We start from the raw sequence: 57,671 nt of genomic DNA on the forward strand, positions 1-57,671 counted from the left end.
CAGGAACCTTCGGTACGACATGTGAGCGGTGCCGGCAGCGACCGGTACATACGTGCGTACGATCGGCACGAACCGCCCGAGCACGAGAGAGCCCCCGCCGTATCTCGCGAAGAACCGTTCGGCGTCGTGCAACCGTTCGGGGCGGAGGACACGCGCGCCCTCGCGGAACATGCGCCTGCCGAACCGGCGGCCGAGCCAGTACCCCGTCTGATCGCCGAGGATCGCCGCGGGAATGCCGACGAGAAGGACCTGCCACGGCTGTATGCCGAGAGGGCCGGCGAGGACGGCCGCTGTCACGAGAAGCGAGTCGCCTGGAAGAAACGGGAACAAAACTCCGGACTCGATGAAGATCAGGACGGCGATCCCCGCGAGCACCCACGGCCCGAAGGCATGGAGGATGGACGCCGCATCGGGAAGCAGACCCGCGGAGGCGGCGACGACGTGAGTCCCGATCATGACGAGAGGGTGGTCAGCAGAGCCTGGAGGGCGTCCGTCTCCGACGTCGGATCTGGTGTCGACGCTCGCACGGCCTTCAAGACCGCGTCGATGCGTCCATCGATGACGCTCCAGGCCGTGGCATCCAGACCCTCCAGCGTGGATTGGTCGTGGTCCCAGGCCGTTTCGAGGTCGGTAATGCGCGTCTTCGCCCCCGCCTGGTCTCCCGCGCGCACCATCGACAGAGCGTCCTGGACGATCGTTCGGTAGGCGTCGACGGTGTCGGCGGGGAAGTTGGCGGTGGCCGACTGCCCGGGAGCCAAGGTGGCGTGGGTACTCGGGGCCTCTTCGCTCGCAGCGGCCGTGGTGTGGGGCTGCGCGTGCGCCCAGGTGAGAACTGCCACGGCGACGATCCCGACGATAGCGAAGTACGCGAGCATCACACGTTCCCGCCCAGCGGCCCTCGAACGTGGATCAGGGGCCGTCGCCGGTTCCGTCTGATCGGCGCGAGTCACCGTGAGGTAAACGACCGTGCCGAGGATCGCGACGAGGAAGATCACGCTCGTCCACGCGACGCCGAGCCCCAGGCCGCCCTGGGCGGGGTCGAACCCGAGCCAGTCGCCGAGGTTGGCCCCAAGCGGACGCGTCAAGATGTAGGCCAGCCAGAACGACAGCACGGCATTCGCACCAAACCGCCACCCCACGATCACCGCCATGATCAGACCGGCCGGCAGCAGCACCGACACCCCCGGGCTCCACCCGGTGAGTTCCAGGATGCCGTCGCCCGCTGCCGTCCCGAGGGCGAAAGTGACGAGGATGGCGAGCCAGTAGTACAGCTCTCGTCGCGTCGTCGTGATGCTGTGAATCGACAGCGTGCGCTGGCTGCGCCACCACACCGCGAACACGACGGCGAGGAGCGCGGCGAAGACGCCCGTGCTGGCCGCGAGGGGCACGCCGAGATCATCGGTGAGGATGTCCGTGTACAGCGTGCCGGTGACGCTGACGACGACGACCGTGAGCCAGTACACGAACGGGACGTACCTGCGCAACGCAAGCTGCCACGTCAGCACGCCTGCCAGCACGACGGTGAAGATCACCGACGTGGCTTCCAGCCCGACGCCGAGCGTCACATTGATCCAGTCGGCGAAGCTCTCCCCTACCGTCGTGCACAGGACTTTGATGATCCAGAACCAGACGGTGACCTGGGGCACCTTGCTCGACATGATGCGCCGGGAGACACGGACCGCTGGCGGGGAAGTCGTCATGGGGGAACGGTAGAAAGACCGTCCTAAGATGCGACTCAGAATTCAGTGCTTCGGAGCCGCGGAGGTCGGAAGGCGAAGCCTCATCGTCGTGCCGGCATCCGAGGTGGCCGAGACCATCGCGGAGCCGCCGTATCGCGTGACGGCATCCTGCACCAGGGCCAGCCCGATGCCGAACCCGCGGCGCGAAGAACCCCCACCGCCGACGGCGGGGGCCGATCGCGCGAACCTGTCGAAGACGCGATCGGGACTGATTCCTCGGATGCCGGGGCCTTCGTCGGTGACCTCGATGAGGACGTGGCGCCCGTCGCGCCTCGAGGAGATCGTGACCGTCCCTGCCGCGGGCGAGTGTTTGACGGCGTTGTCGACCAGCGCGACGACACACCGCCGAAGGCTGGACGCGGGCATCGATACCCGCAGATCGTCACCAGACGGCCGGATCACGAGGGTCACTTCTCGCTGGCGCGCCAGCAGACCCATCGAGGCGACGGCCGACTCCACCGCGGGGACGACGGGCACCGGGTCCGACACCGCCTCCTTCGGAACCTCGACGGATTCGAGAAGATCGGCGACCACCTCGATGAGGGCGCGCGAGTCCGCTCGGAGGTCGGCGACCACCGCTGCGTGCGGATCCGCCGACGCCAGGGATCTCTGCAGCACCTGGATTCTGGCATCCAGGACCGCTAGGGGCGTGCGCAGTTCATGTGAAGCGTCCGCGACGAATTCACGTTGGCGTCGGAGGGCGTCGACGAGGGGGCGCACCGCGCGGCGCGTCACGAGCCACCCGAGCAGCCCCGCCGAGGCGATCGCGGCCACGCCGATCAGCGTGCCCGCCATCAGAATGTCGAGTCCGTCGATGTCGACCACCGTCTCACGGGGTCCGGGATGGAGGAGGTCACCGAGGGGGATCTGCGTGAGCACCACCGAGAAAGCCGCCACGAGGACCACCACGACGAGCAGAGATACGGCACCGGTGATGGTGAGAGCCACTCGCCACGCGGCCGCGCGGACGAGCACGGCGTCGGCGTCGAGGGGTGCCTTCCGCGCGATCACAACAGCCCCAGACGGTACCCCCGCCCGCGCACCGTCTGCACGATGGCGGGGTCGGTCTTCTTGCGGAGGTAGTGCACGTAGGTATCGACCGCGCCCGGGGTGTCATCGGGCGAGAACACGGAGCGAAGGATGTCGTCGCGCGAGAACGTCCGCTGCGGGTGGGCCGCGAACAGGGTGAGCAGAGCACTCTCGCGCTCCGTGAGAATGATGCGTCCGTCATAGGGCGAGTAGACCGCTCGGGAATCGGGATAGAACTCCCAATCGCCGATGCGGACGAATGGCCCCTCTCCTCCGCTCACGCGACGGATGGCGCGGAGACGGGCAAACAGTTCGTCGAACTCGAAAGGCTTCACGAGGTAGTCATTGGCCCCGGCGTCGAGTCCCCGCACCTTGTCTTGCACGGTGCCCAGCGCGGTGAGGATGAGCAGGGGGACTCCGGTTCCCGCCCGTCGCAGCGTCTCGACGATCGTCACCCCGTCCACGGTGGGGAGACGCCGATCGACGACCATCACGTCGAATGTTCGAGCGGTTGCGATGTCGAGAGCCTCACCACCATCCGCGACGAGCGTCACGTCGTACACCTCGTCGAGCACTGTCGCCATCAGCGGACCGAGCTGGTCGTCGTCCTCGACGAGCAACAGCCGAGGGCGATCCGTCTGGGGAGCGATCATGTCCCACCTCCGTCCGAATCCGTCACGTTCGTCTCCAGCCTGGACCCCTGCCTCTCAGAAAACGCTGATCTGCACCACAGTCTCTCCTCGGGGGGAACCACTCGATTCATCTTCGTCGTTTCTTACAGCCCCCGAGCGAGTCTTCTCCCGACGGCTCGTCCGAGCCGAAGAGAGAGGACGAATCATGAGTACACCGAAACGTCGATGGATCACCGCGAGCCTTGCCGCCGGCGCGCTCGCGCTGGTCGGAGTCGGTGGCGTGGCGGCGATCGCCCTGCCCGCGAGCGCGAGCGCGACCACGTCCGTGTCGACACCCTCCCCTCAGACGGGTCTGGACGCCACGGACAACGGCAGCGATGGAGAGACAGCCGACGACCAGGTCGGTGAGACTCCCGGTCAGGAGACCGCCGACGACCCCGGGCACGAAGACGGCACCGCCGACGGCGAGACGGCCGACGACGCACCGACCGGTTGATCGACGATCGGGGTGCGGGCGGTCGACGTCATCGGCGGCCGCCCGCACCTCACGTTCGAGCTCGACCGCAGCGGGCGGTCGCCGACGCGCCTGCATCACCGCGACGAGCGCGACCATCACGGCGGCCAGGCCGAGCGACACCCACTCGGAACCGAGCCCGACGCCGCCTTCGGCGACGGGCTTTCCGAGCCAGTCCGCGACGGATGCCCCGAGCGGTCGCGTCAGGACGTAGGCGAACCAGAACGACAAGACGGCATCCCACCGCGCGAAGCGCCACCCCAGGAACGGGACGGCGATCGCAACGGCGAAAACGGCGATCGAGGTGCCGTACCCGAGTCCGAGAGTGACGGCGGTCAGGTCGCCGACAGCCGTTCCGAGCGCGAACGTTCCGACGACGGCAGCCCAATAGAAGAACTCGCGGCGGGTCGTGGTCACGTCGTGCACGGAGAAGGTGCCCTCGACACGGCGCCAGAGCACGAAGACGGCCGCCAGCGCAATCGCATACAGCGCTGCGGATGCGACGTAAGGCAGACCGATCACGATGTGCACCACGTCGGCGGCCATCGTTCCGAACACCCCGACCGCCGCCACCGCCAGCCAGTAGACGCCCGGCACGTATCGCCGACGTGTCAGCTGCCACGCCACAGCGACGACGAAGAAGGCGAACCCGAGGAGGACGGCGACGACAGGATCCAGGGCTCGGATGGAGAAGTCCGAGACCGCCTCGCCCAGCGCGGTAGACGCGGCTTTCGCAGCCCAGAAGGCGACCGATGGATCGGGGACCCGTGACGACTCAACGGCACGGCGGCTCGAACTCATGCCGCCCAGCGTGGCCGGACTTCACTAAGAAAGCTCTCAGAGGCGGGCGCTATGCGGACCACTGAGAGGAGGGGCGAATGCAGGATCGCAACACCGAGGAGTTGTTCGAGTAAGACAGCTAACCTGTCCCGAAAGTAGGCCCAGTACACCGCAACTCGAATAAATCGGCTCTTCTGCCGCCACCCCTGGCGGAACTGCAGAAACTGGCTGGTCTATCGCCAGATTCGATAGCCGAACACTCGCCCTCAGAGCATCCGCCTCGGCTCCTGCGCCGTCGGCTCAATCCCGCACTCGTCGCTGAGATCGTGGAGAAGTATCAGTCCGGCGCGACGACACCAGCTCTCTGTACCGAGTACAGCCTCTCGAAGGGCGGAGTACTGAAACTACTCCGCGACGAAGGTGCTCAGCTTCGCTGCCAGCCACTCACCGACGAGCAGGTCCGCGAAGCCACTGCACTTTATGGCGACGGCAAGTCGCTCGCAGCAATCGCCAAGCACTTCGACGTCAGCTACAACGGCGTACGCCAAGCCTTCGTTCGGGCAGGTATTCAGCGCCGGCCTCGCGGAGGGAGTCGAACCTAGGCAACTCGAATAAATCAGACCTGCTTCCGCCAGCTCTCCGCGACCTCGAGAAGTTGGCCGCACTGGCCGTCTTGGCGCCCGCCACGCTGGCGGCAGATGGCGCGCCAGCGTGGCGTCTGGGTCGAAGACTCGGCGCGGATACTCGCTCGGAGACTGCTGCCAAATACTGCGGGGACGCCACGACTCCAGCCCTGTGCTCGGAGTACAGCTTGTCGAAGTCTGGCGTTCTGAAGCTCCTCCGGGATGAAGGGGTCGAGCTTCGACGTCGGCCTTGACGGGCAGTCAAGTCCGACGTGCCATCCAGCCCGAAGCGGCCTCCAGCGATTGCACGCGTCTTACGCCGGGGGGCTTACCCGGATGGGGGACCGGAGCTCCGGCGTCCGCTCACCTCGGCGAGTCGGTTCGCGTGATACGAATCGCCGAGGTGAGCTGGCCGTGAGCTGTTATTTCACCTTCACCACCATGGTCTCGGATGAAGTCTCCCCCACAGCATTCACCAAGATCAGCGTATAGCGATAGCTTCCTGCTACCCGACCGGTGACCAATGTGGTCGTCTTCTGGGCGGCCGGCGTAGCGGATGTGAGTGACTTCTCGTCGATGAGGACATCATTCTCAAGAAGCCGATATGAGGTAGCGTTCGTCCCCCACCACATATTCCCCGTGACAGTGTAGGCACCGTCTCCATCCCAGTTGTCGTTACTCAGGACGGCTTTGCCTGGGGCGGCATTAGTCACCTGGACGACCAAAGACTTCGTTGCCGTTGAGCCTCTGGCATTAATCAGCTCACCAGTGTACGTGTAGGTACCGTTTGCTTTACCTTCGACCAATACACTCACCTTCTGCGCCTTCGGCGCCTCTGGGCTGGGGTAATCGGTCGCGATAAGTTTGCCGTTCTCATACAGCCGGAACATGCCGCCATTTGAGCCCCACCACATATCCATCACGACGCTATACGTACCGCCACGCAGACCCGTTATGTGGCCTTGGTCGGTCGAAAGCACGCCGACTCCGGGCGCGGATTTGCTGCCCTCTTCAGGGAAGACGGTCACAGTGGTGGTGACCTCGGTGCTGAGCCCAGCATTGTCGACGGCGCGCGCGGTGATAACAACATCCCCTCGACGACCCTTGAGATCGATCGATTGGGTGGCGTCGACCACTTGGTCGTCGACGGTCGCGGTGAACGAGCGCACACCATACCCGTCATCCGTGGCGAGTATCTTCAGCGGCTGGTTGTCTGGGATCAGAGATCCGGTGTCGGGCAGGCCGGTGATGATCGGAGCAGTCTCGTCCATCGGTGAGGTCGGGCCTCCGTCCGGGCAAGCATCAAGCAGACGCTCGTCGGTCCGCGGGCCGGTGCCGGGCTCAAGGCTCAGCACGTGGCAACCGGCGGGCACATCGTCCACCCGCAGATACCCGCGTTCCCATGTCGCCGGGGTCGCACGACCGTCCAGGTAGACAATCGGTTCGCGATCTTCGGCTGCTCCAGGAACGAAGGCGCGCGCAACGGTGTTTCCAGGGACGTGGACAGCGATGTCGGTTCGCCCGTCGTGAGTGTGGTGGGCGACGCCAATCGAACCCTTCAGGGTGGGTAGTCGAACTGATGCCCATTCGACAGCGGCTGGTTGGGGACGGACGTCGAAAGTCGCATAGCCCGGAACTGTCGGGCGAATTCCAAACATGCCTTGCGGAATGTTGTACGCCGGCGATGCAGCCCAAGGGTGAGAGTACGTCAGATTACCTTTGAGGCTAGAGTCCCAGGCTTCAGCGGTCGCCCCCGCGCCTTTGTTTATCATGTTCATCCAACTTCGCAGTCCGGTACTCGTAAGCATCGCGTGCGCAACATCGGCTCGGTCCCCGTCGTAGAGCGCCTCAAGGACGAAGGCCGCGCAGTACACGCTGCATGCCATCCCCCGCGACTCGATGTATGACGCAGCCTGCGCTGCGCGCTGTTCGTCGGCAAGACCAAAGGCCGTTGCGAATACCGTTGCCTGGATCGCAAAATGATCGATCGATGAGCCGTCGGCATTGAGCCCGTCGCGCCATGCCCCCTTCGTTGTGTCGAAAAGACGCTCATTGGCCGCCGAACGCAGACGTTGGGCAATCGTGGTGAACTCTGCGGCATCGTCATTTTTACCCAGCGCGGTCGCGATAGCAGCCATGTCGACGTAGCTCTGATGGCCTATGGCGTTGATGACCGTGTTGTACGGCCGGAAGACGTAGCCGTCCCGCTCGCTGCCGGGCCAGTCGACGATGTCACAATCCGTGCAGCTGTTGGCTCCGTTCGATCCGGAGTTCTTGCGAATCAGACCTGTACTTGGTTCAACCCAGCGAGTAGGAAGCTTTGCCTTGAGACTGTTGTAATTCCGGGCCAACGCAGTGGTATCACCAGTTTGCGTGTAACTGTCGTGGAACGCGAGGATGGTATACATGGGCCATTCCGTGGGCCACGTTCGACCGGTCAGAAGGTACTCCAACGAGTAATTGCCGAGTGTGGGATCGTCTGAAACGTAGAAGTTCGCCATCATTTGCAGATACGAGTCGGCTTCGTAGGCGTCGCGTTCTCGCGTCCAGGAGTCGACATAGAGGTTGTGGTTCGTCGCGTCTACCGTGTGACGTGACAGCTCCCACACCTTGACCAAGTTGTCATCGGACGAGGAGAACGCTGCACCCTCGGGGTCAAACGGATAAACTTGTGCCAGCGCAGGGAAGTCGTTTGCGGTCAGACCTGTCGGGGCCCCTTGGACCTCCGCGTAGCGAAATACTCGCATTCCCCACGTCTCGAGCTGCTGACGTCCGTCGCGAAGAGTCCACTTGTCCTGGTAGGTGTTGCCGGTGTTCATCGCGAATCGCACGGTTTCCGGAGCGGACAGCACTTCACCGAAACGCAGGTCAAGGATCTGACCATTGACTCCTTCGAGGTCGAGGCTCAGCCCGCCGATCCAGGTACGTCCGTAATCGAGGAAGTAGTTGCCCGGCGATTTCTCGACGATCCGCTCGGGCAGCTGCAACTGTTGCGTCACTTTGGCGGTCGGAGTTGCTTCGAGATCGGAGAAAACGTTCTTGGCTTCAGCCCGCGTCCACCGCGAGTCGTCGAAGCCAGGCTCCGAGAACCCAGTGGGGTATGACGCGGCATTGATGTTTTCTTTCGGAGCTGTGAAGTATTGTGTGCCGATACTGCCGGCCGCGGGGAATACCCGACTGCCATTGAGCGTTTTCCAATCCGTCGTCGTACCGAACGTTTCGCGGGAACCATCGGAGTACTCGACCACAAGGTGAGACTGAAAGCGCTTGTCAGTCGTCGTGTAGGCGAGAGCACCGAGGCTGTTGGTTGTCCCGCGTCGCAGGAGGCCGGTCACGTCGAAGCCGTCGTACCTCGTCTCACGCGCAATCGGCTGCGTCGGCCCCAGGCCGACGAACTCCCCGTTCAACCACATCTTGTACACGAACTGACGGGTGGGTGCAGTGGAAGCTGCGGTGGCGTAAACAGTGGCCCAAGCAATATCTTTATCGGCGATGTCAATATCACCGCGAAAGAAAGACCAGTCGGTGGACCCCGCCGAGTAAATACAATTCTGACCGGATCCTACGGCAAGGCGGCCGTCCACCGTCGACGCACACGGAAAATCCGCGGACGCAGCGTCGTAGTTATCTGAGTAAAGAGAGCCGCCATCCGCTGAAGTCACCCGAAGATTATCCCAGGAATTTCTTTCTGAGCCTCCGGTGCGGAATCCGAAGTAACCTGTCGCGTAAGAGTCAGGCACGGCCGTTTCGTCGATCTTTCGGTCGTTGAGGAACGTGCTGATGCGGTTTCCGGACGCAATGATCTTGAACCTGTAGGTGGTGCCATTGATCAAAGACTCGCCCAACGGGACAGACTTCAGCTGCGTGAACGAGTTTCCCGCGCGGGTGTGTGGCGCAAGAGTATTGGCTCCGTTCCCACGAAACTGCCACATTAGATAGTTGCTTGAATCCCGAGCTCGCAGAACGATCGTTGCGTTCTGCGCTTCCACCCGGAAGTCGCCCTCCACGGTGTAATCCGACCATGTGACTGCGTTCGGGGCCCAAATAGGTGTCGTTCCCGTCCATTCATCCGTTGCCGTCCCGAAGCGAGACGGAGCGGACCACGGGGACACAACATCGCCATCCCAGGTGCGGACCCGCCATACGTATCCTTCCGCAGGCGTGAGAGCGGGACCGGCGTAGGCAACGTTGGTACTGGCTGAAGATTCGACTCGCGCGGAATCCCAAACTGGGGCGCGAGACAGATCAGACTCGTTCAACGCGAGCTGTACCTGGTAGGCGCTCTGACGTGCAGAGCCCACGCGCCATCCGAGTAGGGGTGCCGACAGATCGGCGACATCGCGGGGTGAGGGCAATTGATTGACAGTCAGCGATTCTGGCGCCTCCGAGGACTCCATCGCCACAGCCACATCGCCATCCGACAGCGGGGACACGCCAGGAACGGTCACTGACGCGAGCAGGACGGCCATAGTCAACACACCGATTCGGCGCAGGCTTAGTTTCATCAACGGGCTCCTTCGTCCGGTGAAACGTTTCAGGTTGCGTCGAATGTACACTGGACTGCGCATGAGGGCAACGAACCTGAAGAACATCGCCATCGTCTAGGAATTTTTGCGTCGAACTCAAGCAAGCCGACTACTGGTGCGGGCGTCCGCTGCCGGGATCACCGATGATCAAGACGGAAGCTTGAGAGACACGTGGCAGCCACCAACGACGCACTTCACGACGCCGACGACCGGCGGCATTCGATGAGCATGAGGACGGTCTACGGTTGTGGCGCGTCACCGCATCGGTAGCACCTCGAGGCGCGGCTCCTCACCTTGGCCCAGCACCAGACCGCGGCCATGCGGCAGCATCTTCCCGACCGATTCCTGCGACTTCGACCCGGGTTTTACACTTGACCGCACCGCTTGAGTCACCCCAGCTGCTCAGCCACTCCGTCGCTGGCGCGAATGCGCAACGTGAAGGCGACGCCCGACGGCGTGTTTGCGACGGTGATGGCACCGCCGCTCGCCTTCATTATCGACCGACTGACCGCGAGTCCGATCCCCGTACCCGGAGTACTGTTCTTGACATTCGTTCCGCGGTAGAAGCGGTCGAAGATCCGTTCCATGTCGAGTGGCTCGATGGACGGCCCATCATTTCCCACCGAGACCTCGACGAAAGAGTGCGCAACCACGGCGGAAACTCTGATGGTACTGCCCCCAGGTGAATACTTCACGGCATTACCTAGCACATTCCCTAGCGCCTCGACAAACCCGTCTCTATCCATGAGACCTGTAAGGCTTGCGGGCACGTCGACGATCCACTTCCGTGCGACACCGTCTTGCGTTCCTCGGGCGACGTCGACGCCAGACTCGATCAAGTCACTCAAATCCAACCGCTCTATCCGCGCCTCCGTGAGGTCCCGCATGCCGTTCAGCATCGATGAGCTGAGCGCTATCAAGTGTTCGGCGTTGCGCGCGATAACTCGGAGGGGACCGCGCACTTCCGGGGCAGCCTCGCGGTCGACAATCATGTCGACATAGCCGACGATCGAGGTCAACGGCGTGCGCAGCTGATGAGACAGCGTCGCCATCGCATCTTCTCGTTCGCGCGCCGCTCTCACAATCTCCGTCACATCCTGAGCGATGAGTGCTGAACCCATGTCGGAAGCGTCTTCGCGACGCAACTGACGGCCAGATACGAGAATCGCAGACTGATCCCCCGGCGGACCTACCCAGATGAGTTCCGAGTCGATCTCGCGTCCATCGAGGAAGCGATTTAGAGGTTGCGCGTCCTCGGGCAATAACGTGGATTGGTCCTTGCCATATATCTGACTGTCCGTACGCTCTGATGCGCCTCCCGAGTAGCCACCCAGAACGCTGAGGCGCTGATTCTTGAGGAGTGGCTTTCTGTCGACGTCGAGGATGAGTATCCCTGCATTGACTGTGTCAGCAAATGAACGAAGGATGAGCGAAAGCCGTTCGACATCATCCAAAGCGGCGCTCCGTTTAGCAATAGCGCTGTCACGTTCAGCGCTAGCGCGAAGATAGCGACGAGCGATTACATAGCCAAGGACGGCGGAGAGCGGTATGACGACCGCAAAGGCCATCGCTGAGGCCAATTCTCCTTCATTCCCTCCGACGAGAACGAGAGGGGCGAACGCAACTGCGTATGACCCCAAGATCGCTACCACGAGACCCAGTCGCCCGCCAACCATTGCCAGCCAAACGGCCGGCACGCTTGCCAGCGCGGCAGAGGCCTGCAGCTCCGGGTAAAGCGCCGCCGATAGATAGCCAACCCCAGTCAGATTCAACGTTGCCATGACTGACTGCCAACGAACATGGATTCGTTCCCACGGCATCGAAACACTAGCGACGGTCGCCAAGAGAATGAGGCCAGCCCCCGCACAAAGCGGCAGTCGGTCGATCACTAAACCGCAACTCAAGGCGACCGCCACAATGAGCGCAGAACAGACGGTGACCGGTAACTGAGTCCTGACCAGAAGACCGAGACGCGGCCATCGGTCGGATGAAATGGCTAGCGTGTGCGGCACCCCAATGTGTCCCCTCTAGCGTGTACGGCCTGCGCGCGCACACGCAGTTGGAGAACTATATAGGAGTCGCCCCCTATGGTGGGGCCTCGCACGCGCGGCCGCTGCTGGCCTAGACGGAACCTCGGTCACGCGCCAGCGGTGAGATGACACCAGAGCCCTCCCCCAGAAGTAGGTCCAGCCCACCGCAACTCGAACGGATGGGTACTTCTGCCGCCACCCCCGGTCGAACTGCTCAAATTAGCTTGCCTAGTACCGCATAAGGCTCTCTCAATCTCACCCCCAGAGCGGTCGCCTGGGCTCCTGCGGCGGCGACTCGATCCTGCGCTCGTCGCTGAGATCGTCAAGAAGGATCAGTCCGAGGCGACGACCCCGTCACTCTGCTTACCGAGTACACCCTCTCTAACGGCGGCCTGCTGAAACTGCTCCGAGACGAAGACGCCCAGCTGCGCTGTCAGCCGCTCGCAGACGACCAGGTCCGTCAAGTCATCGCGCTATAGACCAACAGCGCGTACCTCGCAGCTTTCGCCACCTAGTTCGACGTCAGCTGCAACGGCGTCCGCCAAAGTGGGATCCGAGCCGGTATCGAGCAGCATTCGCGTGACGGCAGATCCCGCTAAGAGGCCCGCGACCTTCTGCGCAAGAAACCGGTTAAGCACCAGTTGATGGTGCGACGGATGTCAGGAGCAAACCGGGAAACTTAGCGGTCACCCAGCAGGCCCGATTTGGGAGGTCACCGCTCGACGCACCGCTTCGCCGCAGGCGAACGTCCGAGCTGTGTCCTGGTCGATGGGTGGTGTGATAGCCATCAGATGGTCTCGCCGGCGTCGGCGAGCAGAGTGCTTCCCGTCATGATCATCGAGAGGTCGCTCACGCAGAAGAGGACCACGCGGGCGATGTCGTCCGGTGTTCCGAGTCGCCCGATCAGACTCTGCGTCATGGCCTCGGGCACGGTGGACGGGTCGCCGGCCTCCCCCGCGCGATCGGCCATCGCGGCCGCCGCCGCCGCGATGTTCCCCTCCGTCGGCACGTACGAGGGGGCAACCCCGAGCACGCGGATTCCCCGTGGCGCCAGTTCCAGTGCGAGCTGCTTGGTGAGACCCCGGACGGCGTGCTTGGAGGAGACATATGCCGACATCCCCGCCGCCACGCCGCGGAAGCCCGCTGTCGAGACGATGTTCACGACGACCCCTCCGTCGGCCATCGTCCGCACCGCCGCTCGAGCCCCGTTGCGCACCCCTCGGGTGTTCACGGCGAACACCTGGTCCCAGTGCTCGTCGCTCATCTCGCCGACGGTTGCGCTCGGGAAGACGCCCGCGTTGTTGACCCACACGTCGATGCCTCCGAGGCGTTCGACGACGGCGGCGGCGGAGGAGTCGACGGATGCCGAGGACGCGACGTCCATCGCGACCCCGATGGCGTCGATGCCGAAGTCGGCGATCAGGTGCGTCGCCGCTGCGCGCGCCCGATCCTCTTGCAGGTCGGCGACGGCGACGGCGGCCCCTGCCTCCGCGAGGCGGCGAGCGATCGCGAAGCCCAGTCCTTGCGCCCCGCCGGTCACCACGACGCGACGCCCGGTCAACGAAAGGAGAGCCGTGAGAGGAGAGGCCGAGACATCGGCGAACGGGAACGTCACGCCGTCACCGCCCGGGCGAGCGCGTTCCGCTGGGCGACGGATCCCAGCCAGGCGAGGCTCGGCTTCGGGTGACGCGTGAAGTCATCGCGATCGACGGCGATCAGACCGAATGTCGGTTCCCAGTGGCCCCATTCGAAGTTGTCGAGCAACGACCAGTGCAGGTACCCGCGCACGTCGATCCCCTCGTCGATCACCTGCGCGAGGCCCCGCAGCGCCTCGTCGGTGTATCGGATCCGCTCCGTGTCGTCGGCCGTCGCGATGCCGTTCTCCGTGACCATGATCGGGGTGTGCTCGCTGACCTTCCAGGCATGCCGCACCGCCATTGCGAGGGCATCCGGGCGGAAGGCGGTGCCGACGAGGGTGTTGTCGGGCGCGGAGGGGTGCGGAACGAGGCCGTTCGCGTCGACCTGCTGCGACGAGTAGGCCTGGACGCCCACGAAGTCGTCTTCGCGACTCCCCTCCCAGTAGACGTCCTCCTTGCCGTACCGGATCTCCTCGAGCTTCCGCTCGCCGCCCGGTGCCGCCGTGAGGGCTCCCGCTGCGATCGTCCATCCGACCTTCGCCGACGTGCGCCGACGGACGATGTCCCGCGCCGCGTGATGGATGCGCGTGAACGTGCGGCCGATCTCCGGGTCGGCGTACGTCAAGAAGTCGCTGTGCGTCTGCTTCTCTTCCCGGTCGCCCTCGGCCTCCACGGTGGGACTCGTCCACGATCCACCGCCGCTCTGCAAGCGCCGCATCGCGGTCATGATGGCGGCCTGCATGTTGGGCTCGTTGATGGTCACGACCCATTCGACGCCATCGAGAATGTCGCACGCCCGTTCGACGAAGGCGCTGAAGAGGTCGAGGGCTTCCGGGGCGTCCCAGCCGCCGGCCTGCGCGAACCAGTTGGGGGTCGTGAAGTGCTGCAGGGTGACGACCGGCGTCACACCGTTCTCGAAGCAGAACTCGATGACCCGCCGGTAGTGGGCCAGCTCGGCTCGCGAGAACGAACCGCGCACGGGCTCGATCCGAGCCCATTCGAGGCTGAAGCGGTAGGAGTCGAGGCCGGAGCCAGCGAGAAGGCTGATGTCCTCGCGGTATCGGTGGTAGCTGTCCACCGCGTCCCCGGAGAGCTCCATTCCGGGCATCATCTGCTCGCGGGCCCACCAGTCGCTATTGACGTTGTTGCCTTCGATCTGGTGGCCTGCGGTCGCGGCTCCCCACAAGAAGCCGTCGGGGAATTCAGTCATGTCGTCTCTTTCGTCGAGAGGAGTCAGCGCGCGCTGAGCTGGAGTTCGGAAGCGGGCACCGTGCTGGCGAAGTCATACCGACCCGCCTGGCACACGTGGGTGCGGCCGTCGGGCAAGATCACCCGGGCGATCGTTGCGGGCGGGACCTGGACGTGCAGGTGGAAGTCGGAATCGTCGCGCCGCCACTCCACCTCGATGGGACCGCGCGGACCCAGATGGCTGCCCCGCGCCCACGTGACGGTCGGGCCGGGCACCGGCTGGACGACCACGCCTTCCCACGCGATGCTGTCGTCGTCCTGCCGCAGACCGAGGGTGTGCGTGTGCAGAAACCGCACCACCGCGCCCTTGCTGTAATGGTTGAGAGAGTCGTGCGCGTCGCCGTTCTCGTCAATCCCCTCCCAGTCCTCCCAGATCGTCGTGGCGCCCTTGTCGACCATGTACAGCCAGGACGGGGCGGTGCGCTGTGCGAGAAGGGCGTAGGCGACGTCGGCACGGCCCGCATCCGCAAGCACGGGAAGCAGATCGCCCGTCGAGAGGAACCCCGTCCCGAGATGGGTGCCGGCTTCTTCGATGAGCTCCACGAGTCGCTCGACCGCGGCATCCCGCATCTCCTCGGGGATGAGACCGAACGCCAGCGCCCGCACGTACGCGGCCTGGGTATCGGCCACCGTCGTCGCATCGGGACGCAGGTACGCGCGGCGCCAAGCGTCGCGCACGCTGTCCGCGATCGACACGTATCTCATCGCCTCGTCGGGACGACCGAGAATACCGGCGATGCGCGCAAGGGTGGCCGTCGAGCGGAAGAGGTAGGCCGTTCCCACCTCGCCCTTGTCTGACATGAACCACGCCCGGGGGTCGTGGCCGAGAGGGTCGATGAGCCGCCCCTCGGCGTCGCGCTGCTTCGGTTCGGTCCATTCCCCCCAGTGGAAGGAGCCGTCCCACAGGAACTGATCGAAGGGTCGGGCCTCACCCTGGGCGCGCGAGTGGTGGCGAGCGGACCGGGCGATCTCGAGTGCCCACTCGACCCAGCGGGTCATCGCCTCGAAGTTGTCTGCGAGGAGCTCGGTGTCGCCGTACGCCGCGTACATCTCCCACGAGACGGAGACGATGGCATCGCCCCATCCGGCAGAGCCCGTCATCATCGCGAACTGGTCATCGAGATGGCGCTTGATCTGGCGCCCGTCCGGAGAGAAGTTGGCGATGCGTCCGTCGTCGAGCTGGTCGTCGCGAACCGATCGGAGCCACTTGGCGGTGAAGCCGCGCACGTCGTACAGGCGTGTCACCGTCGGCGCGAAGACACCGTAATCGCCGGTCCACGCGAGTCGCTCCCGGGTGGGGCAGTCCGTCGGGACGTCGACGGCGTTACCCAGGAAGCTCCAGCGGGCGATCTCGTGGAGTCGGTTGAGATCGGGGTCGCTGCAGGCGAAGTCGCCGACCCGCACGAGGTCGGTGTGCACCACCTGCATGGTGGCGGTGGTCGGGTCGAAGGCGCCGCCTGCTCGCGTGACTCGGGCGAACTGGAACCCGTGGACGGTGTGCCGTGGCTCGAAGACCTCATCGCCCCCGCCCGCGATGACCTCGTCTCGCTGAAGGAAGGGGATCGGCGCTTCCCCGGGCCGAGCGGAGTCGAGGTGCGACGTCGACAGGTCGCCGTCCGCGTCGAGGTACTCGCCGTAGTCGATGACCGTGCGGGTGCCCGGGCTCCCGAGCTCGGTCATCCTGAGCCACCCCGACGCGTTCTGGCCGAAGTCGAGCACCCACGTGTGATCCGCGATACGTCGCGAAGCGACGACCTCGCGCTGCGCGACGACCCGCACCGGCGGGGCGGGCGACCACTCGATGGGCGGCGCCTCGACCCGTCCCACAGCCACCGGTCGGGAGGCTGACGGCTGCTGCGTCAGATCTTCCGACTGTCCCGCCATGAGGTCCGCTCGCGTGATGCGCGACCGGACCCAGGACCACGTCCCATCGGTCACGACCACCGTCGACGCGCCGTCGGAGGCCTCCACGTGCACTTCGGCGCGCACGCCGGTGACAGTCCCCCACTGCGCGGGAAGTCGGAACGCCCCGACCTGTCCACGGAACCAGCCGTCGGACAACTCGATCTCGATGCGGTTCGACCCCGTTCGCAACAGGGCCGAGATGTCGTGCGCCTGCGCGTAGAGAGTGCGGTCGTACGACGTCGACCCGGGCACGAGCTCGTCCGAGCCCACGCGTTCGCCGTTCACGGTCACGGTGTAGACGCCGAGTGCCGTGGCATACAAGCGCGCACGCGTCACCGTCCGGTTCAGCTCGAAGACCCGGGAGAGGAGGAAGGCGGGACGCGCGCCGTACTCCTCGCCACCGTCATCGTCTGGAGAGATCCAGGATGCCGTCCAATCGGCATTCAAGAGCCCGACCTCAAAGGACGAGCGCTCGGACCACTTCGACGACCCCGCCGACCGAACCCGCCATACGACGCGCGCACGGCTGGGAAGGGACGAGAAGGGCCAGGGCACGAACCGGTGGCCTCCGACCTCGGCGTACGAGAGGACACCCTCATCGACACGCGCCTCAATCTCATATCGCGCGTCGACGGGGTCGTCGTGCATCCACGACAGGCGTGGTGCGCCGTCGGTGACGACGATGTCATCGCCGCCGGCGTCGACGGAAAGTGAGTAAGGAACAGCGTCGACGGTCATCGAACGGACTTCACTTTGAGCAGGATGAGCAGCCCACCGATCAGGGCGAAGGCTGCCCCGACGAGGTAGAGCAGCGTGTAGTTCTTCTCCGCACCCACCGCGCCGATGGTGATGACGACACCCGCGATCAACGGCGCCACGGCGCTGGGGATCTTCTGGGCGAACTGCGTCACCGCCATATACCGCCCGGCCTGATCGCGGTCGGGGAGGATGGCGTAGATGATCGCCTGATCCACCGTGGCGAAGACGGCGATCGCGAGCTGCATGAGGACGGCGCCGACGATGATCTGCGGCAGCGACCATGCCGTCGCCTCGGCCACCGCGCCGCCCACGAAGAGCAGCGCCGCGAGCATCACGAACAAGCGACGTCGCTGCAGCTTGTCGGAGAGGAATCCGCCGACGATCGCACCCGCTGCAGCCGCGACGACACCGATCATGCCGACCGTGGCGACGATGCCCGCCACCTCCCTCACCGGCAGATCGAGACGCTGCGAGTAGAAGAACGTCCCGAACGTCGTGTTGAAGTACAAGCCGACGAAGAAGACAAAGCGGCCGACCCAGTTCCATCCGAAGTCGGGATACTTGCGCGCGTTAAAGCCATAGCTGGAGACCACCGACTTCACCGTCATCTCACCCGAGCGGGCGAGGGAAACCGAGCTGCCCTCCGGCTTGATGAGGGGGAAGAGGGCGAGCAGCACGGCGCCGATGACACCGGGCACGAGGAAGATCAGCAGCGTGCTCGACGACACCGCGTAGGCGATGCCGATACCGATCACCGGGGCCACCTGCGTCATCAGACCCGTGAGAGCGGCGACCTTCCCGCGTTGCTTCTCGGGGAGCTTGTCGGCCTGCAGCGTCTGCAATGCGGCGCCGGCGATCGACCACCCGCTCATTCCGAGCACCCATCCGGCACCGACGATCAGCAGGTTGGGGGCGAGCCCGATGACCACGGCCCCGACCACACCGATGGCGAGTCCGAGATAGATGAAGGGCGAACGACGCCCAAAGCGCGACCGCGTGCGATCGCTCCAGATGCCGACCAGGGGGCTGATGACGAGGTAGGCGGCCTGCGCCGTCCCCGTGATGTATCCGAGCACCTCTTCATGCCCCGGCGCCAATTCGGTGATCCGGACAGCGATGCCGTAGGACAGCGGCACCATCATCGCGATGGATGCTCCGAAGCTCGCCAACATGAGCCAGAAGATGTACGACCGGCTCATCGGCGTCGTCGGCTCCCCCGGTGCCGTCGCGAGGGGCAGGCCGTCTCCCTCGAGCGCCGTCTCGTTGCCGGGGAGCGGTTCGGCTGCCGCCAAACCATCGGCCAGGGCGCGAGCCTTCGGATCGTTGTTCGGCACTATGACTCCTTCATCAAGGTGACGTCCCTCGCGGCTTCGCAAGGGCGAGCAGCGGATGAACCACCGCAAAAGTGACCACCGTGGTAACTCTTCGCAGAATGTAACCGATCTGGTTACACTTGGCAAGCAGGATCAGCGAGCCGGAGGAACGCCCATGAACGCGAAGGAGAGTCAGGCGAGGCCGGCGCCCGCCCGCGCCAAGCGGGGGCCCTATGCCACGACGCCCGCGCGCAGAGTCGCCATCGTCGAGGCGGCCTCCGCGAGCTTCGCCGAACACGGCTACGAACGCTCGTCCCTCCGAGACATCGCCGCCCGCGCCAACGTGACGCACGCGGCACTCCTGCGCCACTTCGCGAGCAAGGACGATTTGCTTCTGGCTGCGCTCGCGCGACGTGACGAGCAGGACGAAGAGCTCGCCCGACGGATCATGGAGTCGGACGTCTCGGCTGAGCGCGTGCTGACCTCGGTCCTGCGCGAGGAGTTCGAGCGTCCGGAGATGCAGCGCAACTGGTTGGCCATCACCGTGGCAGCGACCAATCCGGACCACCCGGCCCACGATTTCTTCCTCGCTCGACGCGACAAGATGCGCGCTAACTTCGCCTCAGGCCGACTCGAAACCGCTCTCGATCACGACGAGCTATCCGCGGACGATAAGGTCACCATGGTCCTGGCGATGATCGACGGCCTCCGCATCCAAGCGCTTCTCGACCCCAACCGGGCCGTCCTGCCCCTGCTCGAGCGCTTTATGCGCTTGATCGCGACGACTCAGCGCATCACGTCAAGTAACGCGCAGGCCGCGGGCGGCCTCTGAGACCGCAGCCGTCGGTGTCGGGTTGGCTCTGTGTGTCCGGCTCCAATATAGAAATCAACCCGAACCTGCACGCGCAGATTCGCCCCGACTCGCGGGCGGGTGCCGCCGACGAACGGGCGGAAGAATTCTTCAGTGGCGACTTCCGCGGTCCCGCGACTACCTCGCCGAGTTCGCTGACGATGCCGGCAAACGGTCTCGACGGTAGGTGATATCCGTGTATCCGTGCGCCTCAGGCTCACCCAACGCGTCCAGGCTGACGAACACGATCCGTTCTATTCGAAGAATTCGTGCCCGGGTAACCATGTTGCGTACCTCTGCACGCATCGAGATAGAGGTTCGGCCGAACTGCGTTGCGCGAATACCGAGTTCAATAAGGTCTCCCTGAACGGCAGAACTCACGAAGTCGATCTCCGACATGTATTTTGTGACTGCCCGCGGGTTGCCTATCTGCAGGATTGCGTAGATCGCTGCTTCTTCATCGATCCAACGAAGAAGGCTCCCTCCAAACAGTGTGCCGTGAGCGTTGAGGTCCTCTGGACGCACCCAACGGCGCGACCGGAAGGTGACATCTTCCTCAGCGTCCGCCACGTCAACCTCGGGCGGGCGGAACGATGACGTCACGCACGAGCGCATCGAGCTCAGCGCTCGCCTCCAAAAACTGCCGGAGCGTGTTCCGGGCTGCGCCGAAATAACCGAAGTCCTCAGCTTTCAATCCGTCCGGCTCGTAGGCCCGGACAAACTCCGAGAGAGACAACAGTTCCGATAGGACCCCGGCAGGCACGGGCTCGGAGATGCGCTCTCGCACAACGAAGCCGTTTTCGTTGATCCGGGCCTGCCAATCGAAAGGCGGTGAAACGACCAGATCTCCGCCTATAAGCTCGGACCAGTGCAGGTGGTTTCGGAAGGCCGCAGACAGGATCCGACTGCGGAACCCCCGCTCGCGGAAGATCTCATATGCGCGCTTCAATGCGGCGACGCCAGCCCACTCAAGTGCGCCTGGTTCGACGAGAATTCGATTCTCGGATGCCCACAGCTTGAGCCAGTCGTCGAGGCGTCCGCCCATGATCGTGACCACGTGACCAAATTCTTGGTCGGGAAGTCCTTGAGCGGCACGCCGGTCCATCGCGCGCTCCAAGGCTTCTCCCACCGCTACCGCCTGCGCGACAGTGAAAGAGAGAGTCGCGTTGATGCTCACACCTCGGTATGCAGCCTCTTCCATCGCCTGGATTCCGACGGCCGTGGCCGGAATCTTGACGATGATGTTCGGAGCCAGCTCTGAGAACTCCACAGCCTGCCGGACGAGAGCCGCTGCGTCCCGGTGTAAACGCGGGTCTGTCTGGATTGAAAGCCGACCGTTTCGCCCACCTGACTCATGAAACTTCATGAGCAGTTGCTGCGACGCCTGGACCGAAAGTTCACGCACTGCGGCCCAGCCGAGTTCCGATTCAGACCAAGTCGGTTGTGAGGCGGCGAGCGCGCGAAGCCACGGCTCCCACTGGGCCGGATTTCTTTTGATCGCGGCGTAGGCAATGACCGGATTGCAGGTGGCGCCCACTGCTCCCAAGCGAATGGACTCCCGGAGCTCCTCCGGATCGGCGGAATCATTCCAGAGAGCCGTCGGATATCTCCGAGTCATTTGCATGAAGGGCGCTGGCGCCTCGTCAGTAGTTGGCATCAGCGGGCGTCTTCCTTCGAACTGGGGACGGCGAGCTCACCTGTCACGTACTGTGCGCGCCCGAAGCCGAACGACCAATCCTGCGGACCGTTCTCGACATATCCAATGAAGACGTCTTCGCCCGCAACCCCCACCGACTCCAATCGTCGAGCGATCTCCTTGAACAGGGCCTGCTTCGTCTCGTCCGAACGGCCCCGTTGGGTGAAAATCTGAATGATCACCGGATCGGTTCGCTCGAAGCCGAGCCCAGCGTCCTCAGCCACGATGGTCTCCGCATCGCGGCTGGTGACGACCTGGAAACGATCGCGCTCCGGTATGCCATACACGGCGACAATTGCGCGGTGGATGGCGTCCGAGATGGCGGTCGAGTTGGTTCGCGCACGGCTGTGGTCAATTCGAACAAGGGGCATCGCGAGCTCCGATCTTTGTCCTGACATAGTTACATGAACGTCGGGCGCACGCAAACAGTTGCCCAGCGGGAGCGGTCATGGCAGAATGTCCTTACATTTGACCGTAGCGCGCCGCACTTCGAGGATGGCGGGCTGCCCCCTACGCAAAGGAGCGTCCGAGTGTCGCACTCCCGCACACCCGTCACCAGCGACTCACGTCCCCCAGGTTTCAAGGGCTTCCTGACACGGCTGACCGTCATCTCGACCCTGGGCGGATTGCTTTTCGGCTACGACACGGGAGTGATTTCCGGCGCGCTTCTGTACATGCGTGATGATCTAGCGATGTCGACGTCGGAGGAGGCGTGGGTCGTCAGCTCGCTGCTATTCCCCGGGGCCGCTTTCGGAGCACTCCTGGGTGGTCGCATCGCGGATGCTTTGGGACGCAAGCGGAGCTTGCTCGTGTGCGCGGCAATCTTTCTGATCGGCGCACTGGGTTGCGCGGTGGCCCCGAACGTTGCCCTGATGGTCGTAGCGCGCATCTTCCTTGGGTTTGGTGTTGGGGCAGCTGCGGTAGCGTGCCCCCTGTACCTAGCTGAGATGGCGCCGGCAGACCGCCGCGGTCGAATGGTCACGATCAACGAGCTCATGATTGTCACGGGCCAGCTCCTGGCCTTCGCCATCAACGCCCTTCTGGCGGTCGTCATCTCGGACACGCACGTGTGGCGCATCATGCTCGGCGTCGCCAGCATCCCAGCAGTCATTCTTCTCGTCGGCATGCTGGTCCTCCCGGAATCCCCTCGGTGGTTCGCTGCTCGCGGTCGTCTCGATGAAGCTCGGCGAGTACTGGCCCGCAGTCGCAGCAACGCCGAGCTGGAGTCAGAGATGTCTGAGATCGCTCAAACCGCCGCGATTGAAGGAAACGCACGTCGGCACGCGTGGAAGGCCCTACGCGACAACCGATGGATGCGCCGTCTGCTGTACATCGGCTTCGGCTTAGCCGCTATCCAGCAGGCAACCGGTATCAACACCGTCAACTACTACGCTCCAACCATCCTGACCCAGACGGGGCTGGGCGACGAAGCTGCCCTCATCGCCACCATCGGTGTCGGTCTGACAAGTGTCACCATGACAATTGTCGGCATCTGGCTGCTCGGTTTTGTTGGTCGTCGCACCATGCTGCTCATCGGCTTCAGCGGCGTAGTGGGCGCCCAGGTCATCTTGTCCCTTGTGTTCTTGCTTCCTCATTCGGACGCCGTGAGCTACATCATCCTCGGAGCGATGATGCTGTTCGTTGCCTTCGTGCAAGGGTTCATCGGAACGGTTGTATGGCTGCTGCTGAGCGAGATTTTTCCGTTGGCGATTCGCGGCTTGGCAATGGGTCTGGCCGTCTTCGTCCTGTGGACGGTGAATGCGACAATCTCGTTCGTCTTCCCGATCATCGTTGAGGGCATCGGCTCGACCTTGACGTTCGCACTCTTCGCTGCAGTGAACGTCGTATCGCTCATCTTCGTCCTCCGAGCCGTCCCTGAAACCAAGGGCCGAAGCCTCGAGACTCTTGAGACCGATTTCCGCACTCAATCCATTCGCACATTGACCCGACGCGAGAGACTGACCGGCGCACGCTAAGCGGTTCTTGCGGCCCGCTCCTCCGGGGCGGGCCGCAACTTTGCTCGAAGCCGAGGTGTCACCTACGGCATCGATGAAAACGCAATCGATCACCTCCGGGACCGCGGCTGCCGCGTTAGCGGCACTAGGAGGCCACTCGTCTCCCACGAACCCACTTCATTGCGAGAAACTCCCGAGCCGCGCGGTTTGGCGCGCGCCCATCGAGCTCGCTCTCCGTGCGGTTTAGTGTGGCAGCGCGCCATCAGTTGGGGAGCAAGACCGCGAGTGGTGAACCGAGATGAACAGCCGCTCGAGTGCGCCGAGGACGGTGAACTTCCTTACTGTGCGGAGTTGTCCGGCTCGAGTGCTGCGTATCTAGTCGACAACGCCCAGCAGGGAGGAACGGTCACGACCGGCTTGGGGTGGAGCGCGAGGCCCGACGCCTGCGCTCCATCGTGTCTTCACCGTGAACGTGCTGACCGAAGCTCGACGACCTGACCGGGTCCGCCATGCGATCGTCGCCCGTGCCGAAGGGTTCCTCGCTCGCGACGTTATAGCGAACCTGACGGCGGGCTTCACGACCGGGCGACCGCAACAGCAGGAGTAGCCCCATCAGGAGAGGCGCCTGGAGACAATCTCAGGACGGTGCCATGCACTGCCAACGCGCGGCCACGGAGGTCAATGTTCGCGGCTCGTGGCAGCGCTGCACTGCGACGGCGAATGAGCACCGCCCCCGTCCTGGTTGGAGATGGGGGCGGTGCATCCAGTAGATGAGTCAGGCAAGTGCTAGCTATCCGCTAGCTCCTTGATGCGGGCGAGCTGGTGGCGCGCTGACGCGTCCGCATTCTCGTCTTCGCCGAACACATTGGACACGATCAGTGCGTCCTCGCGGTCCAGGTATCCGCTGGCGCGAAGCGCAGAAAAGAGCTCGTTCCAATCGACGTCCCCGCGGTCAATATTGAGATGTTGGTGAACGCGTACGGCGTTCCCCGGCGGGTTCGTGATGTACCGCAGCCCATGAGAGCGGTGGTGGTCGAAGGTGTCTGCTGCGTAGACCGCGCCCAGGCGATCCCCTAGCTCCGGGATAAGTGTTCGCGCTCGATCGCCCATGTGGAACGTGTGCGAGGCGACATAGACGAAGCCGACTGAACGCGAGTTCAGTCCCCGAATAACTCGCCAGGCCTCAAGACCGTCTTCAACGAAGTCGTCGGGGTGCGGGTCGATGTTCACGCGAACGCCTTCTCGTTCGATGATGGGAAGTAGCTGTTCGAAGGACCGATAGAACGCGTCCTCCGACTCCTCCGGCAGCTCGGGGCGTCCGGAGAACTCGGTGTTGATGACCGGAACTTCCATCTCAACCGCGAGTTGAATGACCCGCGTGAAGTTACGAACGGCCGCCACACGCAGATGCTCGTCGGGCGACGAGATTCGCTGCACTGGCAGCAGCGCAGGGATTTTCACGCCTGCGTCCGCTGCTTTCTTCTTGAGAGTGGCGACGAGGTCATCATCTGCCTTTGGGTACCGGAAAAACGGCGCGAAGTCCACGTGCGGGGTCAGCTGCATGTGTTCGAAGCCCAGTCGTGCGGCGACGTCCGGGAACTCTAGCAGCGCGTGGGTGTGGTGGTACGGGGTGGGGTCGAGTGCGATGCGAACCATGCGAGTCTCCTCAGGCGTAGAACGCAGGTCGCTTGGCGGACTCTACCTCGATGACGCCGCCGTCGAGAGCCTTCACTCCCGCCTCGCACGCCAGCGCGACGAGGTAACCGTCCCAAGCGTTGGGGCCGTCGACGAGTCGGCCGTCGCGCACGGCGTTGACCCAGCGCTGGATCTGCTGGTCATAGGCGGTGGCGAAACGGGTGGTGAAGCTTGTGTGATCCTGAACCGAGAACTGACCGTCGCGCCACTGCTGCAGCCCGGAGGGCTGGCCAATGCGCGCGATGCCCTTCTCGAAAACCGCCTCCGTGCCGACCTGGTAGCCGAATTGCACGCTGACGTTCATCTCGACATCGACGAGTACCCCGTTCTCGAGCTCCATCAGCACGAGGATCGGCTCGCGCAGATGTTTGGGCGTGAGCGTGTTGCGGCGGGGGTACTTCACCTCCACGGTCTTGATCGGAGAGCCCGCCAGCCACGGCACGACGTCGAACTCGTGCACCACCGAGTCGGTGATGAGCATCGTCTGCGTGTACGAGTCTGGGACGGTGGCATTGCGGTGCACGCCGCGCACCATCACGAGCTCCCCCGCGTCACCTGAGACAACCAGGTCGCGCAGCGCCGCATACTCGGGGTCGAAGCGGCGCATGAAGCCCACCTGAATGTGCGGGCGGTCAAGCTTCTGCTCGAGTTCGAGGATGCGCGCGGACGATGCGGAGTCGGGCGTGAGCGGCTTCTCGCAGAGGACGGGCAGGCCTGCCGCGAGCGCCGGCTCCAGCACCGGGGCGTGGAAAGGGCCGGGTACTGCGATGAGGACGGCATCCACAGCGCCGGCGTCGATGGCATCCTCAATCCGGGCGAAGGTTGCCGCGCCCGGGGCTCTCTCGGCCGCCGATGCCGCGCGCTGGGCGTCGGGCTCAACAACCGCGGAGACGACGGCGCCGCTGATGCGGTGCGTGATGCGGGCGATGTGGTCGGCGCCCATGAGGCCGGCGCCGACGACGCCGACGCGGAGGTCCTGGCTCATGTGTTGATGCTCCTGTGTTAGTGGATGCGCGCGAGGTGCGTGCAGCCGAAGATGTGCTCGCGAGTGCGCTGGGCAATGGGGAACGGGTAGTCGACGTCGCAGCCGTACATGTCCTGCTCGACGATGGCGAAGATGTCGGGGTCGATTGCTGCGACCGCTTCGATGATTGGGGCGAGGTCCGGGACACCGTGGGGCGGCTCAATCATGATGCCCTGGGTGACAGCGTCCGCGAACGGCACGTCGTTCTTGAGCACGTCGAACAGGAGCGAGGTGTCGACCTGCTTGAGGTGCAGGTAGCCGATGCGATCCGGGCGATCTTGAATCAGTTTGACGTTGTCGCCGCCGTAGTAGGCGAAGTGGCCGGTGTCCAGGCACAGGTTGGTGTAGCGCGGGTCGGTCTCATCGAGAAATCGCAGCACCTCACGGGTGGTCCCCACGTGGCTGTCTGCGTGGGAGTGAAACTGCTGCTTGACCCCGAACTCCTCGAGCAGCGCCTTGCCGAGTCGGTCGTGGCCGGCCGCGAGCTTGCGCCACTGGTCGTCGTCAAGGGTGCGCGCTTCGAGTACCTCGCTGGTGGCGTCGCTGCGCCACAGGTCAGGAATGACCACGAGGTGCTCGGCGCCGAGCTTGGATGCCAGTCCCGCCACCGCCAGGGCTTGGTCCCATGCGCGCTGCCACTGGTCGTCGCCCTTGTGAAAGCCGGTGAAGACGGTACCCGCCGACAGCTTGAGGCCGCGCGAGCCCAACTCGTCCTCGAGCTGGTGCGCGTCGGTGGGGAGGTAGCCGTAGGGTCCTAGTTCGATCCAGGAGTAGCCCGAAGCAACGACCTCGTCGAGGAAACGGCGCCACGGTACCTGCTTGGGGTCGTCGGGGAACCATACTCCCCATGAGTCGGGGGCGGTACCGATACGAAGGCCGGGGTTGTCACCGGCGACGGCGCGGGCGGGCGTGTTGGCGATGTCAGTCATATCTCTCTCCAGTGAGTGAAAAGGGGCGGGGTCAGCCCAGCAGCGGACGCTGGTGAGCTTGCTTCTGCTCGTATTCGTCGCGGGCGCGTTGTGTGCTGTCGAGGGTGGACACCTGCGGCACGGGCACGTCCCACCATCCGTCGCCATCGGGGGCGTAGATGAGCGGGTCGCTGTTGATGTGAATGAACGTCGAGGTCGTCGACGCTTTCGCTGCCACAAGCGCCGCGGCCAGGTCTTCGATGGCGCTGGGTCCGGGCTCGATCTCGACGACGTCGAGACCATAGCTGCGGGCGTTTGCCGCCAAGTCCACGGGAAGCACCTCGTCCCCTTGGAAGTTGCGCGCGGCGTCGTCGTAGGTGCGGTACCAGGTACCGAAGCGTTCGGATCCGACAGTCTCGGACAAGTGCCCGATCGATGCGTATCCGTGGTTCTGGATCAGCACGACGATGAGCTTGATGCCCTCGGCGACTGCGGTCACCAATTCGGTATTGAGCATCAGGTACGACCCGTCACCGACCATTACGATGACGTCGCGGTCGTCACCGTCGGCTAGCAGGCCGCGCTTGGCTCCAAGCCCGCCTGCAATTTCGTAACCCATGCAGCTGAAGGCGTACTCGACATGGTATCCAAGCGGGTCGCGCACCCTCCACAGCTTGTGGAGATCACCGGGGAGGGAGCCGGCCGCCTGCACGACGACATCCTTCGGACCGCTGGCGCGCTGGACGGCGCCAATGATCTCCGGTTGGCCCGGCAGGGCGAGCTGGGACGGCTCGAATGCTCGATCCACCGCGGCATCCCACGCGCTCTTCTCTCGCGCGACGCGGGTGGAGAACTCAGCAGGCACCTCGTAGCCGTCGAGGTCGATGAGGAGCTCTCGTAGCGTCTCGCGAGCGTCCGCGATGACGGGAACCTGGCTGCCGTGCTTGTACGCGTCGAATGCCGCGACGTTGATGTTGACGAAGCGGACCGACGGGTTTTGGAAGGCCGTGCGCGACGCCGTGGTGAAGTCGCTGTAGCGCGTACCAATACCAATGATCACGTCGGCCTCAGCAGCGGCGCGGTTCGCGGCGAGCGTTCCGGTGGCCCCGATGCCCCCGAGGTTCTGGGGGTGATCCCACGCGAGCACTCCCCCACCCGCCTGCGATGTGCCAACGGGGATGCCCGTCGCTTCCACCAACTCCCGCAGCAAGTCTTCCGCGCCCGAGTAGAGCACGCCACCGCCGGCGACAATGAGTGGCGCCTTGGCGGCGCGGATAGCAGAGACGGCACGGGTGAGCGGGCCGCGCTCCGGCAGCGGGCGGCGAATATGCCATTCGCGTTCCTGTAGAAACTCGATGGGGACGTCGAGGGCTTCAGCCTGCACGTCCTCGGGGAGGGAGATGGTTACCGCACCTGTTTCGGCGGGATCGGTCAGCACGCGCATGGCCGCGAGAGCGATCGAGTAAAGCTGTTCCGGTCGCTGGACGCGGTCGAAGAAGCGCGACAAAGGACGGAAAGCGTCGTTGACTGTGAGCCCGATGTCCCACGGCTGCTCCAACTGTTGGAGGACCGGATCCGCCACGCGCGTCGCAAAGGTGTCGCTGGGAAGAAGCAACGCAGGTAGCCGGTTCGTCGTTGCCAGGGCCGCTCCGGTCAGCATGTTCGCAGCTCCGGGGCCGACAGACGCCGCAGACGCAAAGGTCGCACGGCGCCGATGCATGCGTGCGTATCCCACCGACTGATGCACCATGGCCTGCTCGTTTCGGGCCTGGTAGTAGGGCATGAGATCGGGCCGTTCGACGTTCGCCTGCTTGAGCGCCTGGCCGATGCCTGCGACATTGCCGTGCCCAAAGATGCCGAACATCCCGGGGATGGTGCGTTCGCGGATGTCACCGTCGACGGTCCACTGGTTGGCGAGAAATTCAATGAGCGCCTGGCTGACGGTCATTCGCCTGGTTGCTGACATCAGTGTCGTCCTTGCTGGTTCGTGTAGGGCAGGCGGTCGTCGAATGCCTGACCGGTCCAAGTGTCGCGGACCCATGCGTGCGCGGGGTCGTCGCTGATGCGCCACTGCCGTTCCGGGTCGGGGCCGGCCATGACGTTGAGGTAGTAGAGGTCGTATCCGGGGGCGGCGACCGCCGGTCCGTGGTATCCGTAAGGAACCAGGGCGATGTCGCCTGTGCCGACGCGGGCGTTGATGTCGATCTCGCCGGCCGCCGAAGAGTAGGTGGTAAACATCCCAAACGCGTCCTCACGCCGGCCTCCCCGCACCGGGGCGGATTCGAAGTAGTAGATCTCCTCAAGGCGCGACTCGTGACCCGGAACGTGCTCGTCGTGCTTATGGGGAGGGTACGACGACCAATTCTCCGCGGGAGTAATCACCTCGCAGACGATTAGCCGCGACGCATCCAGACTCTCGGGGGTCCCGAAGTTGTGCACCTGACGACTGGAGCGCCCCGCGCCGCGGAGTTCGACGGGGGTCTGCGCGGCAGCGACGTACTGCCACGGACGCGCCTCGTTCGTCGGAGCCTCAGCGACCGCGAACTTCCCCTCGCCCTCTACGGTGGCGGTAGTGCCGGTGGGCAGATACAGGACGTCGGTCGGCCCATCGAACACGGAACGGCGCCCGTGAAGCCGGGTATGCCATTCGCCAGGGTGATGACGGTGGGTGACCACGAACGAGCCAGCCAGGGGCACGATGATGCGCTCGACGCCCGTGTCCGATAGCTCGAGCGCATCATGTTCGCGGAGGTCGCCGATACGGATGCCGGTGTACTTCCATCCCGGAACCGAATCGTTGACGACGCTCTCCCATCCCGGCTGGGCGAGGACTCCGCGCGGGTGGAACCAGCGCTGCGGGTCGTTGCTCACGTCAGTCGTTCTGGGGGAAGCCGAGGTTGATCCCGCCGTGGGTGGCGGGGTCGAGCCAGCGGCTGGTGACGGCCTTCTCGCGGGTGAAGAAGTCGAAGCCGTGCACGCCGTAGGCCTTCGCGTCGCCGAACAGGCTCTTCTTCCACCCACCGAACGAGTGGTACGCGACGGGGACGGGGATGGGGACGTTGATGCCGATCATGCCGACCTCAACTTCGTTCTGGAAGCGGCGGGCCGCTCCCCCGTCGTTGGTGAAGATCGCGGTGCCGTTACCGAACTCGCCGCTATTGATCAGTTCCACGCCCTCGTCGTACGAAGCGACCCGCACGATCGACAGCACGGGTCCGAAGATCTCCTCGGTGTAGGCGCGCGAGGTCGTGGGCACCTTGTCGAGCAGGGTGGGGCCGAAGAAGAATCCCTCCTCGTGACCGTCGACGGTGTACCCGCGGCCGTCGACGACAACGGTGGCCCCGTCGGCTTCGGCGATGTCGACATAACTCGACACCTTGTCGCGGTGCACGTCGGTGATGAGCGGTCCCATGTCGGGTTCGACCCCGTCGACACCGGCACCGTTGCCGATACGCAGATCTGCGATGCGTGCGGTGATCTTTTCGATGAGCTCATCGGCGACGGACGCGACGGCGAGGACGACGGAGATCGCCATGCAGCGCTCGCCCGCGGCACCGAATCCGGCATTGATGGCTTGGTCGGCGACAAGGTCGAGGTCGGCGTCCGGAAGGACCAGCATGTGGTTCTTCGCTCCACCCAGGGCCTGCACGCGCTTGCCGTTTTTCGACGCAGTCTCGTAAATGTACTGCGCGATGGGGGTCGAGCCGACGAAGGAGATCGCCTGCACATCGGGGCTGTTCAAAAGCCCATCCACGGCGAGCTTGTCGCCCTGAAGCACGGTGAAGACACCGTCGGGGAGTCCGGCCTCTTTCCACAGCTGGGCAAGCCAGAGCGCGGCGGAGGGGTCCTTCTCGCTGGGCTTGAGGACGACCGCGTTGCCCGCGGCGATGGCAATGGGGAAGAACCACATGGGCACCATGGCGGGGAAGTTGAACGGGCTGATGATGCCCACGACACCGAGCGGCTGCTTGAGCGAGTACACGTCGATCCCGGTGGAAGCGTTCTCGCTGAACGCGCCCTTGATGAGGTGCGGGAAGCCGGTCGCAAGCTCGACGACCTCCTGGCCGCGGAGGATTTCGCCCATCGCGTCCGAGCGGACCTTGCCGTGCTCGGCGGTGATGATGTCGGCGAGCTCACCCTTTCTCGCGTTGAGGAGTTCTCGGAAGCTGAAAAGGACTGTCTGTCGCTTGGCGATGGAGTACCGGCTCCACACCTCGAACCCCTGGGTGGCGGAGGCGATCGCCTCGTCGATTTCGTTCTGGTCGGCCAAGGCTACGTGCGCTTGCACTGCCCCGGTGGCGGGGTTGTAGATGGGGGCGGTGCGGCCGCTGCGCGAGGGCCGTTCGGCTCCATCGATCCAGTGGGAGACGGTGCGAATGTCGATGATGCTCATGATGGTCCTTGATGTCAGTGGGAGACGGCGTCGGGGATGGGGTGAACGAGCGCGGCTGCGGTGTCCACAGCGCGGGCGACGTCACCATCCGGTGGGTAGAGAAGTGTGCGTCCCACGGTGAGGCCACGCACACCCGGGAGGGATAACGCGTCCTCCCACGAGGCGAACGTTTCGTCTGGGTCGACGCCTGCATCTCCACCCAGCAGAAGTGTCGGAAGCGTTGTGGATGCCATGACTCGCTCCATGTCGTCCACGACCGGAAGCTTCATCCAGGTGTACGCCGATGACGCACCAAGACCCGCGGCGATGGCGACAGACAGAATCACGGCTTCCGTCGACAAGTCATTAACGATGCGTCCTTCCGACCAGGTACTCATGAACGGTTCGAGCATGATCGGCAGCTCCGCAGCCGCGGCGCCCGTAACCGCATCGGCGGTCGCCTGAAGCGTAGAGGCGGTTCCAGGATCGGCAAGGTTGACCCGCACGAGCGTTTTGGCGAAGTCGATGCCCGCCCGGACCATCGCATCGACTGTGTAAGCGCCATATCGGTCGTCCATTTCGAATGACGCGCCGCGCAGACCACCCCGGTTCATGGAACCGACCACGATCTTGCCATCGAGCAGACCCAAGGCAGCGAGATCGTCGATGATGTCCGGCGTGCCGAGAACGCCATCGACCCCAGGGCGAGACAGCGCGGTTGCCAGCCGGTCGAGCAGGTCGTATCGATTCGCCATCGCCGTCGGATTCGATCCGACCCCAAGCGCCCCACGGGCGGGATGGTCTGCGGCGATGATGAAGAGACGCCCGTCGCCTCCCAAGAGATCCCGATGCTTTCGACGAGTGAGAGCATGCGTGATGAAATCAGGCTGGGTTGCACGGATATCGCGGAGACGTTCGAAGTCGTCTGCGGTCAAGGTCAGGCCGGTCATGGGCGGACCCCCTCTAGGCGAGCGAGGACCTCAGCCTCGTGTGGCATTGCTGTCGAGCATTCGCGACGCGAGGCAACGATGGCACCGGCGACGTTCGCGAAGCGCAGGATGCGTTCGAGCCCCCACCCGGAGAGCAGTCCGTGGCACAGCGCCCCGCCGAATGCGTCGCCTGCTCCCAGACCGTTGACCACGTCGACGAAGTGGGGCGGTACCTCAACGACCTCGTCGGCCGTTTTGGCGAGGACACCGCGCGGCCCCTGCTTGACAATGGCGAGCTCAACGCCGCGTCCAAGCAGAGCATCCGCAGCGCGGTGCGGGTCGGTCTCAGCCACCGCGATCTCACATTCCTCACGGTTCCCGACGGCGACCGTCACATGCTGAAGGGCTTCGGCGACACGCTCAGACGCCTGCGTGGGAGACTCCCAGAACATCGGACGGTAATCGAGGTCGAGAATGGTGTGCTCCCGGCGGGCGCGGCGAGACCATGCTTCAAGATGCGTTCCATAACTCGGCTCTTGAGTGAGGCCGGTCACCGTGGCCCAGACGATGCGGGCCGATCCAAAGTCGATCTCGTCGAGCTGCTCTGAACTGATGTTGAGGTCTGGCGCCTTGGGCTCGCGGTAGAAGTAAAGCGGGAAGTCGTCCGGGGGAAAGATCTCGCAGAACGTCACGGGCGTCGGAAAACGGTCATCCACAGCAACCGCGCGGTCGTCAACTCCTAGCCGCTTTAGTTCCTCGTGTAGGTAACGCCCGAAAGGATCGTTCCCCGTCCTGGAGACGAGCGCGACACTGTGGGAGTAGCGAGCCGCCGCGACGGCGACGTTCGCCGCACTGCCGCCCAGGTATTTTCCGAATGTCGTGACCTGTTCGAGGCCAACGCCATCTTGAAGAGGGTAGATGTCGACGCCCAGCCGCCCCATGACGACGACGTCGTGTGTTGATGTGGTCATACTCCGCTGTACAACTTCCTCGCTAGACCAGACTATGTCCTAACAATAACACATGGCGACGACTCGGCCACAAGAGTCAAAATCGACTTCGAGGTGACAAAGTCGCGACGTTGTAACATTGTTGGAACATAGGAGGTCCCGTGACTACTGACGTGCACTGGCCGGCGCAGCTCTTCGACGACATCGACCGCACGGGCCCAGTACCGTTGTACTTCCAGGTATCCTCGCGGCTCGAGCAAGCCATCCGGTCAGGCGCAATCCCCCCTGGCGCTCGCCTCGAGAACGAGATTGCTATCGGGGAGAGACTCGGCCTCTCCAGACCGACCATTCGACGCGCCATCCAGGAGCTGGTGGACCGCGGCCTGCTGGTGAGACGACGCGGGATCGGCACCCAGGTCGTCCAAGGGCAAGTGACGCGACAAGTCGAACTGACGAGCCTGTTCGAAGACCTGCAGTCCACTCAGCACGCACCAGGAACGACCGTTCTTGAGCATGAGGTCATTCCCGCCCCCGCCAACGTCGCCTCCCATCTGGGCATCGCCGAGGGCGACGAAGTTCTGCACATTCGACGCCTACGAACCGCAGACGGCACACCCGTCGCCATCCTCCAGAACTTCTTCCCCGCAAAGACCACCGACCTGAGCCGTGACGAGCTCGAGGAGCGCGGGCTCTACCAAATCCTTCGATCACGAGGTGTTGCCATTCGCATCGCTAATCAGCGGATCGGGGCCCGCCGAGCACACGACGACGAGGGCAGCCTTCTCGAGATCGACAGGGATGGCCCCGTCCTCCTCATGGAGCGAACAGCATTCGATAACGCGGGACAAGCCATTGAGTTCGGCCTGCACATCTACCGGCCAGACCGCTACAGCTTCGAAACGACACTGGTCGCAAAGTGATCCGCTATTTGTCATGACATTAGGTTGACAGCATGACGCGACCGCCCTACGCTCTGGCTCACCAACGAAGGTAAGCCGGAGCTCGTGCTCCGCGCACGAAAGGATCACGACGTCGTGACACGTAACCACAGCACCCGATCGGTCGCCGCACTCGCGGTCGCCGCAGCTGCCGTCCTAGCTCTGTCCGCCTGCTCGGCTGGCGGGGGTTCCACGGATACCTCAAGCAGCGGACTTGAAAGCGGCTACGGCGCACGCGCCGAGAACCGCTCCGCCTACTTCTTCACGTACTACAACCCTGCGAGCGATTCGTTCTGGGCACAGATCCTCAAGGGTGGAGAAGATGCGGCTCAGCTCGGCGGATTGAACCTGACCCATCAGACGGCTGAAGGCGACCCCGACAAGATGGTCGACCTCGTGCAGACCGCTATCGCGACGAAGCCGTCACTCATCTTCATGCCCTTCAACGAGGGGGAGAAATGGGTCGGCGTGGCCTGCGACGCCCACGATGCGGGCATCACCGTCGTGGCGTACAACGTCCCAGCACCCGAGTCCGCTGCCGACTGCGTCTCGGGCTTCGTCGGACAGGACTTCTTCGAGGTCGGCCAGATCGTCGGGACTCGCCTCGTGAAGGACGCCGGACTGTCTTCGGGCGATAAAGTCCTCCTCCCCGCCGAGGAACCGGAGCAGAACTACGCCGTGCAGCGCGGCGGCGGAGTACAGAAGGCACTTGACTCCGTTGGCGCGAAGGGCGAGTACCTCCGTACGTCAGGCAACGATGAGGAAGCGCTGAACGCGCTCACATCGTGGCTGACCGCCAACCCCGATGTGAAGGCCGTCGCTCCCCTGGGCGGAACACCGCACCGCAACATCGTGGCGGCTATGGACGCCGCCGGCGTCAAGGTTCCCGTGGTCGGCTTCGACACCTCCCCGCAAGTTGTCGCTGGCATCAAGAGCGGCGACATCATCGCCACCGCAGACCAGCAGGGCTACGTGCAGGGCTTTCAGTCGGTCACCGAAGGCGTTCTCTACCTTGACTTCGGCCTCTCCCCCTCTGTCATCAATTCGGGCGGTCAAGGGCTGATCGACAGCACGAATGTCAGCCTCCTCGAGGACGACGCCCTCAAGGGCGTCCGGTTCTGACCTGGTGTGGGGCCGCTTCCCGTCGGCCCCACACCCCACATCACACCCACTTCGAAAGGCACTCCCATGCCCAACCCCGTCAACGAGCGGCCACCCACCGATCCGCCGTCCGAACACGTTCTTACCGCCCCCGCCCCGACCGAAGCTGTAATCACAGGCCGCCGCTTGCGCGATAACCAGCCGCACACTTTCAGCGAAAAATTCCGCGACAACCTCCGCTACAGCCGCGGGCGCGGCGCCTTCGAAATCGGCATCATCTTCGCGTTGGTCCTGATTGGGTTCATCATCGCGGGAACAATTGCTCCCGCAGCATTCCCGTTCTTGTCCGCCAGCAACCTCTCTGGCGTCATCTCCCAGTCCATACCCGTTCTCGCCCTCCTTGGAATCGCCGCGGGCATCCTGATGGTCGCCGGCGAATTCGACCTGTCACTCGGCGCCAACATTGGCTTCACCGCCATCATCTTCATCAACGTGTCGGAGGCCACCAGTTGGCCAGTCGGCATCGTTGCAGGTTTGGCGGCCTCCACGTCCATTGCCCTCATCAACGGGTTGATCGTCGTACTCACCAAAATCCCTTCGTTCATCGCAACACTCGGCATGGGATTCTTCTGGGTTGGGGCGAGCATTTTCGTCAACGGCACATCCCCGGCCATCCTCGTGGACGCAAAGGACGACACCCTCACCACGCTGTTCGCGGGGGACTTCGGATTCTTCCGCGCTCAACTGGTGTGGCTCGTTCTCATCGGAGCGCTCGCGTGGCTCTTCCTGCACCGCCACAAGCTCGGCAACCACATCTACGCGGTAGGCGGTAACCCGTCGGCGGCAAAGGCCATCTCCATCAAACCCACCAGCGTTCGGTTGCTTGCCTTCGCAGTCTTCGGCCTTCTTGTGGGATTCGCCACCATCCTCATCTCGGTCCGCACCGGCTCGATGCAGCCAGGCAGCACGGATGACTACACCCTCATGGCCATTGCGGCAGCTGTGGTGGGCGGCTGTTCACTGAACGGCGGACGCGGATCCGTCATCGGCATGGTGATCGGTGCAGCGCTCATTCGCATCATCGAAAACGGCCTCATCCTGGCCAAGGCACCCGGCTTCTACATCCAGCTGTTCGTCGGGTTGATCATCGTCGTCGCTGCAATCTTCAACAAGCTCATGGAAGGGAAAGCGTCATGACCGACGACTACCTGCTCCGCCTCGAGGGAGTCACGAAACGATACGGCGCTAACACCGTCCTCAAAGATGTCTCGTTTGACATCGGCCGCGGCGAGGTCGTTGGACTTCTCGGCGACAACGGCGCAGGCAAGTCCACCCTCGTAAAGATCATGTCTGGTGTGGTCCCAATGACGGAAGGCGCCTACTACTGGGGAGGGGATGCGGTTCCCCACGTGACACGTCCGGTCACGGAGGGCCTCGGCGTCGAGACAATCTTCCAAGATTCCGCGCTCGTTCCCCAGATGTCGATCACACGCAACATATTTATGGGGCGCGAGATCACGAACGCCCTTGGCTTGATGAAGCTCAAGCAAATGGACGAGATCGCGACAGAAATTCTTGACACCGTCGTCACCATCGAGGGCATTAAGAGCTCAAAGCAGCTCGTGTCCTCGTTGTCCGGGGGTCAGGCACAAGCGGTGGCCATCGCACGCGCCGTACATTTCAAGCGAAGCCTGCTGATCCTGGACGAGCCGACCTCCGCACTCGCCGTGAGGGCGACGGAGGCGCTGCTCGACTATCTACGGCACCTCAAGTCGGAAGGTGTCAGTTCCGTGCTTGTCACCCATAACCTGCATCACGCATATCAGGTGTGCGATCGGCACATCGTCATGAACCACGGACAGAAGATCCTCGACGTCCGACGCGAGGACACTTCAGTGGCGGAACTGACTGCTGCGGTGGTCGGAGGCAAGCTTGGGCTGGAACGTCTGCGCGCACAGGCCTCGTAAGACATGAACGAACGGGGCGGTTGGCCGGGAGACCAGCCGCCCCATCTGTCTTGTGCCCAACGCTGCCCACAGTGCCCATCCGTCTCCGGTGTCCACTTGTGAGGACCCCGTGGCCAAGGGCACCCGCCAACGGATACCGATGGCGGATCGCGGCTCCTGGAGACGAACGAGGGAGTTGGCTCAGTGTCTGTGCCGCAAGCCGGGTGGGCCCTCCCCGTCACAGCAGCAGATCCCACGCCATCTGCTCACGAGCCGGGACGCAACCCTGCCGAAATGCGAGACGGGACTCCGCCGCCCTTCCGCCGTGGGTTTGAGCACGCAAACGAGATGCGCGGACCAGAGCGATGCTTACGCTCGGCCGGACGGCTCAGGATGAGGCCTACATGTCCCAGCGCCGACGAGCCAACCGGGCCACCGCCGTGACCTTCAGCTCCCGCCGACGACCAGGTTCAATATTCGAGTAAGACAGGAGTCCTATCCCGGAAGTAGGCCCAGTACACGACAACTCGAAAAAATCGGCGATTCTGCCGCCGCTGCTGGTGGAACTGCAGAAACTGGCTGGCCTAGCGCCGAATACGGTCGTCTCGAACTCGCCCTCGGAGCGGCCATCTCGGCTTCTGCGTCGTCGGCTTGATCCGGTCCTCGTCGCTGAGATCGTCGAGAAGTATCAGGCCGGCGCGACAACCCCGTCACTATGCACCGAGTACAACATCTCTAAGGGTGGGCTGCTGAAACTTCTCCGCGACGAAAGCGCCCAGCTTCGCTGTCAGCGACTCACAGACCAGCAGGTCCGTGCAGCCACTGCGCTCTACGGCAGCGGCAAGTCCCTCGCAGCAATCGCCGACCACTTCGACGTCAGCTACAACGGCGTCCGCCAAGCCCTCATTCGAGCAGGTGTTGAGCGGCGCCCGCGTGGGGGCACTCATCGCTAGGCGGCCCCGGGCTCGCATCTTGCTTCCGCAATGCGGTGGTGCTAGGCCAGCCGTACGCGTGATGAATCAGCCCTCCAAGTCATCGGCAGCTCGACATGCGCTCACCTACAGAATTCGCATCCGCTCGACCTCCGACCCAGGGGCCGCGGAACGCCACTCATAACAATTCACCAGGAAACAGCGGACCGGAACGCAATGATCAGACGTAAAGATCTCGCGCCTTGACCAGAAAGGTGCCGTCAATGTCGCTCCACGCGAAACCGAGTTGTTGCAACCAGTATTCGAGAACGTCCGCAAGTCGTATGGTTAATCCTGCGAGCTCATCTGGCGCAATTCGCTCACGGGACGGTGGAACATCCTGTAACACTGATTCGAATTCCGTCCACGACGGCGAAACGATCGCCAACCAATCACCCGATGCAGCAGTACTAGACGCGAACGGCGCCCCAGCAACGGTCCCCTGAAGTTTGCGCTCCGCCGCGATAGGGGCAAGCTGTTTGGCCCCAATCTCAAGCACCTGCGCCACGCTGTACGCAAGACGCTTCGGCTCTATCTGGCGCAGGTGGTCAACTCTGACCAGTTGCGTCAGCTCACCACGCGCCCACGCGGCCACGTCGATCGGATCGAAACGCGTGAAGGGCATGTCGTACTTAAGCGGCACATCGAGTTCGGCTCGATACTCGCTGATGACCGCATCAGCCACGTGCAAGAATCTCCTTCGTGCTTCACCGTCGCGGTCGATCACTGGTCCGCCAGCTTCCCCTGCCTGTTCCATTGTGACGTGCCTACTCTCGTGACGAGCGAGGCGCGTGATCATCTTGTTCCGTCGCTCGTAATCAAAGTCTGGATCAGTCTGCGGTTCGAAGTAGTACTCGTGCATCAACACGTGAACTTCGTCACCTACGGCCATAACCTTCGCGCCTACGTCCCCAGCACCCCGAGAACTTGTCCAGTGGTCTTTCAATTCTGAGGGGAGACGGTCACGTACGGACGAATCAAAATCCCCTGTGATTATCAACGCAGCCTTGGACGGTTCAAGTGCCGCGTCTTCCACGATGACGGCGCACTCACGACTAGATGAGTACTCATCTTTCCCGTACAGCGATCCCGCGGAAGGGTACTCGAAACGAATATCAATCACGTTGGCCCCAATCTGCATCCCCGATGACTACGAGTCAGCATGTAGCACTACGCCTGGCTCGCGCAATGCGCCAGCCGCTACGCGCTTCGGTCACTGCCGCAAGGGCCCCCGTCTGCCCGACAAGCGGCGCGTGTCGAGGGACGTCCACCCGGAGGTCCGTTAAATCGGTCGCGCCACCACGGGGTTCGTCTTGATGAAAGGGTCGGGGAGACCTTGATCGACCGCACAGGAGCCGCATCTCCGGTAACGTTGTCACCGCTCAATCCTCCCGATCGAGTAGTTCGACCTTGTCTTGACCACACAGTAGCTTGAACTCAGAGTCCGCTTGCGTGATACCCCGGAGCATTCTTGCGGTCCGGATGGCCCCATACAAAGAGAGCATCACCGCGACCGCTAGGCCGCTTGCATCGGTGCAGCCGAGAGGCACTGCCGGTCGCGTTTCGGGAGTCGTCTTCCGATGCTCGACAGGGCTTCCCGTCTCGCCGTCTTCGAAGCCACCTAGCTCCGGCCATCGGAATCCCTGCGAGCCTGGCTCCCATGTCGTTATGTGCTGGACGTGAGCGTACCCGTGTGAATTAGGCCCTTCATCGGCATCAGCGGAATCGAACCGCCACCCCCACCCATCAACCTGTCCGGCATTATCTTCGGCGCAAAGGACCACCCGGATCATCAGTTGGACTAGACCCCCGTGTTCCCGTAGCTGGAAAGTGATGAGCGGCCATAGGGTCTGATCACGCTCACCATCCCGCCCTGGAGTTGTCACGGGCGGCGCGCTAAAGTAGCCCACGATGGGATACCAATTTCGCCTGTTGTCACGCCGACCCCACGATTTGATGTCTCTTGAAGGATCTCCGTTCCCGATAGCCGGGAAGAAGTTCCGAAATTGGGCGGCTGCATCAGCTGTTGTTGAGTCCCCGAGCCCCGCCTGATACCACGCTCCTATCACGGCTTGCAGCTTGGCTAGTTCTTTCCTTTCGGCGTTGGTCACAGCAACAGCCTGTTGGATGGCTCATATCCGACACCAGCAACTTCCTCCAGCCAGCGGTGCTTAAACTCGCCTGGAACATCGGACGGGAACTGAGTTAGCCGACCTAGGGGTCGGAATTTGGAGATGTCCTCGGCGAACGCGGCATCCAAGGATCCGACTGGTGCCGCGCCTGATCGCGCTTGCTGGGCCGCGACCTTTCGAGCGACTGATTCATCAAAGACGGGCCGAGTTGCAAAGGGTCGAAGAGCGTCCCTGAGCGCGGGCTGAAAATGACCAACGTCTCCACCCCATGCAACCTCGGCGAAGCGGTCAAGAGCAGCCAAGTCTGCCGGATCAGAAGTGATTACCCGCCAGTACCGCTCCGCAAGGTGTGGTGCATCAAGCAGGACCGTCTGACTCGGTGTAACGAAGCGCTCGATCCAACGCCTTACGGCTGAGAGCGCCATCGCCTTGACGTACGTTGGCTCATGAAACGCTCCACCCTCGTCGGTACCCGTGTACTTGAACCCGAGTCCACTGTTGGCGAAATCGTGGAAGGTTAGGTCTTCAGGCGCCTTGGAAAAAGGATCGAGCTGACTCGGTGTGAGCCTGGACGAATCGATCGCGAACCGCTCCAGCACTCGCTCGTCCAAGTCAAGATCGTCGCTAAGCCCGGCCGAAAGCTTGAAAGTCGCAACCACTTCTGGGATGGTCGCGCGTTGCCAGGGACGATAGATCGGCGCCGTATCGCGCACCGCACGACCCCAAAGCACGTCGTCGGCGAGTTCGCCAGCCGTGATGTTCAGGTCAGCGACCGCGTTGGCGTTCTGGTTGAGAGTCAGATCAAACACCCGTGGGCGCGCGTGCCGCCCCCAAAACATGTTGACTACGACGATGGCTGGCGCCATCGAGTAGCTCCGGAGCTGGCGTGCTACGTCGTCGCCGTACCCGTTGCGCAAGGTTCGGGACACATCTCTCGCCTCGTCGGCCTGAAGGAGTCCAAGATCACCAGGCGCCGGCGACAAGTCGGAATCTAGAATCAGCAAATCAGCTTGCTCGACGCGCCCGATCGTTCCACGTGATTCGTTGTTCAGCGCTTGACCGTCACGCGCCTCGTCTTCTGCGTCCGAAAGCTCCGTAAGTAGGCCAGCGAGCTTGGCGCCGGTGAGCGTGTCGACAGTTGCGGATGGCAGGTGTGACTCGATCAAACTTTTCCAACGCTCTGCACGATCCGTCTTGTCGTCGCAGATTAGTACGTTAGCGATCATCGCGCGGTTCCCTCCATTCAAGTTGAAGTGCTGTGCGAAAGCGGTTTGGTGGCTTGACGAAGCGAGCTTTCACCCCAACCTCGTCGGCGATCATCCGGACGATGGTGAGCCCCAACCCCATCCCTCCTAGCCCTGCCGCCTCTTTCTCTGCAGATAGGAGGAGTTCTCTGTAAAACGGCTCCCACAAGGTTTCCGATTTTGCTGCGTCCACTCCGACGCCGTTATCTAAGATATAAATCTTCGAATGCGTCTTTCCTCGTTCACCAACCACACTTATCAATGGGTCAGCCGTGTCGGACAAGGCGTTATAAGCATTTAAGAGGATATTCTGCAGAATCGAAGTCCAGGCCGGGAGTGTCGCCGGGGGAAACAGCAGGTCATTTGGTATTCCGGTCACGTCAACCTCGATACCACTTGCCAACGGCTGCATCTCGCGGACGACCTTGCGAACGGTGGGGCGCGCCCGGTATCGCTGCACAGTGTCGCGCGACTCCTTGCTTAATAGAGGCCCAAACACAGCTCTGATTCCCGCGACCCGTTCCTGCCATTCGTCCATCCTCTCAACAGCGCGCTTCACTCGTGCGGCTTGTGGACCAGACAGCGAGTGCGCTACTTCCGTCAAGTCAACTGAGAGGTCATGGAGAGCCGCAACCTGTTTGCTAATCTCATGCTCATATGCCAAAGAGGTACTGCCTGCGGTCGCCAGGGCGCCGAGGAGGCTTGCGTATGCGCTCGTAGACGCTTCGCTAAGCTTTACTGCATTCGCCGTGTCGTCAACCGCGAAGCGCAACTCCTCATAGCTAGTGGGGGATAGCTCGTCCCGCACCCTTTCGACAGTTGCAGCGAGTGCTCCAAGCGATTCCGTAGGGGTGTACTGCCGCTGCTCTCGTAACCGGGTGACGTCGAGAAGCTTCGCGCGGGCAGCCTCCATCGCATATAGATCTAGGCCCGCACGCACCAGCACTCGCAACTGCTGGTAAGCCGCGTTATCAGTAAGCCGATCGCGACTTACCTGGATTGATAGCGGATCATACCCCAAACCTTGGCGAGCGGCCAGCTTGCTCTCCTCGGCGGTCGATATCTGCACCGCGCCATAAATCCGGGCGTTCGAGGGGAGGTCTAAGAGTCCTTTCTTGACCTGCAGCGCTTCCGGAACCAGGCGACTGCGGTCCAGCCTGCGTCCGTGGTCGCGCTCAGCTTCGAGCCAGTCCTGGTCGACGCCGTAATACCCAAGCCTGAATCCGCCATCAAAAAGGTTGACCCCACCGAAACGACGAAGATATTCACGAGCATCGGCAACAGAAACGTTCCGCGGTTGACGGCTCTGCAAAGAAAAGACCCGAATATCGAACCGCGCCCGCTGCAGCGGCGAGGCTGGCACCAGGTAATGCACCGTTCGGCGACTACCATCTTTGATCTCGATATCCACCTTGAGAATACGATCGGGTAGCTTCTTAGCTCCTGGGCGACGAAGCGCCTGATCGTCGTCGTCGTCCGCGGACTGCAGGCGGGGCGGAAGAACACCGTCATAGACGAGGGCACTCTTACCGCTGGGCAGGATTCGACCAGTGATACGAGCAGACCAAATGTCGAGAATTGCTGTCATCTGATCTCGGAACGATTCGTCGATCTCGTCCGAGCCTGTCCGTAGGGTGATCCTCATCCCAGACTGAATATCGTCATCGAAAGGAGGGCGCAGCGCCCAGATTTCGCGAGCGAGTCGAGTGAAGTCTTTTTCTTCCCACGCATCAGCGAGCTCAGAAATTGTCACGACGGTTCCATGCTTCGCCGCGGATGGGAAATCCGCGAGCGTTTTCGGAGACGCCACCTCGACCTGCACCGAAGTGAGCTCGCCTTGCTTCACCGCAGCTTCCCAGTCAATACGAGCGACGATTGCTTCAGCAAGAGGGCCATCCAGCGCTCCTGGATCGACGACCGCACGTGAACGCACTTCGGTCGCCCGGCCGAGGAGCTGAACCGCGAGTCGACCAACGCCCTTAGATCCGGTCAGAGCGCGCTCGTAGGTGGCTGTGACTGACTGCTGCGCTTTTCTTGTGGTGCCGACTCGCATCCAGCGACTCGCGAAATCAGATTCCGACATGCCATGGCCGTTGTCAGCCACGGATATTGACTGATCCTTAAACACGATCTCGACATCCGTGGCGTCAGCGTCGTAACTGTTCTTGATCAGCTCGGCGAGCGCCATGTACGGACGTCCGACGAGCCGCTCCCCTAACTCGCGAAGCAGCGCTGCGTCGACCGTGAAGTTGTAAGTGGTCAAATTGGGGCGCCCTAACTCTCGCTCCGACCAACCTATCTGGCTCCGTCAATCACGTGGGGGCGAATCTCCGGTCCGGAGCGTCGAGTCTGAGGTTGCCGCCGCGGCCGCGCGGCTTGCTCGACGACGATCGCGAGCGCGGAACGCCGCTGCCAGCTCTCGGCGCACTGACTCGCTCACCTCGGAGTAGGTCGGCAATCTGATCTTCTTGAGGTATTGGCCGCTGATGCGAAGATGACCATTGGCCATTTTTACGGAGTACGCCGCGACGAACGCGCCCGCCAGGTCCGACAGGAGGTACCCGCCGAGGACCTCAATATCCCAGTCCGTACTCGTCAGGTAGTAGGCACTGTGCAGAGGCCAGCGGCCGTCTTCGTCCAGAACGGGTTCGATTCGATCGTGGATGTCAGCTACGACCAGCTTACGACCCCGGTACTCGTCAACCGGAGGACGGTCGATAGTGCGCCACCACACGTCGGGGTTGCGCTTAGCCACGTAGCGGGCCTCTAGCGCCTTCCGATGGCTCTCAAAATAAGCAGCAAGCCCAGGGTAGCCCGTTAGATCAGCCAAGACAGGGCCATCCCAGGGGCTAATGATGTATCGACCGCTCCACACGACCAGACCGTGCTTCAGATCGGCCGGGCCGATGGCTTCCTTGACGAACTGCTGCTCGACGTCACCCGGCTCGGTCACGACATATACGTTGTCGGCTCCGGTCGCCATTCCAACGCCCACCGACACACCGACCTCTGACAGAGATGGGAACCGCTTCTCGAGGTCGGCGATCAGACGAAGTCGCTCGGGCGGCCCCGATGGCCAGCTCCCGTCCGAACGAAACTGGCCCCTCAGCACGGATGCGCTGAAGGCGTCGTCGGTCTTGTCTCGGCGATCTGGGGAGTTCCACCACTGGACAAGTCTCTGTGCTCCCTCTTCGTCGAAGTGGGGATTCGCAGTCGCCAACGCAGTACTGGTGTGCCCGGCGCGCTGGATCAGTGTGATGGCGGGATAAGCAGCAACGGGCACGTCGAACACGTCCGCGTCGTGCACTTCGATCAGCGCCCGTAGTGCAAAATCTTCGATGATGTGCTTTCGCAGTCCGGCTCCGTATTGATTGTGCATCCATCGGTCGGCGCAAATGAAGCACAACTGACCGCCGGGCTTGAGGAGCGAGAGACTCGCTTCGTAAAAGCCGATGTATACATCGGCCCTACCTGTCATCGTCTTCCACTTGGCTCGGTACTTTGCGTACTCCTCGGCGGAGGTCTCCTCGACACGGACGTACGGCGGATTCCCGACGACCCACTGGACTTGATCACCGAGCTCACCGAGCAGGAAGTCGCCTTCGACCACCCACCTGTCCGCCAGGCGCGCAGAATGCTCTTGGCTCACGCCATAAGCTACGAGCGTCTCGACAACGGATTCCCGAGCGATGCCGGCGACACGTGCGTCGAGCTCGTACGCACGGATGGCTGTCGAGAGATCTTGAATTGGACGCCCGTAAGCTTCCGCGGAGCGAAGCAGGCGAGGAACTATCCGACGGAGGAACGCACCGTCTCCACATCCCGGCTCGACGATGGTGTCAGCCCCAAGGTCTGCCTTCTCGTCGTAGCCGAGTAGATCGAGCATCAGGTCGACGACCCAGTCTCGGGTGTAAACGACCCCCGCGCCGCGTTCGGCCCGCAGCCTAGGCACTAGCCCGATCCTCCTTGTGAAGTCGCTTAGGCGAAACGCGCCGAGCCATGACGGCAGCCGCTACACGCGAAGCGGCTTCGGTTGCTTCCTCATGCTCCCAAACGGTGACTACCAACCACCCGCGTTCACCGAGGTCGCGCTCCATGCGGAGATCCCGCTCCTGATTTCCGCGCAGCTTCTCCGCCCACCGGTCGGCGTTCGCTTTCGGGTGCGTCTGATGGATGGGGCAGACATGCCAAAAGCAGCCGCGGACATCAACAACGACCTTCGGTCCGATGAACACGATGTCCGACCGCCACCGCAGGTCCGGCTCGGGACGAACCTGCAGCCGATAGCGGAGACCTCGGTCGCTGAGGGCGCGCCGCAACCGCATCTCGGGGGTGGTGTTCCGTTGTTTGGTCGCCTGCATCCGACGACGAACGGATTCTGTTGACGCCCACGACTCAGCCTTCTCGACGCTGGACCGCATGTACGACATGTGGCTCTCGAGGTCGAGGAGAAAATCGTTGTCGAGCTTGATGCCGGACTCCTCGATTCGGGAGAGGAATCCCTTCGTGGCACGGTGCGACAGGGGCCGCAGCGATTCATGGTTGAGCACCTCGTCAAGAGGCTTCGCGGTGATGGCTACCGGCCATCGGGATGCAGCGACGGACTGCACCGCCCTAAAAGGCCCTCCAAAAGCAGCGTCAGGCCACGGACGTCGCTCGTCACGGGGGGTACCAGTCGGAGCATCTCCGGTGGTTCCCTGAGCTGTAGCCAGCAGACGCTCGCCAACCCAGCGGCCCAGGCCGACTGTGACGGCATTGCCAACCAGCTTCCAGCGAGCGCTCGGCTCCCCCGGGACATCCGCGGCCTCGCTCCAACCACGATCGAATCCCTGGAGTGCCTCGGCGTCTTCGATGGATGGAAGGACAATTCGCTGCCCGACAGGCGCGTTCGGACGCCAAACCGCCGGAGCGGATGGGGCTCCTACTGTGGATCCTCCCTTGAGGGTGGGAAGCGCTCCGCGAACGAGGCCGACGCCTCGGCGGCCTTCCGTCCAGTAAAATCCTGATGCCGAGGCGGCACCGGCATCCTGGAATTCACCTTCCAAGCCGGTATCTTCCGCCAACAGGGCAGAGGCCGCTGCACCAGGGGTCCGTGAAGCAAGGAAGATCACGCGATTACGACGCTGGGCGACGCCGAAAGCCCGCGAGTCGAGCATGCGATACGCCCAGTGGTAGCCGAGCGCTTCGACTTGTTCGATGATGAACTTGACGCCGGCACCTCGACCCAGCCTCAACAGATTTGGCACGTTCTCCAGCACGAGCCACTCAGGTCGGGTAGCCGAGGCGATGCGGAAGACCTCCGTCACGAGGCCTGACTGCGCGCCGAAGATTCCGGCTTGCTTGCCTGCGTGAGAGAGGTCGACACAAGGGAAACCCGCGGCAATCAGGGCATGGTCCGCCGTAGGCATGAACCCGCGCACATCCCTAGCTAGCGGCAAGCCGGGCAATTTGGCTTGAAGCACTCGGCGGGCGGGCTCCCAGTACTCACAAAGCTCAACTGCCTGTGCCCCCGCCGCGGTGAGGCCCGTGTCAAGTCCCGCGATGCCGCTGAAGAGGCTGACGAATTTGAGTGGAGACGACGCGCCCCTAAGATCCTGAGTCCCCTGGTCCGGCTGCTTGAGAGTGGGGACGGGGCTCGACATGTCGAAACGACTTTACTCGAGCCCGGCCAGCATAAGGGCACGTTTGGCGCGATAACCTGAGAGTTCGTGGTGAACCGAGGTGAGCGTGGCTGGACACAAGAAAACGGTCAAGTCCGACGGCTGGGCACTGTTTGATGGGATCGTCCGGACAGCCCCGCTCCGCCACGTGACGCCCTGGCACCACGGCCCTCACGGTCCGGTCTACGAACCTGACTACGACACGCTGAAGATGCTCCTGCGCGTCCCAGCGTTCCTCGGGTCCTCCTCGACCACCGGCCTACCGGCCCTGGCGCTCGACGTCTGGGCCGCCTACGAACTGCGGCGCGCTGGTTTCGAGCCGGATGCCGTGTGGCCTCGCGACGACGTTCCACGGATCCTCCCCGGGCCTATCGCTGGCCTGCTTGAGAACATGGGGAAGGCCGACGCTGCCCGGCTGCGTGAACTTCTCGCGTCGGGAAAGACCTTTGGCGGCACGGTGGCTGCGAGCGCGAAGGTGCTCGGCAAGAACTACGTGAAGCAAGTCGACGTCGTGATGTCCGACTGGGACACCGGCCCCGAACTACTCATCTCGACCAAGAGGATGGACGATTCGTACACCAACAATGCGCCAAACCGCATGGAAGAGAGCTACGGCGACGCGAAAAATCTGCGGAGCCGACACCCTCGCGCCGCGCTGGGCTTCGTCTTCTCGCTGAGGAGCAACGCATTCAGTGAAGCGCCGCGCGCAGCCGCGTGGATCCTCGACCTCCTTGCCAAGCTAGGTCGCGAGGACGATGCTTACGACGCGGTGGCCCTGATCGTGCCTCGCTACGAGTCAGCGGGCACAGGCGAGCGGGACGTGTCAGAAACTCACAGCGACGAAGAGTCGGAAGTGCCTGACGACGCGACTGAGGCTGAGCTTCTCCCACCTCCCGAGATCGAACCGCTCCCCACGAGCGACCAGATGCTGGGCGACCTCCTGGTGCAACTCCAATCGAGTCCGCCGGTGGAGCTCGATCTACACGTCGTGCCGGAGGAGCTTTCTGCGGGGCACTTTTTCGACCACATGATCCGCCATGTTCTCGACAACTCACCGATCACGCGCCACGAGGAGGCCCGACGTCTCCTAAAGGAGGCGGCGGCGGTAGCCTCGACGCCCCTCTCAGAAACGGCGCCCAGGTAACCCCACGCTGCGGCGGCGACAGTACTGCGGCATGCTTCGACACATTGTTCCTCGTTACGACATCGACGTCGATCCAACAGTTCCACCCACCGCAACGTTCTGGGTTCCGTCGCCCGATGAGCTGGAAGAGAACGGCGGTATCGGCGACTTCCACGACACAGAACTCATCGTCACGGACCTCGAAGAGGCCGGCGCCGTGATCGAAGCGGAGCGAGAGGCAGTTCAGTACTTGGATGCCAAATCATCGACTACTCGCGAGTTCGACGATCTCGCGGCCGCGATCGAATGGGAGGCGCCGGACACGCCGAGCGACGAGGCTCCCGACTTCTTTGATCAGGAAGATGCCTGGTACGGACTCAATGGTCTCGAAGTCGGAGTGGCGGGGTTGGTCTACGCGATGAACGCGGTCGGAATCATCACCGCGGCCAGCTGCCGCAGCCACCATCAGGGGCATCGGCCCTGGGCCGACTACCCGACCGTTGTGTTCGCTGCGAATCGTCCTCAAGTCGGGGTTCTGCGCCGTCTCGTCGAGTCCGCGGGTTGCGGATTCGAGATCGACGACGTGGACCGTCCGCGTTTTCTAGCGATCGTCGCACCGAGCGTCGTAGAAATGATGGCTCTCAGTAGAAGCGTGCTGGTCGCTGGCGCGGGTCCGTTCGACTCTGAATGAGAGTTGCCCCTGGCTCATAGCCGAGAGGAATCACATCCGATTGGTGACTGGACAACCATCACGGTCTGGGCACGAAAGGATCGCGAGTAGCAGCAGTGCAGCGCGAGCTCGCGCACTCGGCTCAATGTAAGTCAAGGTCGACGGAAGAGAATCGGCCAGGCGCGACGACAAGAAGTTGGCGGGGCCTTCGTCCAACCCCGTCGCGATAAGAGCATTGAAGAGGAGTTGCGCCGGATCGTCGCTCGATGAGTGGGCTAGGGGCAGGTTCGCCACGCGATTCAGAAGCTCGCATATCTCGTGACTAGCTTTCTTCTCGTCAGCATTCAGAATCGCGAGTACGTTGGTCAACGCTTCTAGGAGCTGAATCGCTTCGCGACGCCGGATACCCATGTTGTGAGCAATGCGCTGTGGACTCGCACGAACAACCGAGGTCTGAGCTCGAGGTGGCCACGAAGGCTCGGGAATGCGCTCTGTCCACACCGCGCTGCCTGAGGGCCGCGCCGAGCAGTATGGGCAACGGGCCTCAACCTCTCGCGACCGATGCCCGTCAATCGGGGCGTTTCTGCAGAGCATTCCCCAAAGGTACGCCTTCGGGACTGCAACAGGTCTGCTAGCTGGCCGGTGAACGTCGGCTCCCGCGGAGGGCAACGGGACGTGTGGCGCGCGGGGTTATGAAAACGGCGGTGCGTAGCTCCAGAGAAGAGCTACTCACCGCCGGGTCTCAAATTGAGGTCGTCACCACGCGAAGGGAGCGTTCTGGCGCGTACTCCATCATGAGTGTCGCGCCGACAACTGCCTCGATGTACGTTTGCAGCTCGCTGGGAGCCGCCCGCCACTCTGGCGAGTTGAGCCGCTGGAGCTCGACCTGACAAAGGGTCATGCCGAGCATCAGCTCTCGCACAGAAGTTGACACGTCGGTGCTTCGTCCGTTTCGATCAGGTAGGCCGACAAGCACCGCGTCACCCGCCAGCCGTGCTCGACCGCGAGCGTGTGGGACGTGGTACCACCATAGATACGTCGCCCGCCGGTTGTATTGCAGACCGCGGATGAGCCCCTCCTCGTTCAGGTACATAGTGCAGCCGAAGCTGTCAATGTCGAGCGCCTCGATCCACCCGCCAACAGCCTTCTGGTAGTCCTCGACCTCCTTGAGCTCAATAGCCCGCATGTCTTCGGCGTCGGACGCCGGGATGATGATGCCTTGCACCATGGTGCTCCTCCTTTGTGCATGCGACCGGGAACCGGGGATGGTTCTCGTGGAATCGCAGAGCACAAACGAGGGGCGTTTATCACTCGCGGCGGGAGGGGAGATGAGGCGGGGCGGCCGGCGAGCGAGCGTCCTGGTGGGACGTCGCTCGAGCCGGCCGCCCGGGTGAGGTGGAGCCGTCAGGTGCCCTGGGGCTTCGCCGGCGTGCGCGGGGTCTTCACTACTGGTGGGGCGTTGAAGATGGCGGCGATGGCGTCGCGTTTGCCTGTCGCCTCGCGTTCGATTTCGTCGCGGACATCCTTCGCGCGGCGTTGGATGTGTGGATCGGTCCGGGCCTTGTCGATCCAGGCTTCGATGGCGAGGCGGACTTCGTCGGTGACGGTCCGGTCGCCCAGCTGGGCGATGATGTCCAGCTGGGTGCGGGTGGACTCGTTGAGTCTGACCGCAAGGGGTTTGATCGGGCCGTAGCCGAGTCCGTTGGCGGACGCTGCCGAGGCGGGCGGGGTGGTGTTGGACTCGCTCATGGGCGTGTCACCTTCCTTGACGGGTGCGGCCTGAGAACTCGGATGGTTCTCTCCAAGACCGCATACCGGCAACGAAGATATGGAGCAGGTGCCAGGGCTGAACTGCAGCACCCGCTGACCCCAGTGAACGACAGAACGTGCACCGTGACAACCGTCCGATCGGACGAGTTCGGGAGAAATCACGATAGAAAAGCGGACCGGACCGCGAGAGCTTAGGAAGGCGGAAGGGAGTGTTCAATCGATCGAGGCCAGGCGCACTTCCCATTGCCGCCCTTGAAATACACGAGACCCTGGCTGCCGATGCTGGACACCACTCCGCTCGAGTAGAACGGGGACTCTTGGATGTCCAACTGATACCGAACACGAACTGCGTCGCCTCGGTTCAATGCGAGCTTCTCGAGTGCGTCGGCCGTCGCAAGCGAGAGAAAGTGATCGATCCATGCTGAGATCTCGGGGCGGCTTTCACCGCTGAGCGTGAATGAGGGGCTCAGCGCAGTCAGGTACCGCACCTGAGCCTCAGTCGGGGGCAACGGGTTGTTTGCTGCGCCGCGAACCCGCGGACCGAGGAACGCCTCGAGGCGAGCGGCGACGACACTGAATGGCGCCGCCGAGTCGATCTGGCAGCCTATCCGCTCGGCGAGTTCTATCTGATGCGATGCAGCGGGGCCGGCGCCTCGTCGTAGCAAGCTCGCTGGCTCACGCCAGTCGTGGAACGTCATGGGCTCATGCTTGTCTAAACGTCCGACATCCCGGGTGCTCTCGTCAGCTCAATCCGGCGTGATCGCGGGTCCGAGTTCAGCAGAGCGGGGTGCCTGGCCACACGGGAGTGGCCTCGTCAGGTTGCACCCACAGCCACAGCACGCCGTCTGCGATGCGCGCGCGGTCCATCGCATCCCCGGGCGGTTCGAGTAGCGTCTGAGCCACATCGGCACCTGTTGATCCCGGGTCGTCATCAACGGCGTGAGGCGGGAAAGTTATGCGACGGCCGAAGATCAGGTTCTCATCGATGGTCCGCCGGTAGACGACACAGACGCTTGTTGGCGACTCCACCCAAGCTCCATAGAGCTGCAACTCGTCGTGAAACGCCATCGTGACGTCGCGGACCATGGCGGTCAGCATGGTCGTTGCGTCCTGAAAACTTCTTGGGTCCACGTGTTCGCCGATCTCTTGGTTGCACCTGCGGCGGAGTGATCGTCGGTCGCTCCACCGCAGGTGCTTTTACTAGGACAGCTTCGTGTACGAACCGGTCAGGACTACTTCGCCGCTTTCGACCTGCTGGAACAGCTCTTGCATCTCCGTGCTCTCATACAGCTCTTGCTGGGACTTCTGTTGCATCGGTGTGAGCCCCTGCTCGACGGCAGGAGTCGGGCTGACCGAAGGCGTGGTGGCCTGCGAGCGAGACAAGGATGAGACGCCCGCCGCCGCATTCTGGAAGGAAATGATGACCCAGCTGGGGCACTTCTTGGCACCACCCTGCTGGCAGTACATCGTCTGCAGCCCCATCTTCCCCTTAACGGGCCACCCGAAGTACTTGTCGTAGCTCTGCGGCTGGTAGATGCCCCATACCTCACGCTCGTCCACGACCTTGCACGTGCGCTTACCGCCGCTGGTGGTGCATTCCTGCTTATACGCCCACGCTCGCATGCGCCAAGACCCATTTCTTTGCTGCGTCCGGTCGGTGGATTCGAGGACGTACTTCTGCGCGGTCAGAGACGGCAGGTTGTGGTAGTGCCAGGCCTTATCCATGCCGAACCCCTGGTTAGCGTCGGCGTCGTAGAACCCGCGTCGGATGGGGATACCCCCGAGTACGGGGTTGTTCGCCGTCGTCATGATCTGGTCGGTCCGGTAGCCAGCGGGCGGAGGCGCCGCGTATGCGGGTGCCACGCTGATGGCGAATGTGATACCTACGGCTGCAAGAGCAGCACCAAGGAGTCGGAGTCCTGCGCGTCGCTTCATATTTCCCCCCAATTGAAGCGGAGACGGCCAGTCGGTCAACTGGCAGGTACGCCCCCACGGCCGGCCGAAATGCGAACCGGCCAACCTCATGCATAGCGTATACAGGCCGATCACTCAGACTCAGCCATTTTCAGCAACTGTTCATCGCGCCGCGCACACGGGGTCAGATCGAAAGGCATAGCGACCCAAGCGAATCGGCGCGTCGCGGAGGACGTGCGGAATGGAGGCAGGTGTTGGGGGGACCCAGGTGGTCAGCGCGCAGGTGCGAAAGGATCTTCCATCGGAACGACCCCGCATCGCCAGGGGCCGTTCCGACATTGAGTTAGCTGGCCGCAGATCTGTAGGCGTCAACGACGGTCGAAGGCACCCGTCCGCGGTCACTAACAGTGTGACCGTTGGCACGAGCCCACTCACGTACAGCGCCAAGGTCGAGGTCGCTCTTCGCGCGAGCCGTGCGGTTACCTCGCGCCGACCCGCTGGAGCTCACTGAGCGAGCCGCATCGACGTAGGGAGTCAGTGCTTTGTAGAACTTGTCGGCGTTGCTGTCCGAGAGGTCGATCTCGTACGCGCGGCCTTCAACAGAGAAGGTGATCTGCTTTCCTTCACCCTGCTCGAGGACGGTTCCATCGAGGTCGTCGGTGATTTGAGAAATGTGCTTAGTGGCCATACCTGGATCCTATTCGCGTCGCGGTTCAGCATTCATCGGTGACTCGCTAAATCCGCGGGATCGAAGCGGACCGTTCGATCTGCCTTCAGGCGTTACGGAGCTTCACACGTTGCTGTCGAGACGAGCACCGGGAGCATCTTTTCGCTGGCGCAGACGCTGTCAAAACGTGAGCCATCCCCGGCGGAGTATGTGATGCGGTACCCGTCGGGGTGCGACAGGCTTTCGCTCATCTCCGCCCAGGATGCCTCGGGGATGCCACGTAGCAGCGTCGAGATCTCTCCTCCGTTAGGAGTACCTCCCCACACCTTCAGCGGGTAGGTTGCCCCCGCGGACACCGTCTGCCCGCTTTCCATGCGCCCGTACCCCATCACCCACTTGCAGCTTCCGTCCCACGATTGGATCGCTGCGCAAACAAGACTGTCCTCGTTGTAGACGGCACTGAAGAGAAAAGTTGGGAGGTCGAGCGGCGAAATGATCCCGTTGACTTCCTTGAAGGTGATGTCGCGCTGCGGGGTGGTGTTGGTGATCGACATAGACATCCCCATCGTCCGCTTGGCCGCGGTAACCCCGGGTGGTTCGGTCGACGGGTCGGCGGTGACATCGAGGAGCCGGAAGTCGACGGCGAGATCAAACGTGTAGCCCTGGTCATCACTGATGGGGAAGACCTGCTTCAGCGAGCTCAGTGCTGGCTCAGGTTGGCTCGCAGCCTGGACGAGTGCATCCGTCCAGGCGAGGTCGGGCTCGTTCGCGCACAGCTCGATGGCGTCGTTCAGGATCTCTTCGTCCGTCCCAGAAGCGGCGTCTCGTGAAGCTTGAAGTACAGCACCGTCAGATAGGTCGCGGCAATACTCTGCGACGGCCGTAGCGGGTGTGTTGTCGGGCGGGTCAACTGGTTGCGAGGTCTGCGCCGCGCATCCAGCGAGCAGGATGGCGCTCGCGCCGAGCGAGGCGGCGAGCCGGAAGTGTGGATGACGGGTGCTGTGCATCGGGCTCCTATCTGAGGCGCTGGCGGTGACGTTGGCTGGGGAGGTGGACGGGGAGAGTCGTCAGTCGGCGAACGAGCCCTCGAATATGACCAGTGGCGCATCATCGAAGTAGTCGCCGTAATGGAGCGGATCGCCCGCCGGGTAAGCGTTAGCGATTGCCCAATTGCCACCCTCGGCCCACCGGGCGGTTTCGTCCTGCGCGTAGCCGGCGGCACCAAGCGCGCCCGTGATGGCAGCGACGGTGGCCTGATCCCCATCCGGATAGAAAGCCAGGTAGGCCGTCGAGCCGACGTACCCAGAACTGCCGGTATAGATACACGCGACGCCGTCCGGTACGGACACTCCGAGGCGTGCGCCGAGTTCGGCACTGGTCATCGCCTGAGCCGGTTCGCCGAACTGCATCTGCAAATCCTGACGGAGCTGGTCGGGGCAGGTAGGCACAGCAGGAGGGATCACCGCCGAGGACGGCTCGGACTCGTCGGTAGCCAACGACGGGTTTACGGCGCACCCCAAGAGTGCGGCTGCCAGCGTCACCCCTCCAAGAACTCCCGCCATGAAGCGGCGGGAGTGGCCAGAACGGGCGGTTGCGACTACTCGTGGGGAACGTGCCGAGGTGAGCTTTGCGTGGGACATGGCGGGCTCTCCGGAGGTCGAGTGAGCGCCTGTCGGGGACGGCAGGCAGGGTACGTCCGGAGATTACCAATTTCTATTGGTTACAGCCAACTCTTCTTGGTTTCAGGGTTGAGTAGTGAGTACCAACCCCGCGAGCACGCCCGAATGGGCCGAGTTCTCGCGGGAGCTCGGGATGAACCTCCGACGGCGACGAGTCGCGTTGGGGCTCACGCAAGAGGCTGTGGCAGAGCGGGCCGGGATTTCCCTGTACGCGTATCAGCAGTATGAGCGCGGAGCGGTGACGAGCGGCGGGGCAGCGACAAATCCGAGGCTTGCGACTGTGCTCGCCCTTTGCGAGGTTCTTGAAGTGGCGCTGGACGTCATCCTCCCGTTCGTCCCCAAACTGCGCCTTGGCTCCTACTAGGCGGGGTCGGGGGCTGATCGTGAGCTCCCTCTACCAATGGGCATGGGCGTGATCGCTGCGGAGCGCCGCTCAAATCCAACCGCGCGCGATGAGATACGAATCCCGTCTAGCGAGATCGATCTTATGACCTCTAAGCTGACGGCACGAGCCGCAGGGGTGGGGGTGCAATGGCGAAGGATGCAGGACGCTATCTGTTGGATAAGGTATTCGGCAGCTTCGTTTCGGTCGCAGTTTCCGCTGTTCTCACGGGCTTGATTGCTTCGGGGATTGCAATTGCCGCAAACGTTGGTCTTGTTATGGCCTTAGGTATCGGCCTATCAATTTTCGGCGTTCTCTGTATCGGGGGAACGGGTTTCGTGCTTTATCATCGCCGTCGCACGAACTCGTATGTTTCGTATCCAGAGGTGAAGTTCGCAACCCGGGTGATTAAAAAGCACTATACGTACGCCATTGGCGCAGACAACCTTATGAGGTTCACGCGGACGCTTGAGCTTGAAGCCCTGTCGGACAATGTCGATAGATACACGGATAAATTCATGTGGACGGGCGGCGAGTCTGACATACCGCGACCGGGAGAAGGTGTTGTAGAGACTCGACGTCTCATAAAGGCCGGTATTTGGACATACTACGATTCCATGTTTGATCGGGTGCTTCGACAGGGCGAGCGGATAACAATCACCACATATTGGCCCCCTCTCGCCAATTGGGCTCAGTCGAACCCGTTCGTTTCCACAAGTGCCGAAGAGAAGACCGATCTGATTGAGTTCACGGTCCGAATTCCAGCATACGTTCGCGCGGGTAACCGTGTTATAATGGAAGAAATGCGTAGCATTGAGTCTCCATACCCCTTCAAGACGCATCCTGACCTTTCTTTCCAGGATGACGAGTTCCATGTTTCGATCAAGCCTGAGCCATATCGGCATTATCGGGTGCGGTGGTCTTGGCGCGGTGCAGACCAAGTGGTAACTATCGCTGAGGCGGTCGCAGAAACGGAAAACTCATGACCGTGCAAAGAATTGAGCAGTCGGATCCGCGCATACCGAACGCGATTTTGGGGAAAAGACTGGGGCAAGTTGGGCGCGTGGTTGACGAGAGTCTTCTGGCTGAAGCGAAAATTGTTGCTGATGACCTAATAGACACAATGAATTCGCAGCCATTGTGCGTTGGTCTTGCGGCGAATCAGATTGGGTCAGACCTGAGTCTCGCTGTCGTCTCGTTTCCTTCGAGCGATCGCCCTCCGTTGGTTCTTGTGAATCCGAGAATAGTTTCTTTATCAGGCAAGCGGGACAAGAAGCGTGAGTCTTGCATGTCCGTCTGGGGTATGATGGGCGAAGTCGAACGGCGGACAAAAGCTCTTGTCGCTTATCAGGACATGAATCTCGCGCCCCACGAGGAGAATTTCGAGGGTTTCCAGTCACGTATCGTGCAACACGAAATTGATCACCTCAACGGCATACTGTTTAGTGATCTTGTACAAGCTGGGGCATTGTTGGAGACTACCCTGTTTGAAGGGTACGAACCATAGAGTATACAAGGAGATAATGTATGTGTGTTTGAATGAACAAGACGACGCAAGGGGCGACCATTTGGTCGCCCCTTGCGTCTTTTGGATTGCCCCTCTAGTTTGAACTTGCGACTCGCGAGAGACCCATTTTTTCCCGGAAGAAAAGGATCAGGCTCGGGTGGGGAGCCTTCACTCGTCCAACCTTGTTTCACAAAGTAGGCGAAGAGTGGTGAGCCTGCGCCTAATGGTGCTTTCGCTGTACTTGCGTCGCCTCAACAGCGCCGCATACTGCTTCTGGTCCTCCTCTGTGAGCGTCAGCACGTCCTTGTCGCGCGCCACGGCCCACTCAAGCCAGTCCTGAAGATCTGCCCAGTAGGCGCGGGCGGTGTTGTAGCCGTAGTTGACCAACAACGCTTCGCGGCGGTCAGCGAACTCTCGCAACCGTTCCGGGATCTCCGGTGCGAACGGCATGAAGTCGTCCGGATATCGCCCGTCTGCCATGCCTTCAGAGTAGCAGTCTGTGTTATCACGCTTATGCTTTAGCCCAGATCAAATGCCGTTTTAAGCTGCCCTTCGTCACCACTTCGGTGGCCCTGGTCTCAGGACCAGGTCAGACGAAAGGAGTCGTCTCATGTTCGAGGCGAAGAAGGAGTTGGCACCACTCGGCGGCGCGTTTAGCTCCACCGGGCTGGCTCAGATGGGCGCTGGAATGCAGCGTCAGACGAGCCGCGAGGTGGAGCGTGTGCAGGGTCACGCCATCGTGGCGGAGGTGCACGAGCAGGCTCGCGCGTTCCTCGGGCACACGATGCTGCAGAACGTCGGTGCGCTGACGTCGCTGGAGCAGCACCTGATCCAGGTGGCCCCGCTCGGGGAG

General features: G+C 62.9%; 49 protein-coding genes (2 of these 49 running past the window's edge). 13 read left to right on the top strand and 36 right to left on the bottom strand.

Features of this window, described 5'->3' with window-relative positions:
- The 11 genes from AB0230_RS08610 to AB0230_RS08660 form a co-directional block, all read right to left on the bottom strand.
- Nucleotides 1-456 carry the 5' portion of a DedA family protein gene (locus AB0230_RS08610; protein ID WP_366375157.1) on the bottom strand. Its footprint begins 222 nt before the window's first position, so the window shows 456 of its 678 coding nt (coding positions 1-456); it begins with the start codon at nucleotides 454-456; its stop codon lies beyond the left edge, outside the window.
- Nucleotides 453-1,700, bottom strand: coding sequence for a hypothetical protein (locus tag AB0230_RS08615; RefSeq protein ID WP_366375159.1), 1,248 nt, complete (start codon nucleotides 1,698-1,700; stop codon nucleotides 453-455). Before AB0230_RS08615 ends, AB0230_RS08610 begins: the two co-directional genes overlap by 4 nt.
- Nucleotides 1,701-1,742: 42 nt before the next feature.
- Nucleotides 1,743-2,750 (bottom strand): HAMP domain-containing sensor histidine kinase, encoded by a 1,008-nt coding sequence (locus tag AB0230_RS08620; RefSeq protein ID WP_366375161.1) that lies wholly within the window; start codon nucleotides 2,748-2,750, stop codon nucleotides 1,743-1,745.
- Nucleotides 2,747-3,421 carry a response regulator transcription factor gene (locus tag AB0230_RS08625; protein WP_366375163.1) on the bottom strand — a complete coding sequence of 225 codons (675 nt, stop codon included), beginning with the start codon at nucleotides 3,419-3,421 and terminating at the stop codon, nucleotides 2,747-2,749. Before AB0230_RS08625 ends, AB0230_RS08620 begins: the two co-directional genes overlap by 4 nt.
- 106 nt (nucleotides 3,422-3,527) lie before the next feature.
- Entirely contained in the window at nucleotides 3,528-4,715 is a 1,188-nt protein-coding gene (locus AB0230_RS08630; RefSeq protein ID WP_366375165.1) for a hypothetical protein, read from the bottom strand.
- A 1,024-nt stretch (nucleotides 4,716-5,739) separates the two neighbouring features.
- On the bottom strand, nucleotides 5,740-9,915 hold the full coding sequence (locus AB0230_RS08635; RefSeq protein ID WP_366375167.1) for a family 78 glycoside hydrolase catalytic domain: 4,176 nt from the start codon (nucleotides 9,913-9,915) through the stop codon (nucleotides 5,740-5,742).
- A gap of 317 nt (nucleotides 9,916-10,232) precedes the next feature.
- The gene (locus tag AB0230_RS08640) at nucleotides 10,233-11,732 is read right to left on the bottom strand and encodes an ATP-binding protein (protein ID WP_366375169.1); all 1,500 of its coding nucleotides are present in this window, start codon (nucleotides 11,730-11,732) and stop codon (nucleotides 10,233-10,235) included.
- Nucleotides 11,733-12,660: 928 nt separating this feature from the next.
- Nucleotides 12,661-13,488 (bottom strand): SDR family oxidoreductase, encoded by an 828-nt coding sequence (locus AB0230_RS08645; protein WP_366375171.1) that lies wholly within the window; start codon nucleotides 13,486-13,488, stop codon nucleotides 12,661-12,663.
- A complete protein-coding gene (locus tag AB0230_RS08650; protein ID WP_366375173.1) occupies nucleotides 13,485-14,720 on the bottom strand; it encodes a family 1 glycosylhydrolase in 1,236 nt (411 codons plus the stop codon). The genes AB0230_RS08645 and AB0230_RS08650 overlap by 4 nt, the downstream gene beginning before the upstream one ends.
- 23 nt (nucleotides 14,721-14,743) lie before the next feature.
- Nucleotides 14,744-17,401, bottom strand: a complete 2,658-nt coding sequence (locus AB0230_RS08655) for a family 78 glycoside hydrolase catalytic domain (RefSeq protein ID WP_366375175.1) — start codon at nucleotides 17,399-17,401, stop codon at nucleotides 14,744-14,746.
- Entirely contained in the window at nucleotides 17,398-18,756 is a 1,359-nt protein-coding gene (locus AB0230_RS08660) for an MFS transporter (RefSeq protein WP_366375177.1), read from the bottom strand. Before AB0230_RS08660 ends, AB0230_RS08655 begins: the two co-directional genes overlap by 4 nt.
- A gap of 55 nt (nucleotides 18,757-18,811) precedes the next feature.
- Here AB0230_RS08660 and AB0230_RS08665 point away from each other — a divergent pair, with 55 nt between their 5' ends.
- Nucleotides 18,812-19,567, top strand: a complete 756-nt coding sequence (locus tag AB0230_RS08665; RefSeq protein ID WP_366375179.1) for a helix-turn-helix domain-containing protein — start codon at nucleotides 18,812-18,814, stop codon at nucleotides 19,565-19,567.
- A gap of 156 nt (nucleotides 19,568-19,723) precedes the next feature.
- Here AB0230_RS08665 and AB0230_RS08670 read toward each other — a convergent pair whose 3' ends face one another.
- From AB0230_RS08670 to AB0230_RS08680, 3 genes are read right to left on the bottom strand one after another with little or no spacing between them, the layout of a single operon-like run.
- A complete protein-coding gene (locus tag AB0230_RS08670; RefSeq protein ID WP_366375181.1) occupies nucleotides 19,724-20,155 on the bottom strand; it encodes a hotdog domain-containing protein in 432 nt (143 codons plus the stop codon).
- Nucleotide 20,156: 1 nt separating this feature from the next.
- Nucleotides 20,157-21,242 carry a transaldolase family protein gene (locus tag AB0230_RS08675; RefSeq protein WP_366375183.1) on the bottom strand — a complete coding sequence of 362 codons (1,086 nt, stop codon included), beginning with the start codon at nucleotides 21,240-21,242 and terminating at the stop codon, nucleotides 20,157-20,159.
- A complete protein-coding gene (locus AB0230_RS08680) occupies nucleotides 21,242-21,652 on the bottom strand; it encodes a tautomerase family protein (protein ID WP_366375185.1) in 411 nt (136 codons plus the stop codon). The genes AB0230_RS08675 and AB0230_RS08680 overlap by 1 nt, the downstream gene beginning before the upstream one ends.
- Nucleotides 21,653-21,811: 159 nt before the next feature.
- On the opposite strand from AB0230_RS08680, the gene AB0230_RS08685 reads away from it, so the two are divergent.
- Nucleotides 21,812-23,257: a sugar porter family MFS transporter gene (locus AB0230_RS08685; protein ID WP_366375187.1), complete on the top strand. Its 1,446-nt coding sequence runs from the start codon at nucleotides 21,812-21,814 to the stop codon at nucleotides 23,255-23,257.
- Between the two features lie 765 nt (nucleotides 23,258-24,022).
- Here AB0230_RS08685 and AB0230_RS08690 read toward each other — a convergent pair.
- From AB0230_RS08690 to iolC, 8 genes are read right to left on the bottom strand one after another with little or no spacing between them, the layout of a single operon-like run.
- Nucleotides 24,023-24,892 carry a sugar phosphate isomerase/epimerase family protein gene (locus AB0230_RS08690; RefSeq protein WP_366375189.1) on the bottom strand — a complete coding sequence of 290 codons (870 nt, stop codon included), beginning with the start codon at nucleotides 24,890-24,892 and terminating at the stop codon, nucleotides 24,023-24,025.
- A 10-nt stretch (nucleotides 24,893-24,902) separates the two neighbouring features.
- Nucleotides 24,903-25,916, bottom strand: a complete 1,014-nt coding sequence (locus AB0230_RS08695) for a Gfo/Idh/MocA family oxidoreductase (RefSeq protein ID WP_366375191.1) — start codon at nucleotides 25,914-25,916, stop codon at nucleotides 24,903-24,905.
- A 17-nt stretch (nucleotides 25,917-25,933) separates the two neighbouring features.
- Complete coding sequence (locus AB0230_RS08700) at nucleotides 25,934-26,884, bottom strand: sugar phosphate isomerase/epimerase (protein WP_307213490.1); 951 nt, start codon at nucleotides 26,882-26,884, stop codon at nucleotides 25,934-25,936.
- Between the two features lie 31 nt (nucleotides 26,885-26,915).
- Nucleotides 26,916-28,811: a 3D-(3,5/4)-trihydroxycyclohexane-1,2-dione acylhydrolase (decyclizing) gene (gene iolD, locus AB0230_RS08705; RefSeq protein ID WP_366375193.1), complete on the bottom strand. Its 1,896-nt coding sequence runs from the start codon at nucleotides 28,809-28,811 to the stop codon at nucleotides 26,916-26,918.
- Between the two features lie 17 nt (nucleotides 28,812-28,828).
- On the bottom strand, nucleotides 28,829-29,734 hold the full coding sequence (iolB, locus tag AB0230_RS08710) for a 5-deoxy-glucuronate isomerase (protein ID WP_366375195.1): 906 nt from the start codon (nucleotides 29,732-29,734) through the stop codon (nucleotides 28,829-28,831).
- A gap of 1 nt (nucleotide 29,735) precedes the next feature.
- Nucleotides 29,736-31,256, bottom strand: a complete 1,521-nt coding sequence (locus AB0230_RS08715; RefSeq protein ID WP_366375197.1) for a CoA-acylating methylmalonate-semialdehyde dehydrogenase — start codon at nucleotides 31,254-31,256, stop codon at nucleotides 29,736-29,738.
- Nucleotides 31,257-31,270: 14 nt separating this feature from the next.
- Entirely contained in the window at nucleotides 31,271-32,185 is a 915-nt protein-coding gene (locus AB0230_RS08720) for a deoxyribose-phosphate aldolase (protein WP_366375199.1), read from the bottom strand.
- Nucleotides 32,182-33,135 carry a 5-dehydro-2-deoxygluconokinase gene (gene iolC / locus AB0230_RS08725; RefSeq protein WP_366375201.1) on the bottom strand — a complete coding sequence of 318 codons (954 nt, stop codon included), beginning with the start codon at nucleotides 33,133-33,135 and terminating at the stop codon, nucleotides 32,182-32,184. Before iolC ends, AB0230_RS08720 begins: the two co-directional genes overlap by 4 nt.
- A 140-nt stretch (nucleotides 33,136-33,275) precedes the next feature.
- Between iolC and AB0230_RS08730 the strand changes: the two genes are divergently transcribed.
- The 5 genes from AB0230_RS08730 to AB0230_RS08750 all read left to right on the top strand — a co-directional run bounded on the left by AB0230_RS08730 (nucleotide 33,276) and on the right by AB0230_RS08750 (nucleotide 38,052).
- Entirely contained in the window at nucleotides 33,276-34,034 is a 759-nt protein-coding gene (locus tag AB0230_RS08730) for a GntR family transcriptional regulator (protein ID WP_307213499.1), read from the top strand.
- Between the two features lie 114 nt (nucleotides 34,035-34,148).
- Complete coding sequence (locus tag AB0230_RS08735; protein WP_366375203.1) at nucleotides 34,149-35,174, top strand: substrate-binding domain-containing protein; 1,026 nt, start codon at nucleotides 34,149-34,151, stop codon at nucleotides 35,172-35,174.
- Nucleotides 35,175-35,240: 66 nt separating this feature from the next.
- Nucleotides 35,241-36,350, top strand: a complete 1,110-nt coding sequence (locus AB0230_RS08740; protein ID WP_366375205.1) for an ABC transporter permease — start codon at nucleotides 35,241-35,243, stop codon at nucleotides 36,348-36,350.
- Nucleotides 36,347-37,120 carry an ATP-binding cassette domain-containing protein gene (locus AB0230_RS08745; protein WP_366375207.1) on the top strand — a complete coding sequence of 258 codons (774 nt, stop codon included), beginning with the start codon at nucleotides 36,347-36,349 and terminating at the stop codon, nucleotides 37,118-37,120. The genes AB0230_RS08740 and AB0230_RS08745 overlap by 4 nt, the downstream gene beginning before the upstream one ends.
- Before the next feature lie 539 nt (nucleotides 37,121-37,659).
- Nucleotides 37,660-38,052, top strand: coding sequence for a hypothetical protein (locus tag AB0230_RS08750; protein WP_366375209.1), 393 nt, complete (start codon nucleotides 37,660-37,662; stop codon nucleotides 38,050-38,052).
- A gap of 199 nt (nucleotides 38,053-38,251) precedes the next feature.
- Here the strand turns inward: AB0230_RS08750 and AB0230_RS08755 are convergent, their stop codons facing one another.
- The 5 genes from AB0230_RS08755 to vsr all read right to left on the bottom strand — a co-directional run bounded on the left by AB0230_RS08755 (nucleotide 38,252) and on the right by vsr (nucleotide 47,088).
- Nucleotides 38,252-39,211 (bottom strand): hypothetical protein, encoded by a 960-nt coding sequence (locus AB0230_RS08755; protein WP_366375211.1) that lies wholly within the window; start codon nucleotides 39,209-39,211, stop codon nucleotides 38,252-38,254.
- Nucleotides 39,212-40,177: 966 nt separating this feature from the next.
- On the bottom strand, nucleotides 40,178-41,428 hold the full coding sequence (locus tag AB0230_RS08760; RefSeq protein ID WP_366375213.1) for a hypothetical protein: 1,251 nt from the start codon (nucleotides 41,426-41,428) through the stop codon (nucleotides 40,178-40,180).
- Nucleotides 41,418-43,709, bottom strand: a complete 2,292-nt coding sequence (locus AB0230_RS08765) for an ATP-binding protein (RefSeq protein WP_366375215.1) — start codon at nucleotides 43,707-43,709, stop codon at nucleotides 41,418-41,420. Before AB0230_RS08765 ends, AB0230_RS08760 begins: the two co-directional genes overlap by 11 nt.
- Before the next feature lie 45 nt (nucleotides 43,710-43,754).
- Complete coding sequence (locus tag AB0230_RS08770) at nucleotides 43,755-45,398, bottom strand: Eco57I restriction-modification methylase domain-containing protein (protein WP_366375217.1); 1,644 nt, start codon at nucleotides 45,396-45,398, stop codon at nucleotides 43,755-43,757.
- Complete coding sequence (gene vsr, locus AB0230_RS08775; protein ID WP_366375219.1) at nucleotides 45,391-47,088, bottom strand: DNA mismatch endonuclease Vsr; 1,698 nt, start codon at nucleotides 47,086-47,088, stop codon at nucleotides 45,391-45,393. The genes AB0230_RS08770 and vsr overlap by 8 nt, the downstream gene beginning before the upstream one ends.
- A gap of 85 nt (nucleotides 47,089-47,173) precedes the next feature.
- Between vsr and AB0230_RS08780 the strand changes: the two genes are divergently transcribed.
- Entirely contained in the window at nucleotides 47,174-48,250 is a 1,077-nt protein-coding gene (locus AB0230_RS08780; RefSeq protein ID WP_366375221.1) for a hypothetical protein, read from the top strand.
- 31 nt (nucleotides 48,251-48,281) lie between these two features.
- Nucleotides 48,282-48,920: a hypothetical protein gene (locus AB0230_RS08785; RefSeq protein ID WP_366375223.1), complete on the top strand. Its 639-nt coding sequence runs from the start codon at nucleotides 48,282-48,284 to the stop codon at nucleotides 48,918-48,920.
- 721 nt (nucleotides 48,921-49,641) lie between these two features.
- Here the strand turns inward: AB0230_RS08785 and AB0230_RS08790 are convergent.
- The 8 genes from AB0230_RS08790 to AB0230_RS08825 all read right to left on the bottom strand — a co-directional run bounded on the left by AB0230_RS08790 (nucleotide 49,642) and on the right by AB0230_RS08825 (nucleotide 54,659).
- A complete protein-coding gene (locus AB0230_RS08790; protein WP_366375225.1) occupies nucleotides 49,642-50,127 on the bottom strand; it encodes a DUF3846 domain-containing protein in 486 nt (161 codons plus the stop codon).
- 176 nt (nucleotides 50,128-50,303) lie between these two features.
- A complete protein-coding gene (locus tag AB0230_RS08795) occupies nucleotides 50,304-50,648 on the bottom strand; it encodes a hypothetical protein (protein ID WP_366375227.1) in 345 nt (114 codons plus the stop codon).
- 212 nt (nucleotides 50,649-50,860) lie between these two features.
- Nucleotides 50,861-51,367 carry a hypothetical protein gene (locus AB0230_RS08800; protein ID WP_366375229.1) on the bottom strand — a complete coding sequence of 169 codons (507 nt, stop codon included), beginning with the start codon at nucleotides 51,365-51,367 and terminating at the stop codon, nucleotides 50,861-50,863.
- A gap of 76 nt (nucleotides 51,368-51,443) precedes the next feature.
- On the bottom strand, nucleotides 51,444-51,767 hold the full coding sequence (locus AB0230_RS08805) for a hypothetical protein (protein WP_366375231.1): 324 nt from the start codon (nucleotides 51,765-51,767) through the stop codon (nucleotides 51,444-51,446).
- 102 nt (nucleotides 51,768-51,869) lie between these two features.
- On the bottom strand, nucleotides 51,870-52,478 hold the full coding sequence (locus AB0230_RS08810; protein WP_366375233.1) for a hypothetical protein: 609 nt from the start codon (nucleotides 52,476-52,478) through the stop codon (nucleotides 51,870-51,872).
- 448 nt (nucleotides 52,479-52,926) lie between these two features.
- Nucleotides 52,927-53,271: an Lsr2 family protein gene (locus tag AB0230_RS08815; RefSeq protein WP_366375235.1), complete on the bottom strand. Its 345-nt coding sequence runs from the start codon at nucleotides 53,269-53,271 to the stop codon at nucleotides 52,927-52,929.
- A gap of 92 nt (nucleotides 53,272-53,363) precedes the next feature.
- Complete coding sequence (locus AB0230_RS08820) at nucleotides 53,364-54,257, bottom strand: hypothetical protein (RefSeq protein WP_366375237.1); 894 nt, start codon at nucleotides 54,255-54,257, stop codon at nucleotides 53,364-53,366.
- Nucleotides 54,258-54,317: 60 nt separating this feature from the next.
- A complete protein-coding gene (locus AB0230_RS08825; RefSeq protein ID WP_366375239.1) occupies nucleotides 54,318-54,659 on the bottom strand; it encodes a hypothetical protein in 342 nt (113 codons plus the stop codon).
- Nucleotides 54,660-55,005: 346 nt separating this feature from the next.
- On the opposite strand from AB0230_RS08825, the gene AB0230_RS08830 reads away from it, so the two are divergent.
- The 3 genes from AB0230_RS08830 (at nucleotide 55,006) to AB0230_RS08840 (ending at nucleotide 56,818) form a co-directional block, all read left to right on the top strand.
- Nucleotides 55,006-55,293 carry a helix-turn-helix transcriptional regulator gene (locus tag AB0230_RS08830; RefSeq protein WP_366375241.1) on the top strand — a complete coding sequence of 96 codons (288 nt, stop codon included), beginning with the start codon at nucleotides 55,006-55,008 and terminating at the stop codon, nucleotides 55,291-55,293.
- Nucleotides 55,294-55,460: 167 nt separating this feature from the next.
- Nucleotides 55,461-56,297, top strand: a complete 837-nt coding sequence (locus tag AB0230_RS08835; RefSeq protein WP_366375243.1) for a hypothetical protein — start codon at nucleotides 55,461-55,463, stop codon at nucleotides 56,295-56,297.
- Nucleotides 56,294-56,818 carry a peptide deformylase gene (locus AB0230_RS08840; RefSeq protein WP_366375245.1) on the top strand — a complete coding sequence of 175 codons (525 nt, stop codon included), beginning with the start codon at nucleotides 56,294-56,296 and terminating at the stop codon, nucleotides 56,816-56,818. The genes AB0230_RS08835 and AB0230_RS08840 overlap by 4 nt, the downstream gene beginning before the upstream one ends.
- 168 nt (nucleotides 56,819-56,986) lie before the next feature.
- On the opposite strand, the gene AB0230_RS08845 is transcribed toward AB0230_RS08840, so the two are convergent.
- Nucleotides 56,987-57,298 carry a site-specific integrase gene (locus tag AB0230_RS08845; protein WP_366375247.1) on the bottom strand — a complete coding sequence of 104 codons (312 nt, stop codon included), beginning with the start codon at nucleotides 57,296-57,298 and terminating at the stop codon, nucleotides 56,987-56,989.
- 130 nt (nucleotides 57,299-57,428) lie between these two features.
- Between AB0230_RS08845 and AB0230_RS08850 the strand changes: the two genes are divergently transcribed.
- Nucleotides 57,429-57,671 carry the 5' portion of a hypothetical protein gene (locus AB0230_RS08850; RefSeq protein ID WP_366375249.1) on the top strand. Its footprint extends 66 nt past the window's final position, so 243 of the gene's 309 nt are visible here — the first part of the coding sequence; it begins with the start codon at nucleotides 57,429-57,431; its stop codon lies off the right edge, out of view.

Origin of the sequence: Microbacterium sp. NPDC089190 (assembly GCF_040701795.1) — a bacterium.
GTDB lineage: Bacteria > Actinomycetota > Actinomycetes > Actinomycetales > Microbacteriaceae > Microbacterium > Microbacterium galbum.

Excerpts from the sequence above, each read along its gene's own strand:
- AB0230_RS08615 (WP_366375159.1), bottom strand. The coding sequence starts at position 1,700 with ATGACGACTTCCCCGCCAGCGGTCCGTGTCTCCCGGCGCATCATGTCG.
- AB0230_RS08625 (WP_366375163.1), bottom strand. The coding sequence starts at position 3,421 with ATGATCGCTCCCCAGACGGATCGCCCTCGGCTGTTGCTCGTCGAGGAC.
- AB0230_RS08630 (WP_366375165.1), bottom strand. The coding sequence starts at position 4,715 with ATGAGTTCGAGCCGCCGTGCCGTTGAGTCGTCACGGGTCCCCGATCCA.
- AB0230_RS08635 (WP_366375167.1), bottom strand. The coding sequence starts at position 9,915 with ATGGCGATGTTCTTCAGGTTCGTTGCCCTCATGCGCAGTCCAGTGTAC.
- AB0230_RS08650 (WP_366375173.1), bottom strand. The coding sequence starts at position 14,720 with ATGACTGAATTCCCCGACGGCTTCTTGTGGGGAGCCGCGACCGCAGGC.
- AB0230_RS08655 (WP_366375175.1), bottom strand. The coding sequence starts at position 17,401 with ATGACCGTCGACGCTGTTCCTTACTCACTTTCCGTCGACGCCGGCGGC.
- AB0230_RS08665 (WP_366375179.1), top strand. The coding sequence starts at position 18,812 with ATGAACCACCGCAAAAGTGACCACCGTGGTAACTCTTCGCAGAATGTA.
- AB0230_RS08675 (WP_366375183.1), bottom strand. The coding sequence starts at position 21,242 with ATGCCAACTACTGACGAGGCGCCAGCGCCCTTCATGCAAATGACTCGG.
- AB0230_RS08680 (WP_366375185.1), bottom strand. The coding sequence starts at position 21,652 with ATGCCCCTTGTTCGAATTGACCACAGCCGTGCGCGAACCAACTCGACC.
- AB0230_RS08690 (WP_366375189.1), bottom strand. The coding sequence starts at position 24,892 with ATGGTTCGCATCGCACTCGACCCCACCCCGTACCACCACACCCACGCG.
- AB0230_RS08695 (WP_366375191.1), bottom strand. The coding sequence starts at position 25,916 with ATGAGCCAGGACCTCCGCGTCGGCGTCGTCGGCGCCGGCCTCATGGGC.
- AB0230_RS08700 (WP_307213490.1), bottom strand. The coding sequence starts at position 26,884 with ATGACTGACATCGCCAACACGCCCGCCCGCGCCGTCGCCGGTGACAAC.
- iolD (WP_366375193.1), bottom strand. The coding sequence starts at position 28,811 with ATGACCGTCAGCCAGGCGCTCATTGAATTTCTCGCCAACCAGTGGACC.
- AB0230_RS08715 (WP_366375197.1), bottom strand. The coding sequence starts at position 31,256 with ATGAGCATCATCGACATTCGCACCGTCTCCCACTGGATCGATGGAGCC.
- AB0230_RS08720 (WP_366375199.1), bottom strand. The coding sequence starts at position 32,185 with ATGACCGGCCTGACCTTGACCGCAGACGACTTCGAACGTCTCCGCGAT.
- iolC (WP_366375201.1), bottom strand. The coding sequence starts at position 33,135 with ATGACCACATCAACACACGACGTCGTCGTCATGGGGCGGCTGGGCGTC.
- AB0230_RS08740 (WP_366375205.1), top strand. The coding sequence starts at position 35,241 with ATGCCCAACCCCGTCAACGAGCGGCCACCCACCGATCCGCCGTCCGAA.
- AB0230_RS08745 (WP_366375207.1), top strand. The coding sequence starts at position 36,347 with ATGACCGACGACTACCTGCTCCGCCTCGAGGGAGTCACGAAACGATAC.
- AB0230_RS08755 (WP_366375211.1), bottom strand. The coding sequence starts at position 39,211 with ATGCAGATTGGGGCCAACGTGATTGATATTCGTTTCGAGTACCCTTCC.
- AB0230_RS08760 (WP_366375213.1), bottom strand. The coding sequence starts at position 41,428 with ATGATCGCTAACGTACTAATCTGCGACGACAAGACGGATCGTGCAGAG.
- vsr (WP_366375219.1), bottom strand. The coding sequence starts at position 47,088 with ATGTCGAGCCCCGTCCCCACTCTCAAGCAGCCGGACCAGGGGACTCAG.
- AB0230_RS08785 (WP_366375223.1), top strand. The coding sequence starts at position 48,282 with ATGCTTCGACACATTGTTCCTCGTTACGACATCGACGTCGATCCAACA.
- AB0230_RS08790 (WP_366375225.1), bottom strand. The coding sequence starts at position 50,127 with ATGGTGCAAGGCATCATCATCCCGGCGTCCGACGCCGAAGACATGCGG.
- AB0230_RS08795 (WP_366375227.1), bottom strand. The coding sequence starts at position 50,648 with ATGAGCGAGTCCAACACCACCCCGCCCGCCTCGGCAGCGTCCGCCAAC.
- AB0230_RS08800 (WP_366375229.1), bottom strand. The coding sequence starts at position 51,367 with ATGACGTTCCACGACTGGCGTGAGCCAGCGAGCTTGCTACGACGAGGC.
- AB0230_RS08805 (WP_366375231.1), bottom strand. The coding sequence starts at position 51,767 with ATGCTGACCGCCATGGTCCGCGACGTCACGATGGCGTTTCACGACGAG.
- AB0230_RS08810 (WP_366375233.1), bottom strand. The coding sequence starts at position 52,478 with ATGACGACGGCGAACAACCCCGTACTCGGGGGTATCCCCATCCGACGC.
- AB0230_RS08815 (WP_366375235.1), bottom strand. The coding sequence starts at position 53,271 with ATGGCCACTAAGCACATTTCTCAAATCACCGACGACCTCGATGGAACC.
- AB0230_RS08820 (WP_366375237.1), bottom strand. The coding sequence starts at position 54,257 with ATGCACAGCACCCGTCATCCACACTTCCGGCTCGCCGCCTCGCTCGGC.
- AB0230_RS08825 (WP_366375239.1), bottom strand. The coding sequence starts at position 54,659 with ATGCAGTTCGGCGAACCGGCTCAGGCGATGACCAGTGCCGAACTCGGC.
- AB0230_RS08835 (WP_366375243.1), top strand. The coding sequence starts at position 55,461 with ATGGCGAAGGATGCAGGACGCTATCTGTTGGATAAGGTATTCGGCAGC.
- AB0230_RS08840 (WP_366375245.1), top strand. The coding sequence starts at position 56,294 with ATGACCGTGCAAAGAATTGAGCAGTCGGATCCGCGCATACCGAACGCG.
- AB0230_RS08845 (WP_366375247.1), bottom strand. The coding sequence starts at position 57,298 with ATGGCAGACGGGCGATATCCGGACGACTTCATGCCGTTCGCACCGGAG.